Below are 54,803 nucleotides of genomic sequence, written 5' to 3'. Positions count from 1 at the left end.
GGAGGTCGGAGATCTCGCGGTAGAACTCCACGCTGGTGAGGTGCGCAGGGGTCTGCGCACCCGAGAACACGTCCGACACCACCAGGTCGCACTGCCCGTGCAGCGCCGGAGGGAGCCGCTTGAGCCCCTCGCGGGCGTCGCCGATGCGGATGCGGATGGCCGCGCCGCGCGGCAGCGGCAGATGCTCTCGCACGAGCGCGACCAGCGGCGCCTCCCACTCGATCACCTGCTGGCGCGAACCAGGCCGGGTCGCGTCGATGTAGCGGGGGATGGTCAGCGCGCCCGCGCCCAGGTGCACGACGCTCAGCGGTGCGGATGCCGAGGGACCGAGCTGATCGATCACCGCACCCATCCGCACGATGTACTCGAAGTGGAGATGTGCGGGATCCTCGAGATCGACGTGCGACTGCGGCGTGCCGTCGACGATCAGCTCGAAGCCGCTGGTGAACTCGCTCGGCGCGATCTCGGCCGTGCCGCCGTGATCCAGCCGCGCACGTGGATTCTCCGCATCCCTCCCGCGCGCTCGTCCCATGGGAACGAGCCTATCGAGCCCGTCAGCGGCTGCCGGTGCAGGTCTGCTGGTTCAGATCGATACCCGTGATCTCGGTGGGGAGAACCGTGGTGCCCGGGGGAGTCGAGGACGGTGTCGGGGAGGAGCTCGGCGAGGGCGGCGGGGTGGTCGGCGTCTCGACCGTCGCGCTGCCGCCGTTGCTCGCGGCGCCGGTGATCTGCATCGACCCGCCGCTCCTGATCGCCTCCCACATCGGCTCCGCCGCGCTGGTGTTCTCCACCACACGCTGCGTCGGCGCATCCGGGTCGTCGAGAGTGGGCAGCTGAAGGAAGAGGAAGTCGTCGTACCGCACGCCCTTCATCGTCAGCGCGAGCTGGGCCAGCCGGACGGGATCCGCCAGCTCCTCGCTCGCCTGCACGTTGTCGACGATCGTGCTGGCCAGGCGAAGCATCTTGGGGATGTCGGTGAGCGTCTCGCTGCTGAGGATCGTCCGCGCGAGCCGCGACATGTACTGCTGCTGGTTGGAGATGCGCGACAGATCGCTGTTGTTCCCGATCCCGTGCCGCACCCGGATGAACTGCAGCGCCTCGAAGCCTTTGATGGTCCTCGGCCCCGGGGGCCAGTCGATCCCGGTGTACTTCTTGTCGTGCAGGCCCTTCGGGCCGATGCACACCTCGACGCCGCCGATGGCATCCGTGATCTTCATCACGCCGTCGAAGCTGAGCTTCGCGGCGAACCCGATGTCGATGCCGCTCAGCTCCGACACCGTCTTGGCGACGCAGGACAGCCCGGCATGGGCGTAGACCGTGTTGATCGGCGCCTTGCGCATGCCGGACGCCGTGCTGCCGTCCTTGCGGGTGCACTGCGGCACCTTCAGCATCAGATCCCGGGGGAGGGAGACCACCGTCACGCGCCGCGGCGCCGCCGACACGTGCACGAGGAGGTTGATGTCGTTCAGCACGCCGTCCTCGCGCTGGCAGCGCTTGCCGAGCAGCTTCTTCGACACCTCGCCGCACTCGTCCGTGCCGATCAGCAGCATCGAGAACGGGCCGTCATACTCGCCGAGAGAGGGCGGCGGGGCCTTCGGAGCGGCCTCCAGCTTCACGGCATCGTCGCGGGCCCGCTGCGTGAGATCCACCACCACGTAGCCGGCCACGGCCACGGCGGAGACCGTCACGACGGCCAGGCCGATGCCCAGCAGACGCAGCAGGGTCCTCCACGCCGAGGGCGTGCGGTTGGGGGCGTGCTGTGCCAGCGGCGTCCGCTTCATGGCATCCGACCCTACCCGCGACGCCTGACCAGGAGCGGAGATCGGATGCCAATACCGCAGCTTTCGCGATTGGTCAAGGATTCAGCTTGCCATGTCGCCGATTCGTGCCTATAGTAGGTAGTTGCGCTCGCTTCTCCATGCCCTCATATGGTGGTCGGCAATTGTTGAGTTCTCGAGCGTGCACTCCACCGACGTCTAGGAATCGACCAGCCCCTGCCCGGGCTCACGGAGGTTACTCCCTTGGCTGCTGCTCGCAACGCATCCACATCCACCACCAAGAAGAACGGCCGCGGAGTCTCCCGCCTCTCGTTCGCCAAGATCTCCGACACGCTGACGGTTCCCGATCTGCTCGCACTGCAGACGGAGTCGTTCGGCTGGCTCGTCGGGAACGACGACTGGAAGGCCCGGGTCGCAGAGGCCAAGAAGGCCGGCCGCAGCGACGTCCCCGAGGTGTCCGGACTCGGTGAGATCTTCGAGGAGATCTCCCCGATCGAGGACCTCGGCGAGACCATGCAGCTCTCGTTCACGAACCCCTACCTCGAGCCCGAGAAGTACTCGATCGAGGAGTGCAAGGAGCGCGGCAAGACCTACGCCGCACCGCTGTACGTCGAGGCCGAGTTCATGAACCACCTCACGGGTGAGATCAAGACCCAGACGGTCTTCATGGGCGACTTCCCCCTGCAGACCGACAAGGGCACGTTCATCATCAACGGCTCCGAGCGCGTCGTCGTCTCGCAGCTCGTCCGCTCGCCGGGTGTCTACTTCGACAAGACCCCCGACAAGACCTCGGACAAGGACATCGTCACCGCTCGCGTCATCCCCAGCCGCGGCGCCTGGCTCGAGTTCGAGATCGACAAGCGCGACCAGGTGGGCGTGCGCGTCGACCGCAAGCGCAAGCAGTCGGTCACGGTCTTCCTGAAGGCCCTCGGCATGACCAGCGAGGAGATCCTCGCCGAGTTCGCCGGGTTCCCCTCCATCGAGGAGACGCTCGCGAAGGACACCATCCTCACCAAGGAGGACGCGCTCCGCGACATCTACCGCAAGCTCCGTCCGGGCGAGCAGGTCGCCGCCGAGGCCGCCCGCGCGCTGCTGGACAACTTCTACTTCAACCCGAAGCGCTACGACCTGGCCAAGGTGGGTCGCTACAAGATCAACCAGAAGCTGGGCCTGGCGGGTTCGCTCACCGACTCGGTGCTGACCGTCGAGGACATCGTCGCGACGATCAAGTACCTGGTGCGTCTGCACCGCGGCGACGAGTCCTTCGAGGGCATCCGCTCGGGCAAGAAGGCCGAGATCCGCATCGCGGTCGACGACATCGACAACTTCGGCAACCGTCGCATCCGCGCGGTGGGCGAGCTGATCCAGAACCAGGTCCGCACCGGTCTGTCCCGCATGGAGCGCGTCGTCCGCGAGCGCATGACCACGCAGGACATCGAGGCGATCACCCCGCAGACCCTGATCAACGTGCGTCCCGTCGTGGCCGCGATCAAGGAGTTCTTCGGCACTTCGCAGCTGTCGCAGTTCATGGACCAGAACAACCCGCTCGCGGGTCTGACCAACAAGCGCCGCCTCTCGGCCCTCGGCCCCGGTGGTCTGAGCCGCGACCGCGCCGGCGTCGAGGTCCGTGACGTCCACCCGTCGCACTACGGCCGCATGTGCCCGATCGAGACCCCTGAAGGCCCGAACATCGGCCTGATCGGTGCGCTCGCCACGTTCGCGCGCATCAACTCCTTCGGTTTCATCGAGACCCCGTACCGCAAGGTCGAGGACGGCCGGGTCACCGACCAGATCGACTACCTCACCGCTGCGGAGGAGGCCGACTTCAACATCGCCCAGGCGAACGCGCCCCTCACCAAGGACGGCCGCTTCACCGAGAGCCACGTGCTGGCCCGCCCCCGCGGCGGATCGGGTGAGGTCGACCTGTTCCTGCCCGAGGAGATCGGCTACATCGACGTCTCGCCGCGCCAGATGGTGTCGGTCGCGACCTCGCTGGTGCCGTTCCTCGAGCACGACGACGCCCAGCGCGCCCTCATGGGTGCCAACATGCAGCGTCAGGCCGTGCCGCTGCTCCGTTCCGACTCGCCGCTCGTCGGCACCGGTATGGAGGGCTACACCGCCATCGACGCCGGTGACGTCGTCACCGCGCTGAAGGCCGGTGTGGTCAGCGAGGTCTCCGCGGACCGCGTCGTGGTCATGCTCGACGAGGGCGGCACGCAGGAGTACCACCTGCGCAAGTTCGACCGCTCGAACCAGGGCACGTCCTACAACCAGCGCGTGATCGTCAACGCCGGTGAGCGCGTCGAGGTCGGCGAGGTCATCGCCGACGGTCCCGCCACCGACAACGGCGAGCTCGCGCTCGGCAAGAACCTGCTCGTCGCGTTCATGCCGTGGGAGGGTCACAACTTCGAGGACGCCATCATCCTGAGCCAGGACCTGGTGAAGGAGGACACCCTCTCGTCGATCCACATCGAGGAGTACGAGGTCGACGCCCGCGACACCAAGCTGGGCAAGGAGGAGATCACCCGTGACCTCCCCAACGTCAGCCCCGAGCTGCTGAAGGACCTCGACGAGCGCGGCATCATCCGCATCGGCGCCGAGGTCCGCCCCGGCGACATCCTGGTCGGCAAGGTCACGCCGAAGGGCGAGACCGAGCTGTCGGCCGAGGAGCGCCTGCTCCGCGCGATCTTCAACGAGAAGAGCCGCGAGGTCCGTGACACCTCACTGAAGGTGCCGCACGGTGAGCAGGGCACGATCATCGCCGTCAAGGAGTTCAACGCCGAGGAGGGCGACGACGAGCTGGGCTCGGGCGTCAACCGCCGCGTCGTGGTCTACATCGCCCAGAAGCGCAAGATCACCGAGGGCGACAAGCTCGCCGGCCGCCACGGCAACAAGGGTGTCATCGCGAAGATCCTGCCGGTCGAGGACATGCCGTTCCTCTCCGACGGAACCCCGGTCGACGTGGTCCTGAACCCGCTCGGCATCCCGGGTCGAATGAACTTCGGCCAGGTGCTCGAGACCCACCTCGGATGGATCGCCAAGACGGGCTGGAAGGTCGAGGGCAACCCCGAGTGGGCCGTCAAGCTCGCCGACGACGCCCGCGACGTCGCCCCGAACACCAAGGTCGCGACCCCGGTGTTCGACGGTGCCAGCGAGGAGGAGATCGCAGGTCTGCTGGACTCGACCCTCGAGACCCGCGACGGCGTCCGCCTGATCGACCGCTCCGGCAAGACCCAGCTGTTCGACGGCCGCTCCGGCGACCCGTTCCCGGCTCCGGTCTCGGTCGGCTACATGTACATCCTGAAGCTGCACCACCTCGTGGACGACAAGATCCACGCGCGCTCCACGGGCCCGTACTCGATGATCACCCAGCAGCCGCTCGGTGGTAAGGCGCAGTTCGGTGGCCAGCGCTTCGGTGAGATGGAGGTGTGGGCCCTCGAGGCCTACGGCGCCGCGTACGCGCTGCAGGAGCTCCTCACGATCAAGTCCGACGACATCCTCGGCCGCGTCAAGGTGTACGAGGCCATCGTCAAGGGCGAGAACATCCAGGAGCCCGGCATCCCCGAGTCCTTCAAGGTGCTCATGAAGGAGATGCAGTCGCTCTGCCTGAACGTCGAGGTGCTCTCGGCCGACGGCACCGCGGTCAACCTCCGCGACACCGATGACGAGGCCTTCCGCGCGGCGGAGGAGCTCGGCATCAACATCTCCAGCCGTTTCGAAGCCGCATCGATCGACGAGATCTGATCTCGGACCTTCGACAAGCGACAGATTTTTTCTACACAGGAGAACAAGTGCTCGACGCAACAACTTTCGATGAGCTTCGAATCGGCCTCGCGACCGCTGACGACATCCGCGGATGGTCCTACGGCGAGGTCAAGAAGCCCGAGACGATCAACTACCGCACGCTGAAGCCCGAGAAGGACGGCCTCTTCGGCGAGCAGATCTTCGGACCCTCCCGCGACTGGGAGTGCGCCTGCGGCAAGTACAAGCGCGTCCGCTTCAAGGGCATCGTGTGCGAGCGCTGCGGCGTGGAGGTCACCAAGTCCTCCGTCCGCCGTGAGCGCATGGGCCACATCGAGCTCGCCGCCCCCGTGACGCACATCTGGTACTTCAAGGGCGTGCCCTCGCGCCTGGGCTACCTGCTCGACATGGCGCCGAAGGACCTCGAGAAGGTCATCTACTTCGCCGCCTACATGGTGATCTCGGTCGACGAGGATGCTCGTCACCGCGACCTCGCCACGCAGGAGAACAACATCCGCCTCGAGCTGAAGACGCTGGGCGACCGCCGCGATGCCAAGATCGCGGAGCGCATGGCCAAGCTGGAGGAGGAGCTCGCCGCCCTGGAGGCGGAGGGTGCCAAGGCCGACGCCAAGAAGAAGGTCAAGGACGCCGCCGAGAAGGAGATGGCCCTCACCCGCAAGGGTGCCGACGAGGCCATCGCCAAGCTCGAGCGCGTGTGGGAGGACTTCCGCACGCTCGAGGTGGGCGCACTGCGCCCCGAGGACGACGTGTTCCACGAGCTGCAGGACCGCTTCGGTCAGTACTTCGAGGCCCACATGGGCGCCGAGTCGATCAAGCGCCGTCTGGAGACCTTCGACCTGCAGGGCGAGGCCGAGAACCTGCGCCTGCAGATCTCCGAGGGCAAGGGTCAGCGCAAGATCCGCGCGATCAAGCGCCTGAAGGTCGTGAGCTCGTTCCTGGAGACGGGCATGAGCCCGGCCGCCATGGTGCTGGACGTCGTCCCGGTGATCCCGCCGGAGCTGCGCCCGATGGTGCAGCTGGACGGTGGCCGCTTCGCGACCTCCGACCTGAACGACCTGTACCGTCGCGTGATCAACCGCAACAACCGTCTTCGTCGTCTGATCGACCTCGGTGCCCCCGAGATCATCGTCAACAACGAGAAGCGGATGCTGCAGGAGGCCGTCGACGCGCTGTTCGACAACGGCCGTCGCGGACGCCCCGTCACCGGTACCGGCAACCGCGCCCTGAAGTCCCTCAGCGACATGCTGAAGGGCAAGCAGGGTCGCTTCCGCCAGAACCTGCTCGGCAAGCGCGTGGACTACTCGGGCCGTTCGGTCATCATCGTCGGTCCGCAGCTCAAGCTGCACCAGTGCGGTCTGCCCAAGCAGATGGCCCTGGAGTTGTTCAAGCCGTTCGTGATCAAGCGCCTGATCGACCTCGGTCACTCGCAGAACATCAAGGCCGCCAAGCGCGCCGTCGAGCGCACCCGTCCCGAGGTGTGGGACGTGCTCGAGGAGATCATCCGCGAGCGTCCCGTGCTGCTGAACCGCGCCCCCACCCTGCACCGCCTGGGCATCCAGGCCTTCGAGCCGCAGCTCGTCGAGGGCAAGGCCATCCAGCTGCACCCGCTGGTGTGCGCGGCGTTCAACGCCGACTTCGACGGCGACCAGATGGCAGTCCACCTGCCGCTGTCGGTCGAGGCCCAGGCCGAGGCCCGCGTGCTGATGCTCGCCTCGAACAACATCCTCAAGCCGTCGGACGGCCGTCCGGTCACCCTGCCCTCGCAGGACATGATCATCGGTCTGCACCACCTGACCACGGTCAAGGAGGGCGCTGCCGGTGAGGGTCGTGCGTTCGGCTCGGTGGGCGAGGCGATCCTCGCCAACGACGAGGGCACCCTCGACCTGCAGGCGAAGGTCCGCATCCGCATCCCGGGTCTGACCTTCCTCGAGGGCGAGGCTCCCGAGGGCTACGAGCGCCACGGCCTCGTGGACGCCTCGCTCGGCCAGGCGATCTTCAACGACGCCCTGCCGAAGGGGTACCCCTTCGTGCGCGGCGTCGCCGACAAGGGCAAGCTGTCGCAGATCGTCAACAAGCTCGCCGAGGAGTACCCCAAGGTCGAGACCGCCGCGTCGCTGGACCGCATCAAGGATGCCGGTTTCCACTGGGCGACCCGTTCCGGTGTGACCGTCGCGCTCAGCGACGTCGTCACCCCGCCGAACAAGGGCGAGATCGTCGCGGGCTACGAGAAGCAGGCCGAGAAGGTCCAGGGTCAGTACGACCGTGGTCTGATCACGGATGCCGAGCGTCGTCGCGAGCTGATCCAGATCTGGACGTCGGCGACCGACGAGGTCCAGGCCGCCATGATGGCGCACTTCCCGGAGGACAACACCATCAACCGCATGGTGACCTCGGGCGCCCGTGGTAACTGGCTGCAGATCCGTAACATCGCCGGTATGCGCGGTCTGGTGAACAACCCGAAGGGTGAGCTCATCCCGCGTCCGATCATCTCCTCGTACCGCGAGGGTCTGTCGGTGGCGGAGTACTTCATCGCGACGCACGGTACCCGTAAGGGTCTGGCCGACACCGCTCTGCGCACCGCCGACTCGGGTTACCTGACCCGTCGTCTGGTGGACGTCTCGCAGGACGTCATCATCCGTGAGGACGACTGCGGCACGTCGAAGGGCCTGGAGCTTCCGATCGCTGTCCGCAACGCCGCCGGTGAGCTGGTCCGCGAGGCCAACGTGGAGAACTCCGTGTTCGCCCGCACCCTGGCATCCGACGCAGTGAACGAGGCCGGCGAGGTTCTCGCCACCGCCGGTGAGGACGTCGGCGACGTGCTCATCGACAAGCTCGTCGCGGCCGGTGTCGAGACGATCAAGGTCCGCTCCGTGCTGACCTGCGACTCGGCCGTCGGTGTCTGCGCGCAGTGCTACGGCCGCTCGCTGGCCACCGGCAAGACGGTGGACATCGGTGAGGCCGTGGGCATCATCGCGGCCCAGTCGATCGGTGAGCCCGGTACCCAGCTGACGATGCGTACCTTCCACCTGGCATCCGCGGGTGACATCACCCAGGGTCTGCCGCGTGTGCAGGAGCTCTTCGAGGCTCGTACGCCGAAGGGCGCATCCCCGATCGCCGAGGCCGACGGCCGCATCACGATCGAGGAGAACGAGAAGGCCAAGAAGGTCATCCTCACGCCCGACAACGGTGACGAGGAAGTGGTCTACCCGGTGCTGAAGCGTGCGACGCTTCTCGTCGAGGACGGCCAGCACGTCACGGTCGGTCAGCCCCTGCAGGTCGGCACGCTCGACCCCAAGGAGGTCATGCGTGTCATGGGTGCCCGCGAGGTGCAGAAGTACCTCGTCGGCGGCGTGCAGGGCGTGTACCGCTCGCAGGGTGTGCCGATCCACGACAAGCACATCGAGGTCATCGTGCGCCAGATGCTGCGCAAGGTCACCGTGGTCGACCACGGCGACACCGCGCTGCTCCCCGGTGAGATGGTCGACCTGAAGCGCTACCAGCAGATCAACCGCGAGGCCGTGTCCGAGGGCAAGCGCCCCGCGTCCGGCCGCCCGGAGCTGATGGGTATCACCAAGGCGTCCCTCGCGACCGAGTCGTGGCTGTCGGCCGCGTCCTTCCAGGAGACGACCCGCGTGCTCACGCAGGCCGCCATGGAGGGCAAGCGCGACCCGCTGGTCGGTCTCAAGGAGAACGTCATCATCGGTAAGCTCATCCCGGCCGGAACCGGTCTGTCGAAGTACCGCAACATCACGGTCGAGGCGACCGAGGAGGCCAAGAGCGAGCGCTACCCGAACCGGATCTTCGCATCCGACGGTGCGTACGCCGACGGCGACTTCGGCTACGTCGACTTCGACGCGTTCTCGACCGACGACATCACGCCCGGTACCTACAACTGATTGAGGCGAGAGCCGGCGAGCTTGCTCGTCCGGCCGAGCCGATTGAAGTTGTCGAGCGACGAAGTCGCGAACACAACTGAGTGCTGACGTGAAAGGCCCCGGCCCCTCTTCGGAGGGCCGGGGCCTTTCCCGTTCCCGGCGGACGTCAGCCCCAGATCGCCTTCACGATCGCGGACGTGTAGCCCTTCGGTGCGAGGTTGGAGTAGCGCGTGTCGATCATCACGTCGTCGCGCCAGAACAGGGTGCGCCCGTCCGTGACGGGGTACTTCTCGTTCTGCCAGGTCTTCTCGCACCGGGTGCCGCCAGAGGGTGTGAAGCACGAGTAGCCCTCGGTGTCGGCGAGGGCGTTGAGCATGTCGAGGGCCTTGCCGCGGGGCATCCGCTCGATCCGCGTCGTGAGGCCGGTGGTGTCGGCCTGCGGTGAGCCCCAGATGCACACCAGCGTGCCGTTCTCGAGAATGCCGCTCTCGCCGAAGGCGGGGTCGTTCAGCGGCACGTCCTTCAGCTGCGCGAGCACGTCCTCGGAGAGGATCGCCTTGCAGTCCTTCGGCAGGGCGATCGCCTTGACGGTCGAGGTGGGAGCGGGCGTCGGCTTCGTCGACGGGTCTTTCGTCGGCCCCGGGTCTGAGGACGCGGATGCCGACGGCTTCGCGCTGCCGGACGGCGTGGCCTCGTCAGCGGAGGGCGTGCAGGCCGCGAGGATCACGATGCCTGCGAGGATGAGCGCGGCCGCCGCGCCGTCGCGGAGCTTCATGACCACAGGGTAGGACCGGCGGGTGCCCGGGGGAGCGCGCCGCGCCGTCCGGTGCGCGCGGCCGGATGCCGTTCATGCGGCGGATGCACTGCCGTCCCGCGCGGTAGTCTCGCCACGTGAGCACTGAACACCGTGGGGTCGTCGTCATCGGCGACGCGCTGATCGACGAGATCCGGGACGCTTCGGGCGTCCGCGAGCTGGTCGGCGGTGCCGCCTTGAACGTCGCGGTCGGGCTGCGCCGGCTCGGCGTGCCGGCGACGCTGATCGCGATGGTGGGGGCGGATGCCGCGGGCGATCACATCCGCGAGTACCTCGCAGACCACGATGTGGCACTCGTCGAGAGCCCGTCGGCGTACGGCTCGTCGCGCGCGATCGTGCAGCGCGCGGCGAACGGCGAGCCCGAGTACATGTTCAACGAGGCCGCGCAGCGGCGCAGCATCCGCTATTCCGATGCCGCCCGCGATGCGATCGCCGCGGCGGCGCTGGTCGCCGTGAGCTGCTTCCCGTTCGACGTCGAGGCCGAGGTCCGGTCGCTGGCGGATGCCGTCGGCGAGGCGCGCCTGGTGATCGACCCGAACCCGCGCGCGGGCATGCTGCACGACCGCGCGGAGTTCGTGCGCGGTTTCGAGACGCTCGCCGCGCGATCCGAGCTCGTGAAGGTGGGAGCCGACGACGCCGCGCTGCTGTACGCCGGCGACCTGGACGCCCTGCGCCGGCGGCTGCGCGATCTGGGCGTGGACGCGGTGCTGGCCACGGCGGGCGCGGACGGTGCGGTCCTGGAGACGGATGCCGGTGAGCTCACCGCCCCGATCGCCGCGCTGCCCGGCCGTGTCGTCGACACCGTAGGTGCGGGCGACGCCACGCTGGCGGGGGTCGCCGAGGGGCTCGTCGACGGGCATCCGTCGTCGGCCGAGGAATGGCAGGCGCTCCTCGATCGCGCGATGCTGATCGCCGCCGCGACCGTCCGCGCGGAGGGGGGCCTGCTGCGCACCCCCGAGTCGCTGGCCGAGTCGGAGCGCGGCGTCTTCGGCAGTTGACCTTCTCGTTCCCGTCGCGCTTTCCGTCGCTTTCCGACGGTGGCGGCGACGATTTCTGCGACGGGAGCGGGGATTCGCGATGATGGGACCGCGTGGCGCGCGCGGGATCGGCGTTCGATTTCTTACCGGGCGACTCCGGCAGGTATGCTTGATCTTCGCGCCCCCGGTTGACTGGACAAGCCGGACGGGGGTGCACTGGCAAGTTGCCCGAGCGGCCAAAGGGAGCTGACTGTAAATCAGCCGCGTAAGCTTCGGGGGTTCGAATCCCTCACTTGCCACAAATGCCCGGTCAGGATGAAAATCCCGGCCGGGCTTCTGCTTTGTCCGCGGGGCCGGTCTGGGTCTATCGCTAGCTAGTTGCTAGCTGACGAACCCAGAAGGGGGCATTTCGTCAGCGCTGACGGGTCGGAATGAGCGCTGCTGCAGCCTCGGCGTCCGCGCGTCCGGCCGACTCGATCAGATGCCCGTAGAGGTCGCTCGAAATGCTGATCGATGAGTGCCCGAGTCGACGCTGCACGGCGGCGAGACCGCGGCCGGATGCGAGCAGGATCGACGCATGCAGATGCCGCAGCGAGTGGAACGTCACGACGGGCAGCGGGGCGGCGCCCGGCAGCGTCGCGTCTGCGCGGATGACGGCGAGCTTGCGCGCACCCATGCCGCGCGACTTCGCCAGTCCGGCGAGTTCTTCAGCATCCTGATCGGCGTCGAGGTTCGCAACTCGTAGCGCTGCGTTGTATCGAGCGATGGCGCTCGGCAGCGCACGCGTCAACGAATCTGGCACCAGCGGCGCGCCATCCTCGGCGGTGAACACGAGCGCGGCGTCGTTGCGGTAGTCGGAACCCCACGCTGCCGCTTCGAGCGCCTGCGTGGCTGCGACCTCCCGCAGCACCTCGATCGTGCGCGCATCGAGCATCACCAGACGGCCTTCTCCTGCCGCCGTCTTCGGCGCCCCGACCATGACCTTCGAGCCAACCTGTACGGCCTGCTGCGCCACAACCAGTCGTCCGGCAGCGAGGTCGACATCGACCCAGCGAAGTCCCGCCAGCTCGCCCCGCCGCAGCCCTGTCGCCGCTGCAACCCACAGCACCGGCGCCATGCGCTCGCCGTTCCTGCTCAGCCAGTCAACGAGACGCGCGAACTGCTCCGGCTGCAGCATCGCCCGACGCGTCTTCGGCGCGCGCACCGGGTCACGGCGCCGTGTCGGGTCGTCGGCGATCCGGCCGCGCCGGTAGGCATCGCGCAGCGCGCTCTGCAGCACGGCGAAAGCGCGAGCGTGTGTCGTCGCCTTGCCCGGCATCGTCTTGTGCAGATGCTTCTCCAGGTCGTCGAGCGTGTCAGCCGTCACATCGCGCAGCAGCTCCCCTCCGATCGCCTCGACGATGATGCCGGACAGTCGCTTGTACTCGCGCAGCGACGTCGGGCGCAGCGCGTTTGAGCTCTCCGAGCGGCGCGCGAGCCAAGCTGTCAGCCATGCACTGAGCGTGTCGCCGCGCTTCGCCGCTGCGGGCGCCTTCCGCAGCGTCTCGATCGCCTCAGCCCGAGCTCGCAGTGCGGCCGACCGTGACTTGTATCCGCTGCCTGTCGCCTGAACTCGCTTGCCGGCGCGCACGGCACTCGCGACGTACGCCCACGGGCAGCCGCACGCTGTCTTGCGGTCGGGGCGGATGCGATGGGTGCACCTTGCGCTGTGTTCACGTGGGCAGCGGCAGCGTTCGCCGCTGCAGCCCGCCGTGTGGGCTCGGGGACAGTCGCATGCGGCATGGCGCTGCGAGACGCCGCCGCCTGTCCTGGTCGTGGTGCTCATTGCTCGGTTCCCTTCGTGGTGCTCTTTCGACCTGGACGCGTTGCCTGTGGCAGATCCTTGTAGACCCTGCGTGCATCCGCTATCCATCGATCGACAGAGGACGTCGTGTTGCCCGTCTGTGCCCTGACGACCTGCCGCGGGCTAACTCCTGCGGCGTGAGCCTCGCGGATCAGCTCTGCGATGTACTCCCGCCGTGGTTGCAGTGACTTCGGTGCGCTCTGCGCGGCGTCGCGCGGAAGTAGATCGGCCTCAATGTCGCCGGATTCCTCTCGGCGAAGGTATTGGCTAACGAGCAGCGTCACGTGCTCTCGGGACCACTCATCAACCTGTGACAGCGATCCGCTGATGGCACGCACGGCGAAATAGGTTGGTCGACCTCGCTCATTGAGCACGACGTCGTACTCGACTCCGCCCAACTGATCGCGGACTGTCACCCCCGCTCGCGGCTGCTGGGTGTCGAGGTTGAAGCGCTCGGAGTGTGAGAGCGGGCGAGTGAAGGGCACGAAAAGGACGGGGGCAGCGTCGGTAACAAGCCGCTTGCGCGCGCCAGCTTCGAATCCTGTCACGTCCCCGCGGGCGGCAGCCACCGCATCGCGAGCCTGATCAAATCGAGTCATGCGATAAGTCTGATCTATCACGCAACGCGGCGCAAGGCCCGATTCGCACGGCAACTATCAAAGACGGGTCTAGATCTGATAGTTGCAAGTGATAGACGATTGCTGCCATGACGAACACAATCCATCACGCCTCAGCACGTGGGCGAACGGTTCCGCTCGGTGAGCTGCGCGACATCCCGGCGCGCATGACGATCCCTGCCGCTGGCCGGCTGATCGCTGGCCTCAGCCGCGCCAAGTCCTATGAGCTCCACCAGCTCGGCGAGTTTCCCGCCCCCGTGCAGCGCATCGGAGCGCGGTTCTTCGTCCGGGGCGCGGACGTACTCCGAGCCCTCGGGCTCGATCCCGAAGTCGTGCTGCTCGGCACGCGCGCCGACGCCACCGAGGCCGAACCCGTCAACGAAGCCGCCACCTCGCGCGGTGCATGATGCCGACCGACCCGACCCGATGGGCGCTCGCCGCACCCATCACAGGCACGCGCGCGATCGGCGCTGACCGCATCCGCTGCGTGCTCGTGGCGCTTGCGCAGTACGCCGACGCCGAAGGCGTGGCATGGCCAGGGCGCGCGAAGCTCGCAGAGGATGTGCACGGCATCGCCGAGCGCGATGTGCGGAATGCAATCGACGTGCTCGCCGCTGCCGGTCTGATCGCCCCGACGGCGCCGCCGAAGCGTGGTCGCTCGACTCGCTGGCGGCTGTGCTGGGGCGATGGCGTGGCGGGCATCCCCGCCAACCGCCAGAGCAAGGCAATGGCGGGCATCCCCGCCAACCGAACGGCGGGCATCCCCGCCAACTCTGACGCGCCCGAGTTGGCGGGCGAGTTGGCGGGCGAGTTGGCGGGCGAGTTGGCGGGCGAGTTGGCGGGCGAGTCGGCGGGCATCCCCGCCATGAAGAGAACTGAAGGGAACGGAACTACTGGCCCTAAAGGGCCAGTAGTGGAGTTCCCAACTACAGAGAGCGCTCAGTCGTCAGCGAACGCCCCTACGCGCCAGAGCGCTTCGGGTCGTGCGCAGCCGCCCGAGCGCCCCGCCGCGATCGAAGCAATGCGGAGACTCCGGAAGGTGGCACGACGATGAGGATCGATCTCAATGAGTACCGGATCACCCGAGACGACGAGACCTGGTTCGTCAACTTCCCGCACCTCGAAGCGTGGCAAGAGGCGGACCCGGCGACCGACCCCGAGATGTACCGAGAGTTCACCGAGGTGGATGTCGCGCTTGCGATCGGATATGCCGCAGCGCAGCTCGCAATTGCTGCCGCGAACCTGCGTGATGAAGCGATCCTTGAGAACTGCGGCGACATCAACACCAGCATTGCTTCCGAGGGAGGCATGGTCGTCAGTCGCCGCGCGCGCATCTGGCGTGCTGGCGAGCACCGAGTGGTCACGAAGGGCGACATCGCTGCTGCGCTCGAAGATGCTGCGCGAGTGATCGCAGGCGATCCCGAGGCCCACGAAGATCACAACGCCGCCGATGTGCTCGCCCGCAGGCAGCAGCACCTCGCGCACGCTCTCACGCTGCAGGAACGCCTGCGAGCGCTCGCAGGCGACGACCGCAACCTCTTTCGCTCGCTGACGCTGCGCGTCCCGAACATCTTCACCGAGCCCGGCGCGGCCGAGGCGGCCATCGCCGAGCTTGAAGCGGACACCCGCGCCGCACTCATTCAGCGCGCGGCCGCAGCTCAGGTACGCAGCAGCGTGCACGCCGCCGGCAGTGAAGTCACCGCTACCACAGCAGCCAAGGAAGGAACCCACCGATGATCGACATCACGCCCGAGTGCATCACCCGCTCGCCGCGGCCTACCGGGGTCGAGGCGCCATGCGCGGACTGCAACGCCCATGCCGTGTGGCTCGCCGAGCCCGCACCGAACGGCGCCCGCGTACTGGTCGTGCACAGCGACGGATGCCCGGCATACCTCGCCCTCCGCGCAACAGAGAACGGAGCGGCACTGTGAACACGACCACCATTCGCTGCCGCTGCGGTCGCCCGGCCGAGACGACGCCCGCCGTGCTCGCTGCAGGCGGAAACCATCCTGCGTGCGTCATCCCCGCTGCGCTGCGCGCCTCCCTGACGGCCTCTGCGGGCCCCGGCAGCCCCGAGGGCTACGTGATGGCACGCTGGGCCGCCAGAGTGGCGCAGGGCCACGCTGAGAGGCGGCGGGCGGCAGAAGCCAGGCGCCGACCTCGCGCGAACGTTGCTACTGCCACCGCGAAGCCGATCGCGCCAGCAGTCCCGGCGGCCATCGTGAACGCCGACCGCCTGCTGCAGCTCATCGAACATGCCGGGGTCGGGGCGAGCACGCTCCCACCTCAGCGCGCCCTGCAGCGGACCGTCGGCCGGGAGGCTGCCGCCCGGGCATGGTCGACTCTCGTCGCACGTGGTGTGCTCCGCATCTCCGACGGTCGACAGGTCACACCCAGGATCCTCGGCATCGACCGAGCGAAGTGGACGGCCGCACGGGCTGAACTGCTGCACCGCATGAAGGCGGGTCGGCGATGACATACGGGTTTCAGGACAATGTGTCGCGCGCGTTCAACCTCACGCCGGCAGAGGCGGATCGAGCTATCACCGAGGCCTACGAACTGGCAGGCGGCAAGCCCGCATTCGACTGGTACGCCGCCGAGCAACGGCTGCTGACCGAGACGTTCCACGGCAACGACGCGCCCACCGAGCTCGAACTGCAGTTTCTGGTCGAGCTCGCCCGCGCTGCCGACCACCGCGGACAGGCTCACGTCACCCGCGACGCACTCGCCGCCGCTCTCAGATGCACGACGCGAGACGTCGGCGCCGCGATCAACTGGGGCATCTGGCGTGGCAGCTTCTCGTTCTTCCGCACCTCCGCGAAGGGCGATCCGCCCGCCTACCGGTTCACGCTCCGCGACTGGTCGGCCCGACAGGCTCCCGGCAGCGAATAGCGCCGGGCGCTCGCCGCGAACTCCGAACGCGCGAGCATGCCGGGGCGGCGTTTACGGGTGCGCCGCCCCGGCACCATCACACCCGCACACCCGTTGAATCGAGGAATCATGTCAACCACAGCCACCGCGACCACCAGCACGCCGCTCGCCCGAGCACGCGCGCGTCTGGACGAATTCGTTGAGCGCCGAGCCCGACTCCCACGGGCACTCTGTGCCGTGTGCGGCGGGATCGTCGCCGCTGGAACTGGCGAGCGAGACGACGCCATTGCCCCCACCAGGATCGACGTCGAACGCGGCCACCTCGGCGAAGCGCAGCTTCTCGGCTGGTCCCGGCGTCACAGCGACTGCGGACAGGCATCCGTAGCCGTCCGGCAGATCACCGGCCGGACGGTCTCCGAGGAGATCGCCGAGCGCGCACTTGTCGCGGTGGCATACCCTCTCGCCATCCACCGCCGCTGGTTCGTCGCCAACAGCTTCGACCCGGAAGTTCGGGCGTTGTTCATCGGGCGAATCCCGCCCAGGCCCACACTGACCGGGCGGGCATGGGGTCACCTCGAAGACGACGAACCGCGCAAGCTCGCCGCAGCGGTCGCCCAGGTCGAGCGCGAAGAACGCCTACGGACCACGCCGCACGGCTGCACGTCTGGGCCGTGCGGGTTCTGCGGCGTCTCGACATCACTCAGTTGGCATCTCTCATCGCTGAAGTGGAACGACGGCAGCGCCGCGCCCCTGTGCCGTGACTGCTATGCCATCGTCCGTCGGCGCCCGGCGTCGACGCAGATCGAGCGGCAGCGCGTCCTCGCCATCGAGGCCCTGTCCGGGGCATCCGCGCTCCACTTCGAGCACCAGTTCGGCGAGCGGATGCGCGTATTCGCGGAGCTGGTCAACGCCGGCCACAAGGGGACAGCAGAGCGCTGGGAGCACGCCGAGGACACCTGGTCGTGCTACCGCGAAGAGGCCCGCCGCAGCGCCCCTTCTTCGCTCCCTGACGGCCTGCGTGAGCACTACCAGGCGCTCAACGCGGCCGACCACGCCGCCGAGCAGGCCCGAGCGAACCACGCGGCACGCGCCGCAGCGGAGGCAGCCGAGCGTGCTGCTGGCTGGCCCGTCGCCGAATGAGCAACCCCACTGAGCCCCGGTCGATCATGGCCGGGGCTCAGTCGTCGGTGCCCTCGCCGTCGCCGACGATCTCCGCGTCGAAAATATCGGCCTCGGTCGCTCCCGCCCCCTTCGCAGCGAGCAGTGCATGCACCATCTGGCTGAGCTCGCCCGCATCCGCCGAAACCTCGACCCGCTGCGGCTGATCGAGCCCGTCGAGCTGCGCCGCACGCTGCGCCACTGCCACAGCCGCGCGCATCGCGCCAGGCTTTCCCGACTTCGCGTCCTCCACCGCGATCGGCCACAGGAACTCCATCCGCTCCCGCCACAGGGAACGCAGCTCTGAGGTCTGCAGCTCCGGCAAGCCGCCCACGAAGTTACGCACCGCACGCAGAGCGTTCGGGCCGTTCGCGTAGCCGACCGCTTCGGCCACCTCATCCCAGGTTGCGCCCCGCACACGCATCGCCCAGGCGTCGGCGACCCTCTGCATTGCCTTCGCGTTGGCGTGAGGTGTGCGCGTTGTCAATTGCTTGTCATCTGACATGTGTCAATGGTACCCCCGTGGGGTATCAGTCGCGGATTGACCACCTCCACACCGCCAGTTCCCGGGATCCCTGCTGCGGTGCAATGCTCACCCCCGGCAACACGATCGTTGTGGACGCCGGACGACTTGAGCCGCTGACACCGAGTTGCAGATCGACTGTCCACTCCCCGATGCTTCGCCATTCCGAAACACGGTCAGGGTTGAGCGGCCGCTCACCGTACAGAAAGGCCACCCCGGTTTCGGCGACACGTATGCCGTCGTAGCGCTGGTGAATTGCGCTGTCTGGGCCCGAAGTCGCAGGCGGACGCGTGTAGACGCGGAAGTGCTCGCCCAGATCCCCATTTCGCGCCACGGCTGACGCCTCAAAGCTTGGTAGGAAGGCGGGTGCTCCCGAATGGTGAAACAGCACCTCGAGAACCAGACTGAGCTCGAACTCGGTGCTGTCATTACCCCGATACGGATCCCGAGAGTCAACCGACAGAGCGCCTGTGACGATGGTCAGCTGCGGCACAGCCACCGCCGGATAGAGCATGCGGATGAGCTCGTGGCGCTTGGCGCTGCGGGTGCGAGTGCCCGCACGTATCGGCACCTCACGCTCGATCGCGCCGCCGTTGTGCAACTTCACCACGTACGGAGCGCGATCGGTGCGGAACAGCAGCGCGACGATCTGCTCCCCAGTCGACACATACACGTTAATGTGCAAGGCCAGGTCAGGCGCGATCTCGTCGAAACGAGACTCGATCTGCGCCCACCACGTGGCGGGGTCGACCCCGTCGACGGGGTGAACGCTGCCGTCCGTCTCATCGACACCGATGACGTAGATGATGTGGTCGCCGTGGGCTTGATTCGCCGTCGCCGCGAGCTGACGCGCCTTCTCGGGGCCGGGCCACGCGCGTTTGAACTCAATCCGGTCATCCTCAGGATTGGCGCCCGCTCTAACGGCATCGACGGCCTGCATCACGAGCGCTTCGAGCTGAGTTGCGTTCATGACCCCATCATGGCGCAGGGCTTCCGGGCCCACGACGCCTGCTCAGCAGGTCGCCTGGGCCGCTTTGAAGAATCCGAGTTTGTTGTCGACGAACTGCTCCATACTCACCTTGCTGGTGGCTTCGACGGCCGGCCAGGATCTGGTGGCTGCCAAGATGACGTCGGCTTCATCCCACCCTTCCGCAACGAGCTTGCAGTTCACGTCGTAAGACGATGAGAGATCCGCGTCTGGGTGAACCTGCATGCTGCTGTCCTGCCGGACAATCTCGGTGAATCGGGCAACAGCCTGAGCGTGCCCAATTGCGGGGATCGCGATCCAGGCGGCGATCCCCACGGCTAGCACGGCAGCTATGACCGAGAGCCAGACCCAATGCGTTTTCCGTGCCGAAGTTCCCGAACGGTTCCCGTGCGGTTCATCGAAGTCCTTCGGGCTCGTGTTCGGTGCTGTCATGACATCCCTCTCGGCGGCTAGCCATCAGATGTGATGACTAGCCATAACGTAGCGCAGTCAGGGACGCGCTGAGCTTGGGGGATGGTCACGCCTGTCGAAGAACCCGACTTCGACGCGCTGCGTCTGCACCTTGCTCGCCTGCGCCATGCGCGCGGCTGGAGCTACGACGAGCTCGCTGCACGCTCGGGTGTCGGGCGGGCGACTCTCGTCTCGCTCGAATCGGGTCGGCCTCGGCGCAACCCAGGCAGAGCAGCCACGACGGGCACGCTCGCAACCTGGTTCCGGATCGCGCAGGCGTTCGACATCGACCTTGGCGAGCTGGTGCGCCCTCTGTACGGCGAAACTCGACCCCCGATCCTCTGAGTAGGTCATATCTGTCACGGCGGTAACCGGGTGCCGGCGCCGGGTCGTGACCGAATCGGCGGGGGTAGGGGGTCTGCTAGCTGCGCGCTAGCTAGTAGCTAGCAAACATTCATGTCACGGACGCGGACGAAGCGACCACGCTCGCCCCGCCTTTCCCGCTCGACTCAAGGGATCGCGGACGATCCGAGTACGTGTCAGCTACGGAGCTTGTATGCACCTCATCTCTCTGTAAATCAGCCGCGTAAGCTTCGGGGGTTCGAATCCCTCACTTGCCACCGTATGACCGAAGGCCCTCGCGAAGCGGGGGCCTTCAGTCATTCTCCGTATCAGGCCGCGTTGCGGACCAGGATGCGCCAGTGCTCGGGGCCCTCGTCGAGGTAGCGGGTCCTGAAGGCGGCGCCGTGCTTGGCCTTCAACTGGGCGAGCAGCGGGACGGGATCGTGGGTGGCCGAGATCACCAGGCCGGCGCCGGGGCGCAGCGATTCGATCGCGCCGAAGACGGCGGCATGACGCACCGCGTGCGGGATGGTCTGGACGTCGAGTTCGGGCAGCTCCTCGTCGACCTCGCCGCAGGCGCATCCTGCCGTGGGGGACTGATCGGTCGCCTCGGACCTCGACCGGTGGATCTCGATGTGGCCCATGAAAATCTCCGTCTCTGCGGGTGGGGGTTCGCCTCCGATTTTATTACAATGAATACCGTGGAAAAAGGTCGAGGCGCCGGAGAAAAGGCTCGCCGCGGTGCAGACGGGCGGCGCTACTCGTCGACGCGCGAGCGCATCCTCCGCGAAGTCGAATCCGGCGGCCCGACGTCGACGGCCGACATCGTCGCCAGGACCGGCCTGCACGAGAACACCGTCCGCGAGCACCTCGAGCGACTCCGCGAGGACGGTCGGCTCCGACGCATCCGTGCCGAGGCGCAGGGGCGAGGCCGCCCGGGCTGGCGCTGGGAGGCGCCTCGCGCCGACGTCGTGAACCCCTACGCCGGTCTCGCGCTCGCCCTGGCCGACTCCCTCGCGAACGCGGCGGCCGACCCGGTCGCGCACGCGCGCAGCGCCGGCATCCGCTGGGGTGCGGCGATCGCCGAGGAACGAGCGGATGCCGAGAGCGAGCCGCACGCGCTGGTGGTCGACCTCATGCGGGAACAGGGCTTCGCACCCGAAATCCTCGACGACGCGATCGTGCTCCACCGCTGCCCGCTGCTGGCCGCAGCCGCGCGGCGCACCGACGTCGTCTGCGCCGTTCATGAGGGCATGGTCGCCGGCATCATCCGCTCGCGCGCTGACGGAGCGGATGTAACCCTGCTGCCGTTCCGCGCCGAGGACGGTTGCCTGCTGCACCTGCGCGCCGCGTCGTGAACCGCACGCGCTGTATCCCGATGAGGAGGCCGTGGCAGCATCCGGTCGGCGGCGCGGACGGAGGTCCCGAAGCTCGTGCCGGCTGGTCGTCCTCGCGCGCCCGGGAGGAGAATTCACGTTCGGGAGGACGGATGCTGCGGAATCCTCCTCCCATCCGTGAGAACTCCTCCCGGAGCAGGGGGGAATCGAACCCCCGTCCGCCCGCCCGGTCCGCAGCGGATGCTGTGGCCCAGGCCGAGACCCAGACCCGACCGGATGCCGGAGGAGCCACCTCATGACCCCGAACCTCGCCGCACGCCCGAGCGGCAACCCGAACCCCGCCCCGGCGCCGAGGAACCGCGGGTTCTGGCCGATGCGCGACATCCCCACCCTGGCCTGGCTGCTGCTCACCGTGGCCGCCGCACTCGCCCAGGGCGTTCTGCCCATGCCGCGCTGGCTGATGATCCACCTGCTGCTGCTCGGCGCGGTCACGCACGCGATCCTGGTCTGGAGCCAGTACTTCTCGTTCGCCCTGCTGCGCAGCCGCGCCACCGACAGTGATCGCCGCACCCAGACGATGCGGCTGATCCTCTCCAACGCCGGCGCCGTCCTCGTGATCGCGGGCGTCAGCCTGCACGTCTGGCCGGTGACCCTCGCCGGGGCGGTCTCCCTCGTGGTGGCCGTGATCTGGCACGGCGCGAGCCTGATCCGGCGGTCCTGCCGCAGCATGACGGGCCGCTTCGGGCGCACACTCCGCTACTACGTCGCCTCGGCGGCGCTGCTGACGATCGGGGTCGGGCTCGGCGCCTGGCTCGCCCGTGGTGGCGTCGGCGACGACATCGTGCTCGCGCACGCCTTCCTGAACGTGCTCGGCTGGATCGGCCTCACGGTGGCGGGCACGATCGTGACCCTGTGGCCCACGATCCTGCGCACGCGCGCCGACGAGCACGCGACGACCGGTGCCGCGCGCGCCCTGCCGATGATGGCGGGCGGTGTGCTGGTCGCGGCTGCGGGCGCGGCGTTCGGCCAGTCGATCATCGTCGCGCTGGGCCTTTTCGCCTATCTCGCCGGCCTCGTGGTCATCGGGCTCTCGCTCGTCCGCGCGGCCCGGCGGAAGGCGCCGCGCAGCTTCGCCGCGCTGTCGGTGGGCATGGCGCTGGCGTGGTGGGCAGGTGCTGTCGCCACGATCGCCGTCGGCGCGGTGATCGTCTCCGCCTCGGGGGCGGCGTTCAGCGCGCTCGCGGGGCTCGTCGACCGGACCGTGCCGTTCCTCGCCGCCGGCTTCGCCGCGCAGGTGGTCGTCGGCGCGCTCAGCTATCTGATCCCCGTGGTGCTCGGCGGCGGGCCGAGGCCCGTGCGTGCCGGCACCACCGCGTTCGACGCCGCAGGACCGCTGCGGGTCACCGTCGCGAACGCCGCGCTCGCCGTGTGCGCGCTGCCCGTGTCGAACCTGGTCCGCGGGGTCTCGGCGGCCCTGTACCTGATCGCGATGGCGTCGTTCCTTTTCGTCATGCTGCGCGCGATGCGCGCGCAGCGCCTGGCCAAGGCATCCAAGGCGATGCCCGGTCCGGATCGGATCCCGGTCGTCGATGCCGGCTCCGGCGGCCCGATCATCCCCGGGGGCGAGCGGCCGCGTCGTCGGCGCGTCGGGCAGGCGATCGCGGGCCTGCTGGCCGTGCTGCTCGTCGTCGCAGGTGCCGCTGCGCTCGGAAGGGGTACGGCAACGACGGCGAACCAGGATGCCCCGGTCAAGACCGTCCACGTCGAGGCCGCGAACATGCGCTTCACGCCGAACCGCATCGAGGTGCCCGTCGGCACACGGCTGGTGATCAGGATCACGAACACCGACAAGCAGCTGATGCACGATCTGGTGCTCGCGAACGGCGCGACCAGCGAGCACCTGCTGCCCGGGCAGTCGGGCACGATCGACGCCGGAGTGATCACCGCTGACATCGACGGCTGGTGCTCGATCTCGGACCACAGGCAGATGGGCATGACGCTGCGGATCGTCGCGACCTCGGCATCCGCTTCGCCCGAGCCGTAGGACCTCCCAGGTCACCTCCAGGAATTTTGGTATACCATTTTGATCTGGATCTGAGGAGGCGCACATGACCAAGAACCGCACCATCCGCACGGGCATGTTCGCGCTCATCACCGCGCTCGCCGTCGGTGTGCTGGCGGCGTGCTCACCGGCATCCGGCAAGTCCGGCAACGGCGGAACCGATGCGACCGAGGCGCTGTGGAGCGCGGTCGACTCCGGAGACGCGGACGCCGCCCGGCAGGCCATCGACGACGGCGCCGACCTCGAGTCGCGCGGCCCGAACGACGCGACCCCGGTCATCGCGGCGACCAAGAACAACGATGCGAGGGTGGCCCGGGTGCTCATCGACGCCGGCGCAGACGTGAACGCGAAGGACGGCATCCAGGACTCCGCGTTCCTCTACGCCGGAGCCGAGGGCCTCGACGAGATTCTGAAGATGACCATCGACGCAGGCGCCGACGTGAGGAGCACCAACCGCTACGGCGGCACGGCGCTCATCCCGGCGAGCGAGCATGGGCACGTCAGCACCATCCGCATACTGATCGCCGCCGGCGTGCCGGTCGACCACGTGAACGACCTGGGCTGGACCGCGATGCACGAGGCGATCATCCTGAACGACGGCGGCCCGGATCAGGTCAAGGCCGTGCGCCTGCTGCTCGAGGCGGGGGCGGATCCCAGCATCACCGAGAACGGCGGACTCACCGCGCGCGAGCTCGCCGAGCAGAAGGGCTACGACGAGATCGTGGCCGTGATCGACGCGGCGGAGGCATGAGCATGACCGAGATCGCACCCGTGACCGACCCGCGCGACCTCGCGCACCTGCGCCGCTGCGTCGACCTCGCCCGCGAGGCGCTCGAAGCCGGCGACGAGCCGTTCGGCTCTCTGCTGGTGGATGCCGCCGGCGTCGTGCTCTTCGAAGACCGCAACCGTGTCGCGGGCGGTGACCACACCCGCCACCCCGAGTTCGAGATCGCCCGCTGGGCCGCCGGGAACCTCACGCCGGAGGCGCGCGCGTCCGCCGTGACCTACACTTCCGGCGAGCACTGCCCGATGTGCTCGGCCGCCCACGCCTGGGTGGGCCTGGGCCGCATCGTCTACGCGACCTCCTCCGCGCAGCTCTCGGAGTGGCGCGGGAGCTGGGGCCTGGAGCCGGGTCCCGTCGCCGTGCTTCCGATCAACGCGGTCGCCCCCGGCATCCCGGTCACCGGTCCTGCTGCGGAGCTCGCCGACGAGGTGCGCGATCTGCAGCGCCGTCTGGTCGAGCGCACCGGCTGAGCCGGCGCACACCCCACAGACTCGCGCGGCCGGCTGTTGCGTCCCCGGCCGCGCGGAACCCCTTCGCGGCGGATCCTTCTTAGACTGAATCGATGCGACCACTCACCGAGGACCAGATCCGCGCGTCGATCCGCAACGCGGATGCCGATGAGATCGCCCAGATCGGGATGCCGCACGATTTCATCCTGACCGACTGGGACTATCTCGACTTCCTCGCCTGGCGCGACCCGGAGTCCAGCCGCCGTGCGGTCGTGATCGTGGAGCACGAGGGCGAGCCGATGGGGATCGTGCTTCGCGCCACCGACCCCGCGCGGGTGCGGTCGGGCATGTGCAACATCTGCCACACGCTCCAGCCGGGCAACCAGGTGGCGCTGCTCACCGCGCGCCGTGGGGGAGCGAAGGGCCGCCGCGGCGACAGCGCGGGCACGTACATCTGCGCGGACCTCTCGTGCCACGACAACGTGCGCCTGGCGCATCCGCTGGCGCCGAACGAGGTGCGTGCGCCCGGACAGGCCGACATGCGCCTGGACGGCACGCGGCACCGCATGGAGGCGTTCGTCGTGCGGGTTCTGTCTGAGGACTGACATGAACCTCAGTCCCAGCTAGGCTGAGACTCAAGATCTGCGCGTCGGAGCGTCGAAGGAGAGCCATGACCGATCCCATCCTGTTCACGGTCGACCAGGGGCTTGCCCGGCTGACACTGAACCGCCCCGCCAGCCTGAACGCGTTCGACGCCGACCTCGCCCATGCCTGGCGTGACGCCACCGCCGAGGCCATCGCCCGCGACGACGTGCGCGCGATCCTGCTCGACGCCAACGGCCGTGCGTTCTGCGCCGGCGGCGACGTGCTCGCGATGGCGAGCGGAATGGGCAGCGGCGAGGACATCACTGCACTGGCGCACGTCATCAACGAGGGCATCCTGTCGCTGACCACCTCGTCGATCCCGGTGGTCGCGGCCGCGCACGGCACGACCGCGGGCGGGGGCCTCGGCATCCTGATGTGCAGCGATTACGCCGTCATCGGCGCGGGGTCGAAGATCGGCAGCCTGTACGCCAACATCGGGCTCACGCCCGACCTGTCGGTCACAGCGCAGCTGGCGCGGGCGATCGGCGAGCGCCGCGCGCTGCAGCTGGTGCTGCAGGACCGGATGCTGTCCGCCGACGAAGCCGTGGAATGGGGCCTGGTCGCCGAGGCCGTCTCGGGCCCCGAAGGCGCGGATGCCGACGCGGAGGCGGATGCCGTGCGCGAGCGCGCCGAGCAGGTCGCACGCTTCTGGCTCAAGGGCGCCGCCGGCGCGTACGGCCAGGCCAAGCGCCTGATCCGCTCGCAGCCCGCGCGCACCTTCGCCGAGCAGGTCGCGGAGGAGGCGCGCTCCATCGGGGAGGCGTTCGACACGCCTGATGCCAAGGCGCGCGTCGCCGCGTTCGCCGCGGCGTCCAGCAAGTCCGCGCGCTGACCCGCACAGGGCACGGGTTATCCACAGCCGGCGGGCCGTCTTGGCGCCGCATGGCAGGATGGGATGACCATCGCCGGGAGGATCAGCATGTCCGACAGCACGCCACGTTCCGAAGTCCAGCAGATGTCGTCGAAGCTCATGCGCTCGGCCATCTGGATCGCGATCGGATCGCTGATCGCAGCGGCTCTGGTCTGCGTCGTCTGGGTGCTGATCGGTGATCAGGACGGGATCATCGGCCGCGCGTTCCTGACGATCCTGCTGCTCGCGGTGTTCGCCGGCATCGCCATCATGGAGTCGCATCTCGCCGAGCACCGGCCGGAGTGGCTGGCCCTCTCGAGCATGATCACGTGGATCGTCGCACTGCTGGTGGGTGCCGTGAAGATCTGGATGCCCGAGCACGACCCGTTCGGCGGTTGGTCGCTGCTGCGCTTCTGGCAGCTGCTCCTCGTGGTCGGGATCATGCAGCTCGCGCTGGTGCACGTGCGCCTGTTCCTGCCGGCATCCAAGCGCTACGTCACCACGTTCACGCGCGTGATCGCGATCGTCACCATCGCGCTGCTCGTCCTGCTGGTGGCCCTGCTGGTCTTCTACCTGACCTTCCCCGACCTGTTCCACTACGACGACCTGTACTGGCGCATCGTGATCGCACTCGCGATCCTGGTGGCGGTGGGAACGACGCTCATTCCGCTGCTGAACGCCCTGTTCGCTCCGAAGAAGAAGCCCTCGTCTCCCGTCGCGCCGCACACGGCTCTGGCAGGTCCGCAGCAGGGTGCGGCGATCGCTCCGCAGGCAGCTCAGGGCGTCAGCGCGTGGCCGACCTACGCCGACGGGCGCACCCCGCTGCCCGTCCTGCCCGACGGCTCGCCGGACTGGAACGCCTACTACACGGGCTACCCGACCTACACCGCACCGGCGCAGTCCTTCCCGACGCTCCAGCCCGCAGCACCGACGGCTCAGGCGCCGGATGCTGCGGCGCCGGCCGCCCCGGGTGCCGCTGCTCAGTCCTTCCCGATCCAGGACGCGACGCCTCCGGCCGCTCCGGCCGAGCCGTTCCAGGCGCCCGTCGCACCGGCATCCGCTGAGCCGTCCCCGCAGGACCCTTCCGCGCCGCAGTCGCCACCATACGGCGCGTTCCCGCCGCCGCCTCCCGCGGCTCCGGGGGCGGGCCTGTGAGCGCGGTCGAGCTCGGCGCACTCGCGGCCGACATCGCCCGCGAGGCCGGAGAGCTCGCGAAGCGCCGTCGCGGCGAGGGGGTCTCGCTGGCGGCCACCAAGTCGACACTGGCGGACATCGTGACCGAGGCGGATCGTGAGGTGGAGCAGCTGATCCGCGAACGTCTGCGCACCGAGCGCCCGGGCGACGGATTCCTGGGGGAGGAGACCGGTGCGGAGCGCGGCTCCACCGGCCTGACCTGGGTGGTCGATCCGATCGACGGAACGGTCAACTACGCCTACGGCATCGGCGCCTATTCGGTGAGCATCGCCGTCGTCGAGGGTGAGCCCGATCCCGAGCAGTGGGACGGCGTCGCAGCCGCGGTGTCGGCTCCTGCGCTCGGCGAGCTCTTCACGGCAGCCCGCGGCGAGGGCGCCTGGCTCGACGGCATCCGCCTTCGAGTGACCGACGAGACGCCGGCCGGAGCCCTCCTCGGCACCGGCTTCGGCTACGACCCCGCCACGCACGACGGCGACCTGGCGATGGTGCGTCGCGTGATGACCATGGCGCGCGACCTGCGCAGGATGGGATCCGCCGCGATCGACCTGTCCTACGTGGCCGCGGGCCGGCTGGACGGATTCTTCGAACGGGGCCTCAACCCGTGGGACTTCGCGGCAGGAGCGATTCTGGTCCGTGAGGCCGGCGGCGTGGTGAGCCGGCTCGAGCTCGACACCGCACGGCCGATGCTGGTCGCAGGCGGCGCGGCCGTGCACGATCGACTGCGATCGATCGTGGCCGGTGCCGGGACGGGCGCCTGACGCGAGTTTGTTCAGACCCATGGCTTTCCCAGCCACGTGCCTGTACAGTGTTTATCTGTTCGTTACTTTCGTCGCCCGAAGGCGGAAGCGACCAAGCGCCCCCGAGCTTTGAACATGACCCGAGAGATCTGACTTGTCACCTGTACGTCCTGAGGTTGAAGCCGCGCCCACGCGTCGTTCCAACCGGCTCCGCGTTGCAGCACACGAGACTCCGATGACCCCCGATGCAGTGCAGGCGATGTCGCCGGCCGCACAGGTCGTCACCCCCACGGACGCCGCCACCCCGGCCGACGCCGTGACCGCTGCTCCGCTGAGCCGCCGCGCGCGCCGCCTGGCGCAGTCCACCGAGACCCCGATCATCCCGTCGCCTGCCGGCCCGCTCGCCGAGGAGGACGTCCGCTCCCTCTTCGAGCCGACGCCGAAGCTCGCGCAGGACGCCGACGCCGCGCTGCCGGTCGAAGCGGACCCGGCCGCCGCGATGGAGTTCGTCATCGCCCCCGAGGCCACCGTCGCCGAGGAGCCCGTGCTCGCGGAGGCGACCGTGCCCGTCGACGCCGAGACGTTGGTCGACGCACCCGTGCAGCCCGTCGTCACGAAGCCCGCATCCTCCTCAGACGAGGACGTCTTCGCCCGGGCATCCGACGCCTTCGGCTTCTCGCCCGTGGAGGACTCGCACCAGGCGCCCGCGACCGCGAAGACGAGCCGTCCGGCCAAGGCGCCCGCGCACATCGCTCCCCGTCGCATCCGCCGTCGCATCGCCGCCGCCGGCGCGTCCCTCGGTGTCATGGGCGTCGCGGGAATGATCGCCGTGTCCATGACGCTTCCCGCGAGCGCGGTCGCCGCGGTGCAGAACAACGGCTCCGGCGCGACGGCATCCCTAGTCGCCTCCGCGGCACCCGCCAAGAAGGTCGCCGACGACGAGATCCAGGCGTACGTCGCATCCGCCGCGGTGGAGGACGAGGACCTGGCCCGTGAGGGCGAGTACTCCACGGTCTCGCTGCTCGACGTCGCCGCCGAAGAGGGCATCCAGCGCGTCTCCAACAGCCTCTACACCAACGACCCGAACGCCGCGATCCAGTGGCCGTTCATGGTCGGCGTGGCCATGAGCTCGCCTTACGGCATGCGCAACGGCCGCATGCACGCGGGCATCGACCTCGTGCCCGGCGCGGGCGCCACGATCCAGGCGATCGCCGATGGAACGGTCCGCATCGCGACCGAGTCGGGCGGCGCCTACGGTGTGACCGTGTACGTGGATCACGTGATCGACGGACAGGTCGTCACGAGTCACTACGCGCACATGCAGCACGGCTCGCTGGCGGTCAAGACCGGCCAGAAGGTCAAGGTGGGGGACACCATCGGAAAGGTCGGCAACACCGGCCGCTCCTATGGTGCGCACCTGCATTTCGAGATCATCATCAACGGTTCGACCGTCGACCCGCTTGCGTGGATGCGCAAGAACGCGGGCCGGTACTCGTACTGACGGCTCGCGTCCGCCGCGCAGGCACGCCCGGCCGACGCGAACTGCCGTCACGATTTCGTGGCTGGCCGTCGCGGATGATAAGCTCATCTGGTTGTCCTGAAGAGGACAGCACGCCCCGATAGCTCAGTGGCAGAGCACTTCCATGGTAAGGAAGGGGTCGTCAGTTCAATCCTGACTCGGGGCTCGCAGCATTCGATTTCGAAGCGGATGCGCTGCGGCAGGGTAGCTCAGTTGGTGAGAGCGCACGACTCATAATCGTGAGGTCGCGGGTTCAAGCCCCGCTCCTGCTACAGACGAGAACCCCCGGTGAAGCCGGGGGTTTTGTCGTATCCGGGTTCAGCGGTCTGTCGAGAACCCGTGCTATTCTAATCGAAACAAACGCAATAGGTTGCGTTTATTCGTTAGAGGTGATTCACATGTCTCCCACTGCAGCCGTCGAAGAGACGTATCTTCCGAGTCGAGGGGATGAGCTTGCTCCTGTCTTGGACTTCCTCGCTGCGCATGAGGCAGCTGGCCGGGTGGTTCCCGAACCCCGCTACTTCCTTGCGGGGTCGCGCCCTGGAGATCAGGTTGAGCTTCCAGAAGAGGTTTACCTCGCACTCCGCAAGGTCGTGAACGCGATGCAGAGCGGGCTGGCCGTCTCAGTCGTACCGCGGACAACGCGGCTGACGACTCAGCAGGCAGCGGATCTTCTGAACGTCAGTCGTCCGACCGTTGTAAAGCTTCTCGACGAGGGCGAGATCCCCTTCGAGAAGGCGGGAACGCACCGACGTGTCCTGCTTGCGGACCTCCTCGAGTATCGAGATCGTCGGCGTGAGCGTCAGTACGACATGCTCGCTGCCACGCGTGACGCCATCGATGAAGACAACGTCGCTGAGACGCTTGAGGAACTCAGAGCGGCTAGGAAAGCGGTCGCGGCGAGGCGAGCTGACAGACATCAACTCAGGGGCTGACAGGATGGGGTCGTGTTCATTGCGACTCTCGACACCAGCGTGCTGTGGCCCAGTCTTCAACGCGACTTTCTGCTCTCGCTCGCGGTCGAGGGCGCATATCGGCCGACCTGGAGTTCGGTGATCCTCGACGAACTCGAGTTTCATGAGGAGGCCAAGCTCGTGAAACGAGGGGTCCCCGCAGCTGAAGCAGCCACCCGCGCAGGGACCCTCATCGCCGCGATGCGGCGCGAGTTCGCCGACGCCGAGGTCGAAGGTTGGGAGCCCCTCGAAGGCACATTCGGGCTTCCGGATCCGGACGATGAGCATGTCGTCGCCGCGGCCGTGATCGCGGGCGCGGGAGTGATCGTCACGGAGAACCTCCGGGACTTCCCCGCAGACAAGATTCCGCCAAGTATCCAGGTGCTCGCTGCGAAGGAGTTCGCGAAGAATACCGTCGCGCTGAACCCGCGGTACGCCCTCGCCGCAGTCCAAGAGATCGCGAGTCGTTCAGGTCGCCACGGCGCAACGCTCACCGTTGAAGCGATCCTCACCACATTGCGCGACAGATACGGGTTGGTCGAAGCCGTTGACATGATGGGCGAGGCAGCTGGCGATGATGGCACTGCGAGCGATAACTGATTCGATCCGGATGCACTGCGGCAGGGCAGCTCAGCTGGTGAGAGCGCACGACTCATAATCGTGAGGTCGCGGGTTCAAGCCCCGCTCCTGCTACAAAACACTGAGGGCCAAGGCGGATGAACGTCTTGGCCCAGCGTTTACCCAGCGGAATCGCACCGCAATGAGACGCTGGACGCCTTGGCTCGCAGGTCTCGTTCTGCGAGAGATTCGAGGATCCGTGCCGCGACCTCGCCAGAGCGACGCCACGCAGCATCCGACGGTTCGCGAGGACACGTCACTTCGATGGTGGAGCCATTCTGGCTCCTCGCCGCCTGGTCAGTCACTTTCGCTCTCCATCTCGATTGAGAGCCTGCCGTCGGCGAGCATCTCGTGCGCCTTCTCGACCAGGAAGTCGGCGAGATTGATCAGACACTCTTCGCGCGTGGGGCTCATCGTTGCTCCCTCTGTGTCACACTCGCCGCCTCTTGCGATGACGTGACAGGAAGACAGATAGCCCTGCTACGCCTGCAAGGACGACGTACCCGCGGAGCATGTCTGGACTGGTGAACACCGACCCGAGGGCGTGCAGTGCGCTGGGGAGTGCGTCGAGGAGCATCTCGGTGAGATCTGGCATGCGGCGAGCATACGAGGAGTCACCGACATACGCTGTACCGATGGACGACGATCTCGACTGGGGCGCGCAGCCCCGATGCCCCGAGGACGGCATCCTCATGCGAGACATCCCCGGCGGGTGGCAGTGTCCGCACTGCGGTCACGTCCAGCAAGCTCAGGACGTCGAGCCGCCGCCGGAGTTCGAGGGGCCGTCGATTTCGGGTTGGTGAGACGCCGACCAGTCGAACGTCATCGCGCCCTTCCCAGTCTCGGGATCGTAGGTCCACGTGCCGACCATCCGTTGACCATCGAACGTGGGCATGGAGAAGAGCTCCACGCTTTCGGTGGCGTCGCATGAGACGGACCAGAATGCTTCTCCCCAGTCCGTGAGCGCCATCATGCCGATGAAGACGTTGCCTGCGTGGTGGCCTCGAAGGGTGGGGGCGTCACTACCATCAAGCTCGGCGAGAGCAAGTCCAAGCCCGTGCTCAGCGACGATCCCAGCTGCGCGGAGCATGTGCGCTCCCATGGTGCCTGTACCTACGCCATAGGTGCGAATCTCGTCGAGGAACTGCGGAACAGTCGCGCTCACGTGCGCGCCGTAGGTGTTGCCAAAGTCAGAGATGACTTGATCCCACGACCGACGCCCGACCCCGGGAAGGTGCACTGCCTGAGAACGCATCCACTCAGGAATCGTCATGATCTTCGGTGCCACCGCGGGATTCAGTGGGCTCGCCCACTCAGGCAGCGGGCCGATGAGGAACGGCGACTTCTCGGGCACCAGCGTGTATGGCACTGTCACCGATGGCATCTCGAGGTGGAAGACGTTGCACAGTCGCAACAGGAGCCGATCACCCTTTCCGAAGCACAGGGTCGTCCGTAGTTTGCCGGCGAGGTCATCGATCGCGTCACCGTGCCCTGCATCGATTGAATCGAGATCGCGCGTGATCCGGTTCAGCATCCGTCTCGACGCGGACAACAGCTCGTCGTTGGTCATGTTGCGCGGCGACGGGGTCACCGGCTCTGTCTACCGCATCGACCAATCCGTACACAATCTGGAAGTGGCCCGGGCGTAAGCGATCCGACAGTCGTGCATGGATCTCAGTCGTAGGAGCGGTGCACGTGCCAGCCGTCCTCGCCACGGTAGACGTCGAACACGAGCGATAGGCCGTCGTCATCGGTGCCCTGGAATCGCCAGCCGTAGAGGCCATGGTGCGGCCCATCGAAGGGCACGGTCCAGATCGAGTGGCGGAGCCGTGTCGGGGTGTCGGTCACGCGCCACCGCCGGCCCGCGTAGACCATGCGGACAGGAATGTCGTCGGTCATCCATATGGTGGCGTGGTGTTCGACATTGGTGGCGGTCATGGGTTAACACCATAGAACGAGTGTTCGAAGATTGCTACCCTGATGATGGCCGGAGGAAGGGGGCGCCGGGCGGTGGGAACGAACAAGCGATACGCAGACGCGATCGACCGCAGAGCGAACGAGAGACACATCCTCGACATCTCCCGCAAGGCGCCGCTGCAGTCGCTCACCGAGAAGGAACTGCAGCTGGACATCTACCCGCTCACCACGTATCCGAAGCCCGAGCGCTGCCGGGTCTGGGTGCGGTTCGGACCTCACCCGTTCAGAGTCGAGGGGCGCGTGCTCCGATCGACGCAGCTCGCCGCCGGCGTCGAGTTCACGCTCGAAGAGACCACGTTCCGCTGCTGGGTGTGGGGCCCGGCGTGCGAGGTCATCACCCTGGACGATGTGATCGCAGACCGGCGAGCGCACGGCGGTCTCGCCTGAGCGTCGGCGGAGTGGCGTAGGGTTCCTGCCATGTGCGGACGATTCGCGATGGACGCCAAGACCGACGAGCTCATCCAGCAGTTCGTCGCCGATGGTGGGAAGCCTGAGGACTGGTGGAAGGACTTCCACGGGTCGTACTCGATCGCCCCGACCGACGATGCCGTGATCGTCCGCGACCGCGGCGAGGGGCGCACCCTCGAGCTCGTGCGGTGGGACTGGCAGAAGCCCGCCAACCGCCCCAAGGGCGCACCGATCATCAACGCCCGGATCGAGAAGCTGGACACCGGGTTCTGGCTGCCCGCGTTCACCGCCGCGCGGTGCGTGGTCCCGATGCGCGGCTACTTCGAGTGGACGGGCGAGAAGGGCGACAAGACCCCGCACTACCTCCACTGTGACGGGCTGCTCGCCGCCGCCGGCCTCACATGGTCGATGGAGCTTCCGAACGGTGAGCGCTCGCGCTGCATGGTCGTCGTCACGCGCGAGGCGCGGGATGCCGGTGGGGAGGTGCACGACCGGATGCCCGCGTTCCTCACCCCCGACGCGATGGACGCATGGTTGGAGCCGGTGAAGCTCGACCGCGGCGACCGCGACGGCATGCTGTCACTGCTCGATGGGGCATCCGCCGAGGTCGCCGCGACCATCACCCAGTACGTGGTGGACCGGAAGGTCAACAACTCCCGCAAGGTCGATGCCGCGGACCCGAGCGTGATCGCGCCCGCGGTGGTGTCGTGAAGCACAACGAGCGGGATCTCGCCCTCTGGGCGGTAGTCGAGAAGATCGCGGTGGTGAAGGCCGCCCGAGACTCGCGAGCCGAACACCTGAAGATCCTTGCGGCGATCACGGAAGCATGCTGGTGGATCGCGTCGCTCGACGAGGAACTCCGAGATGCGCACGGGACAGCCTACGACAGCGCCCGAGAGGGTGACCCACAGGGCCGCGTGATTCCGGGTCTCCGATGGGCTCGCCACCGACACTCCCATGACCTCGTGATCACACCTGACGGCGACGTGCGCCCCTTTCTCTCGGACGAACCAGGGACGATGCTCTTCATCTCCACGCCGTACCGCTGGAGGCCGATCTCGAGCATGAACCTGTCGGGGAAGAGCGCGACCGCTAACCTGCATGAGCAGCGCCGGTACCGGGAGCGGATGGAGAATCAGCGCGTGGAACTGGCACTGTCGGACGCCCTGGGATGGCTTACCCGGGCATCTGCTCAGCCAGTTGGCGTGGACGGCAGCTGGCCCTCAGCCGATACGCTCTGAGCATGCTCATCGGCCACATCCGACCCAACGACACCCGCACACTCAATGAGGGTGAGCAACTGCCCGCAGGGTGGGAGTACTCGGACGAGAAGAAGCGACTCGCGTTCCCCACGGGACCGGTCGAGGAGATCGAGGCAGACGACATGGACGCGTTGCGCGCGAAAGTGCCCTCCGACCGAATCCTGCTCAGCGTGCGCGCGCTCTGATCGAACAACAAAAGCGCCGCACCCTCCGAAGAGGTAGGGCGGGGGTTGTGGCATCGTTCACTTCGACGGCGGCGCCAGAGGCACGACGGTCTGCCACTTATCCTTCGCTTTGCCCTTCTCTGCTGCCTTCCTCTCCGCGTCTCTCTTCTCGTTTTCAGCGATCAGGGTCTCACCACCTGGTGTCATGAGAGCAAAAGCCGCAACAAGCTCCGCGATCGCGACCACAATGTATGACCCTGCAATCTTGTCGAGATGCTCTTGCAGAATCCGACCGGGCGTTGTGGACTCGATGATGAGGACGCCGACAGATCGGTTATCGACTTCGAGTCGGTAGCCTCCGAGTCCGACAGAGCGCATAGTCAGCTTTGCGATCTCAGCGTCGGTGAAGTTCTGTTTCCGAGCCTCTCGATTCCAGGAACCGTTGCCGCCGGCGATTTTCACCAGCGCCTGGCCGTGGTCCTCTTCCCATGCCTTCCCGATTACGCCCTGCCCCGCTGGGTAGCGAACTCGCCCCCGCTTCGCGAGGCGTGGATTCTTTGCGTGCCGGGCCACCATGACGAACTCGTCATCGTGGAAGTAGTAGACGCTCAACCTGTCAGATTGGCCAGTGAGGCCGCAGTACTCGGCGAGCCGCACGAGCATAATTCGAAGCGCATTCTCCAGTGCCTCGGTCTTGGCCAGAGCCTTTCGGTCGGCTTCTTCGCGTAGCTGAGAGAGCTTCATATAGCTCGGACGCTGCACGATCATCTCGGCGAAGAACGCCAAGACCGCGACAACAACGCCGGATATGCCGATCGTGAGACCGCCCGCGGACCATTGATGTGGACTCGTGAGCCCCCAGAGCACGAGGAGGAACGCGGATACCCCACCGAGCGTCCGTGGAAGCCATGCCTTCACGAACCGGGCGCACCAAAGAACTCCCCGCGCAACCTTGTCAACGGTCGCAACCCGCCAGTCCTTCATGCCTGGACGAGAACCGATCCCTCGCGTTCGACTCTCACAGGCGAAGACCCATCGCGCTCTGCGACCAAAGCGACTGCCTTGTCGAGAATTTCGTCGGCAATGTCATCCATGTAGGCCGGCTCGATCGCCGCGAACCGCAGACCAAAGGTGACGTCGTTGCTCTCCGAGTCTGGATAAACCAGGAACGCCGTCACCGTACCGACATAGTCCTGGACCACAATCCGGGTTGCGTCTGACAGCTTGGCGGCGTAGGCCGCAAGATCCGCAACGTCAGGAAGCATGACCGTCGTGGTGAGCTCGAACGTGCGGTTGCGAACAGCAGTCATCGGTCCTCCCAGCAGCCCCTAGATGCGTCTGGATCAAGTCAGATCCTCCGCTTCTCATGACTGTACAGGCTCCCCACCCACATTCGGGCATTCTCTCAACATGCTTCGAGCTCGAGCTACGAGCCCGTCACCGCGGACGAACCCACGTCGGCGGACCACACGCGCCTGAATGACGAAACCGCCCCACCCTCCCGAAGGAAGGTGGGGCGGTTCGCGTGTGTGGGTCAGCGACGCGGGAAGGTGTCGGGCGACTCGTGCACAGTGATCGTCGGCGAGATGCGCTGCTCGAGCGCGGATGCGGGCGACTTCGTCACCATGGAGTACGAGCACTGGCCGACGACGATCGTGAGCAGAACGAGGGCCGGCCACTGCGGGACGACGTCGCCCGTGTACGCGTAGTAGAACCACAGCACCACGGCCGTGAGGATGACCGCGACGAGGATCGCGACCGCCTTCTTCTGCCACGGCCTGCTGATCGCCTTCACCGCGCCGTTGATCAGCGCGACAGCGAACGGCGAGACGAGGCCGAGCAGCACGAGCACGCCGGCGGGGATGGTGGGGAGAGTGATATCCATCACGGATTCCTTTCAGAACGGGACGGGTATTCCGGCAGGGTGCCGGGCCCGAGGCAGGGAGCGTCGATGATGAGTCGACGGTGGACGGCGAGGGACTCCTCGACGATGCGTGTGCGACGTGCCTGCGCTTCCTCTGCCGCTTCGGCAGCGTCCGCGCGGGCGATGGCCTTGTCCTTCTCGGTCTCAGCGCGGTCGACCTCGGCGCGGCGCTGCTGCAGCTGACCAGCGCGCGCGTCCTTGATGAGGTCGAAGAGCTTCAGCACGATCCCAGAGACGACGCTGGACGACAGGATGATCGTGATCAGCTGGGCGGCCTCCATGGTCACCCCCGACGTGGTTCGAAGCTGTAGTGACGGATCAGCATCCACCGCACTGCGAACACGGACATGGCCAGCAGGATCATCCCCAGCTGCGTCAGCCGGGAGCCCTCCTGCGTGATGTGGAGGGACAGGACGACCAGCCCGTAGATCGTGATGCCCGTCATGGTGAGGATCAGCGACAGGCGTTCCGCCCACCACCATCCCGGGAGGACGGTCAGCGCGCCGGCCGTGCCCCCGACGATCAGGAACACGGACCAGATGACGGTGAGCACGCTTCCGAGCTCGCCCTCGATCGACCGGGGAGGGCCGAGCAGCGTCGCGATGCCCGTGGCCAGCACCAGCGCATAGATGGCCGCGTAGGTGACCTTCATGTGGCGGGGCTCGGTGATCGACTCCCAGAGCTTGCGAAGTGGAGCCATCACTACCACCCCCATGACGGTGCGCACATGAGCGTGAGCGCTGCGGCGCCGATGGCCAGGAGCACGCCGAGCCCGATCCACTCCCGGAGAGGGATCGGGTGTCGGCGTGCCTGACCGTGCTGGACGTTCGTGCCGCGCATCAGCCGGCGAGCTTCTCGCCAAGCGCCTTCACGATCTCGGGCGCGAGGCCGGCACGGAGCTCTGCCGCCAGCTTGTCGGTGTCGATCTGGAGGTCGACGGTGCCGAGACCTGCCAGGGTGATGTTCATCTTGGCGATCTCTTCACCGACCGATGCGCCGATCTTGGCGACATCAGCGGAGTCGTCGGCTGCGCGGAGCAGCTCGAAGACGGTGCGTCCGAGCTCCCACTTAGGGCCGTAGCCGTTCTCGCGCACGTCGTAGAAGTACGCACGCTGCATCCAGCGGGCGAACGTCTGGTAGTTCTCTTCGGTGTTGTCGAGGGTTCCCATGTCGTTCTCTCTTTCTGAGGCTGATCCGCCGCTTCCGGCGGGTGTGGTCGGTGGGATGCGGAAGATGCCGGGGACGTCGAAGTGCCAGCCCTCGCCGAACCCGTCGCCGGATGCGATGAGCAGTCCTTTGTCGCGGCACCACTGGCGAATCCAGCGCCCTCGTGCGGAGGTGGCGACGGTGATGCCGGCGTCCCTTCCCGTGTCGCGGAGGTCGACCGCGGCCTTCGTGCCCTGGATCTCGTGGTTCGAGGTTCCGGGGACGGCGACCGTGCCGGCGCTGCTGATCCGGTACCAGCGGATGCCATTCCAGATGCGGGTGTCGTAGACCCGTCGGCCATTGACGTTGGCGGCGGTGACGTACCGGGAGAGGAAGATCGCCTTCTGCTCCTCGTACGTGCGGATGGCGCTGGACACCAGCACGTGCACGCCGAACATGCGGAACAGGTCGGCGTCGAGCAGCGTGATCACGTACAGCATCCAGAGCGTCAGCCGGGAGCCGTCACGCCACACCTCGGTGTACGCGCCCATCAGGGCTCACCCCCGATGTCGTCGCCGTCGGAGACGTAGACGGTCTGCGCGAGCTGCACGCCGGAGATGACGACCACCTCGTCGTGCTCGTCGAGCCCGAACGTGTCGGCGACACCGTCGCCGTCGATGTCGACGTCGGCGGGCAGCAGCGGGTGCGGGACGCCGCGGGCGCGCTCGGCGAGCAGGATCTGTCTCACCGCTTCGCGGTCCTCGTCGGTCAGGGTCAGGTCGGCCATGGTCAGGCCTCCGGTTCCGGCGCGGGCCGGAGCGCGGCGATCGCGACGGCCAGGTGAGTGTCGGTGACGGCGCCGAGGTTCTCGCCGGGGCGGGGCGGCGTCGCGGCGACGTACTGTTCACGGGCGGTGGCGGCGTAGGCGTGCACGTCGGAGACGGTCTGGGTGCCGTCGATCGTGATGCAGACCAGTCGGCCCATGTTCGCCTGCACCCATGCGGATGCGTCGGGAACGTCGGCCTGCTCTGCGGCGGCGACGAACCGGGCAAGCAGGTCCGGGTCGGTGCGGGCGTTGATGTGCTGTGTGGTGGTAGCCACGATGTCCCCTCTCAGAAGGCCTTGATGATGTGGTTGGTGACGACGTACGGCTGCAGGTTGTTGTGCACGCCGTCGCCGCCCGAGTTCGCCGTGCCCATGGGGCTGCCGCCGGACTCGGCGATGCGCTGACGCCACACGCCGTCTTCCCCGTTCGAGCCGGCGTTGTTGATGGTCGCGGCGCGGCGCATGGACCCGTTCGGGGATTCCACGTAGAAGTACCCGGAGGGTGCCGCGTGGTTGTGCGTCGGCATCTCGGACGGCGTGAGCTTGTGGGTCTTCTCGCCGCCGGTCTCGCCCAGCGCGTCGAACTCGGTCTGCGTGCTGTCGCGACCGACGGGGATGCGGCCTCGCAGGTCGGGCACGTTGAACGTGGACGACCCGTTGCCGGCCCCGTAGGCGGTCCCGATCACGGCGAACAGTGTCGCGTAGGTGGTGCGGCTGACGGCCGAGCCGTCGCAGAGCAGCCATCCTGACGGTGCTGTCGCGCCAGCGAAGGCCACGAGGATGCCGACGGGCTCGACGGCGTACCCGCCGCGGTGCCGCAGCTCGATGTCTGCTTCGAGGTCGCCGTCGTACACACGCGCCGGGCCCTGCAACTGGAGCGCCGGCCCGGCGTCCTCGACCATCTTCCCGATGGCGACCTTCGTCGGCGTCGCGTCGAGGATCGCGCCCGCGGTCGGTGCGAGGTAGAAGTCCTGCGCGGACTGCAGCTTGTCGGCCACCGTCACGCGAACGTCCCACGCGGTGGTCGTCAGGAAGATCCCGCCGCCGGACACCAGCACGGAGGTGTTGTAGGTCAGGCCGGGCGTGATCACGTTCCGGTCGGTCCACGCCGATCCGCCGCGGGGGCGGGTGGCGACGGTGATCGTCATCGCGTTCTTCTCGGTGCCGTTGACCAGCGACGTCACGGCGGCGTTCAGCGTCATCAGCAGGTAGGCGCCAGTGGACGACGGGACGCCGGCAGAGGTCGCACGCTGCACGGTGAAGTCGACGATCTGCGGCAGGTCGTACGGCAGGACCGTGACGTTGCCGGAGTTCGACGCGGTGCGGCCGCGGGAGTCGGTGACCGCCGCGGCGACGACGCGCGTGCCGGACTGTGGGAGCGGGAGTGACTGCCCGGAGGGGACGGTCTGCCCGTCGACGGTGACCATGCTCGAGGAGATCGTGGACCCGTAGATGCCGGCCGCGACGACAGTCGCCTTGAGCCGGGACTGGCCCTGCACGAACGCGCCGACCCGGGACGCGACGTCGGGGTTGTCGTCGGCGACGTTGATGCCGGAGATCGTGGGGATCACGGATGCGGGCGCGCGGAGCGTGAACTGCTTGCCGATGGTGCCGATGACGGTCGAGCCGTTCTTGGTCACCACGGTCACCGTGCCGGTGCCGGCGGTGGCGTTCGGGATCTCGGACAGCAGCGACAGTGGCGGCGTCCACGCGGCGGACACTCCGGCGCCGGTCGCGATCGTGCCCGACTGCGTCCCGAATTGGAAGGTCACGTCGTGGGTGAATGACGCGGACGCGCGATCGAGGAACACGGTCATCGCCGTACCGGCATCGAACGCCGTGACGTCGGTGGAGTCCACGCGGAAGCGTGGCGTGGTCGCGCGCGGGATCGTCGGCAGGCTCAGCCAGAACTCACCGTCACGGGTGATCGACCCGTACTGGACGTGCATGCGCACGACCGCCGGGCCGCGGGTGCCGTCCGGGCTGTGCGGGATGTTGACGCGCTTCCAGATGTCCCACCGGGTGACGCCGGAGCCGACCTTGTTCAGGAAGTTCGAGCCGACCTGCCAACGGGCGAACTCGCCGACGCCGTCGATGCTGCCCGTGTGGACACCGGCGCCGCCGTACCAGCTGGTGGTACCCGAGCCGGTGTTCACGTTCCGGATGCGGACGTCGACGATGCTGTAGTTCCCGTCGATCGACATGCCGATGTAGTCGACGTCGAGGAGGAACTGGGTGATCGGCCCGGTTTCGTTGAACGTGACCCTGACCGTCATGCCGACCCCCGCTCATGCAGGAAGGGCCACCCCGCAGGATGGCCCTTCCGTGTGATCTCAGAGGCGCTGCCAGGTCGTGCGACCGGCTCCCTCCGTGATGACCGTCTGCCCGACGATCACCTGACTTGCTTTCAACTTCGGCACGATCATCTGCGTCTCGTCCCACCACGTCTGTGCGACGCCGTTGCGCCGGAACGACGCCTGATCGTTCGACAGGTGCAGCGCGACCGGTGCGCCCGGCCGAGAGATCCGCACATCCGTCGGGGTGATCTGCACCGCCAGCGACAGGTTGTCCACGCCGGCCTGAGCCGCCGCGGCCTGCGCTGCCGCTGCAGCCGCCGCGATCCCCGCCGCCGACGCCCCGGATGCCGCGGCATCCGCCGCCGCCTGCGCCGCCGCGAGCTGCACCGCCTGCGCGTCCAACTCGGACTGCTGAGCGTTGAGCGCTTCCGCGGCGGCATCCGCGCGCCCGGCGAGCAGGTTGATGCTGCCGTTCGCCTGCAGGTTCAGGGAGTCCCCGAAGCTGGGCGAGACGTGGTTGACCTCGATCGACCCCGCGACGATGTTGTCGCCGTCCGTGCCGACCACGACGATCGACCGTGAGGCGGATGCCGCGCCGATCCGGCCGAGCTTGTCGACCGGCCGGAACCGCACCCACATGACGTCATCCATCACGCCGGGGAACGACGCGGACCCGGCGCCCGCGAGCGTCTGCCCGAGAGTGCGCCACGTCCCCGGCGCACCGGCGACGTCGGGTGCGACGTCGGTGTAGACGAAGTCGAACGACGACCCGGGCGCACCGGAGGTCAGCTGGCCGTCCCAGGTCGCGACGACCGTGGATACGTCCGAGGTGAGCACGGGCGCGGTCGGCGCGGCCAGCGTTCCCGCCGGTGCCGCGCCGGTCACCGGGAGCGCGGTCGAGGGGTCGCCCCACACGGCGATGCTCGTCCGGGCCCGGACGGTCACGGAGACCGTCGCGCCGGTCGGGATCTTCACCGTCGCGGATGCCGCCCTCACCCTCACCGTTTCGAGGCCGTACAGCACCTCGTACTCGGCGATCGTGACCGTCTGGTTGTCGACCGACTGGGTGACGGGAGTCCACCCGAGGGTGACCGTCGCGATGCTCCGCCCGTCAGCGAGGAACGCCGCGGTGTTCGACACCACGGCCAGCCCGGTCGGCGCCTTCGGGACAACGGATGCCGGGGTGGCCGGGGTCACGGCGATCTCCGTCGACCACGCACCGGGCTGCCCGACGCGGGGCACGGCGCGGACCTTCGCGTACCGGGTGATGCCCGGCTCCCACGCGGTCGTGGTGAAGCTGATCCCGCTGACCGATTCGACGATCGCCGTGCCGGAGGCGAGACGATGTGCGACCTCGTAGCCGGCGACGTCGACCGCGGATCCGTCCTCGCTCTGCGTGACCGCATCCCACGCCAGCACGATGGTCGCCAGTGCGGTCCCGTCGGCCTGCCAGGAGGGCGTGTTCGAGTCGACGTGCAGCCCGGTCGGCGCGACGGGCGCCGAGACGGTCGGCCCGCCGGCGGAGGGGAGCCCGTTCCCGGATCCGCCGATGATGGACCCGATGACCGCGGACTGTGCACGCCGGTCGCGCCGCGCGACCGCGGAGAGTAGCTTGTCGCCCATGACCGCCGAGCAGACCACCTGATCGTCGGTAACGCGGACGACGAGCTCCACGACCCGCTCGACCCGAGGCCCGAAGGCAGTGTCGATGGTGACCAGGTCGCCGATATTGAAGTCCACCCACGGTCGGGGCATCCCGTCGCGAACGACCCACTCGTACGACTGCTCCCGCTTCGCAGCCTTCCCACCTTCGAGGGTGGGCTGCGCGAGGCGGGTCGCGGTGGCGTGGTCGGCGACGTCCGACTGCGTCATGGTCGCCTCGAGACGCCCGAACGACGTGTCGGCGCCCGTGTTGGTCAGGTACAGCCAGGTGTATGCCTTCTCCGGCACGACCGTGAGGTTCGTGAAGACGCCGGAGAAGTCCCACTCGCCAGGTGCGCGGGTGAAATCTGCGCCGCCGAGCACGACCTCGGTGTGGTCGGTGCCCGTGCCGGGGCGGAACAGGCGCAGCTTGCGGCCCTCCGACCACCAGTCGCACATGCCCTGCTCGGTGAGCGCGCCGAGGATCTGCGACACCGGGGTGAGCAGCCGGAACGTCTGATCGGCCTTGTCACCAGCCGCCCACGCGACACCGGCGGAATCGGCGGTCGCGGTGAAGTCGATCGACAGGCCCGGCGCCCAGCCGCGGCCCTTCGACTCGCCAACCAGTGTGGCCAGCAGTCCACCCGCCGAGATGGCCGTCCAGGACCGCTCGTTGTTCACGGCCGCCGGCGACCAGTGCAGGTAGGTGCGGGCGGTCTGCCACGACACCCAGTCCATGCCGGTGAGCTGCTGCACCCGGGCCGGGTCGGTGTCGTCCGCGGCACCCTTGTAGAGCACGAACAGGTCGTTCCGGGGCGCCTGCCACGGGCCGCTGTCGACCGAGTACTCCAAGCCGACGATGAACGCCTGCCCGGGGTGATCTTCGATCCACTGACGGATGCCGTCGGCGACCGCCAGCGACACCCTGACGGTGATCGCAGCGGTCGCCGAGGCGACGCCCGCGTGGCGGATCTCGATCGTGTCGAGCACCTCCGCCGGCGTGGTCGCGTCCGGAAGGTAGCGGCGCAGCTGCACGTGCATCATGGGTGGGTCACCTCTCTGCTTGCAGGTACGCCCCGCGGCCTCGCACTTCGATCACCGCCCCGGTGCGGCTGCCGGTCGCGACCGTCAGCTGCCCGGCGCGGGCATCCGGCGACGCGCCGCGCTTCGGGGTGATCTCGAACCGGCGGCGCGGGCCGCCCTGCCGGAGATCCCCGGACACGTCCGTGCCGCCCGTCCAGACGTCGGTGGTCGTCAGGAACGCCCGACGCCCCTCGACGCGCAGCCACTGCCCGGCGGGGATCGTCGGGAAGCTGAGCCACGCACCCGAGGCATCCGTGATCGTCAGACCCGTCACCGCGCCCTTGACCCGCACGATCGCGTCCTGCACCGGTGCCGACAGGCCACCGTCCCAGGACTCGTACGTGGTCCGCGTCGAAGACGATGCATCAACGGTGCCGTCCCACGCATCCACGACCAGACGACTCGCTGTCGCCGTATCAGGGAAGGATGGGCCGTCGTAGCTACCCGCGACGAGAGCGGGCATCGACCACCAGACATCCGGCGTACCCTGCGCCGCCCCGTGATAGAAGCGAGCGCCGCCGTCAGATGTCAGTGGACCGTACTTGAGGCGATATTCGCGGATGCCGCTCTCGTTGACCGGTGGGATCTCCTGAGCGGGGCTCCCGATCCAGAGTGCTCGCGGGATCAGGCCCGCGATGGGTGCCTCCTGGTATCGGGTGGCGAGGAGCGTGCCGCCATCGGTGCGTGCAGCGACCGGAACCGAGAAGTTCACGAACGTGTCGTTCGTGTTCCGCTTCGCGATCAGCCGCAGAGGCAGCGCCACGCCGTTCACCACCTTCGACGACCGCACTGCGACACACCGATCCGCGATGCTTGGCACCCCGGCCACGACCTCGCCGGTCACTCGCGCGGTGGACGCGTTCGCCGCTCCCGCCCACACCACCTGAAGGTCCGGGTCGCCGTATGCGGCATCGGGAGAGATGTGCGGCCCGTTGTAGACGCCCTCGACGATGGTCACGTCGTCCCAGACGACCTCGCCGTTCCCGGCGCTGACCCCGTCGAACAGGCGAATCACGGCCCACGTCGCAGTCGACGGCACGGTGAACGTGATCCGAAGCGGGTAGGTGCCGGGGACGTTCGGTGCTGTCGCCTTCTGGTTGAAGTTCGAGTTGACCGAATCTGTCGACACCAGCGAGCGCGCGTTCGTGGACTGGGTGCCTGTCTGCGCGGTGAGCACGGTGACCGTCGCCAACGCCGTGTACGTCTTGCCGGCACCGAGCAGAGTCAGGTTGTACCCGCTGATCTGGTAGTGCGACTCGACAGATGTACCGAGGGGGATGATCCGCAGCGCCTTCGTGCCGTGTTGCACTCCTGCGCCGGATGTGAGGATGCACGCTGACGATCCGCCATTCGCGATGTGCCCTGCGGCCGGGGCGGCGGGAGTCACGCCCGTCATGATCGACGGGGATGCGTTCGTCGCCCCGGTGAACGATGTGGCCATGTCCGGGTCCGGGATGATCGCCGCGGTGTCGGTGTTCGCGGGTGCGAAGTACGGCCGCAGCGTCGGCGCCGCCTCCATCATCGTGCGGCGGAAGCGCCACCAGTCCGTGGCCGCGATGGTGGTCAGGCTCCCGTTCATCAGGATGAGGGTGACTCGCTCGACGGTTGCCGCGGTGGTAAAGGTCGTGAACCAACGCCCTGTGGCAGGGTCCTGGGTCAGCGGCGTGTTGGTGCGCCCGCCGACCCCGGTCCCCGTGGATGTGTACTCGTACCGGTCGACCCGTGGAACCCCGGATCCCGCGGCGCGCTCCATCTCGAAGGAGAGCACATACGTCGTCGACGGCAGAACGACCAGACCATTCACACCCCAGTCGGATGCTCGCGCGATCGTGCCATCGGCATAGGCAGTGCCAGCCGCGTCGAACCGCGCCCACCACCCGCTCGTCTCGAGCGTGGCGGGCACCGTCGACCCCGACGACCGGAACCAGCGGGCCAGGTTCGAGGACACGGCCGTGACCGAAGCCGGGACCGTGTCGCTGAAGATGTTCCGTCGCAGTTCGATGGTTCCGCTGCCCGTCTCGAACCCGGGGTTGGTGAACAGGTTCTCCCACACCGTCACCCGCTGGCCGTTGCCGACGAGCCGCGGGTTCGTGAAATGGTTCCGCACCTGGGAAAGCACACCGGACGGGTGCGCGGGCCAGCACGACAGGGGCACGGACGCCGCCGAGAGCGCAGCGGTGAACGTGGTCACGTCGACGTCGCGCCAAGTGGCATCGATCAGCCGGATCGTGCAGGTCACGTCGATGACCTCGTCCGCTGCACCATGCCCAGCGGGCGACGATGCGAGGAACTCGAACCGCGCCTGCCGGGTCGGGGTGTCCGTCAGGGACAGGACGCCGTCCTCGGCGAACAGCGCCACGAGCGCCTCGTGCTGGGCGCGCGGAGTCTGCACCATCAGGGGCAGGCCGACCGCACCGAACGTCGCGCCCGGCACCGAGATCACGCCGTCACGGCCTGCCGCGGAGAGCGTGGTGCGCTCCCGCGACAGGCCAGACAGCGGCTGAGACGGGGCGCGGAATCGCCACCCCATCTCCTCGTTATCCAACGGCACGCCGTTCACCGAGTACATCAGCCGATACCTCCGCTCTCGTCGCGCAGATCCCGGATCGCGCGCCACCAGTCCTTCTCGATGCTCCCGGTGAGGGAGACGTTCGGGCGGTCCAGCTTCGCCGCGATCAGCTGCAGGAGCGCGACCACATCCGAACCGCCGCTGGGACGCGCCAACACCCCGCCGCCGTCCGCGAAGGCCTTCGCGCCGGCCGGGATGTAGACGCCGCCGAACAACTCCGCGGTGGCGGCCATGATCGCCTCGGATCGGGGCCGCTTCGACATCGCGTGGGGGACGTACGTCTCACCCTGAGTCTCCGGTTCGTTCCAGACCCGGATCGCCCCGCCGCGGAGCATCTGCGCCACGTGGTGCTCGGACGGCGTGAAGTTGCCGTTCGCGTTGTACTGCACCAGGGCGCCGTTGGCGAAGCCCGAATCGACCGTCTTGCTGCCGACTCTGTAGGACTGCGAACCATCGACCGCAACGTGCACGCGCACGGTGCGGCCGTTGTTGAGGCGCACGAACTGATCGATCCGATTCTGCGCGGACGCCGTGTCCGCGATCATCTGGATCTCCTTCTTGGACGGGATCGCCAGGATGCTGTCGCGCAGCGCCGCAGCCTCATCGTCCGTTGCGCCCATGGCAATCGCCGTGTCGTACAGCTTCTGACGAGATGCCTCGAGGCGAGACGTGAAGCCGTCCGTGTTCCCGTCCAACTGCAACTGGGCCTCTGCGGCATCCCACGCCTTCTGCGCGAGCTCCACCAGCATGCCCTTGTTGTCGGACCCTGCCTTGGTGGTGATGTCGAGCGACCTGGCGTATCCGTCCGCGCCGGACTTGATCTTCGCGATCTGCTCATCGACCGTGCGGAGCGTCTCCTGGTAGTCGATGTTCGACGTGATCGCGTCCTGGTTGACGCCGTTCGCCTTGTTGATCGTGTCGATCAGATCGGACAGCTGCTTCTGGAGCTTGTCGATCGAACCGGCCTGGTCCAGGTATGCCTCAGTCGCCGTCTGAGTGACCTCGGTGGCTTCGCCCTCGGCCCTGGACCTCTGGTCGTGGAACTTCTTGCCCTCCTTCAGGGCGATGTTCTGCTGATCGATGCCCGTCTTCAGAGCGCCGACGGCGAACAGCGCGTCCCGCTGGCTGAGACCGGTCTCCTCCACGACCTGATTCAGGGCGTCGTGGTCTTCCTCCGCGGCGCGGAGGTAGATGTCCAGCTCGGCGAGCGCCTTCTTGTTCCCGAGCGCTGCATCGGTGACGGTGTCAAGGCTGAGACCGAGCTTGTCGGCGGCGTCGTACGCCGACTGCCAGTTGAACGTGAACCAGGCTCCGGCCTTGGACAGGTTCTCGACAGCGATGTCGCGTGCAGCCTTGGTGACCTTGCCGGTGCTCGCATCGATCGCGTCGGCGTACGACTCGGCGACCTGCCGGCCCTCGGCCTGCACGCTCATCAGGAGCCCTACGACGGCGATGATTCCAGTGAGCGCAAGACCAGCCGCGCCGCCCACGAGCGCGGTCTTCCCCATGCTCGCGTTGGTCGCGTCGAGCGTCGCCTTGAGCTCGAGGAACTTGGCCCGGGCGCCGACAGCCCCACCGGCGAACAGGAGGATCGCCGCAGTGGCGACGCCGAGCACGAGCCCGAGGGCCTGCACGGGCTCTGGTGCGTCCCCGTACATGTCGACGAGCATGGTCACGTTCTGGACCATGGCTCGCAGGACGTCGTTGGCGTTGGAGCCGGTGCGGATCAGTGCGGTGTCGAACGCGCCACCGAGCTTCTCGATGTCGCCGGCGAGGTTGTCCTGCCGCATGGCAGCTTGCTCGGCGGCGAATCCGCTGTCGTTGACCTCGTCGGTCCACTTCGAGATCGCCTGCGCCCCGCCGTTGTAGAGCAGAGTCGCGGCGGTGAGGGACTCGTTGCCGAAGATGCGGCCCATCGCAGCGTTCCGCTCCTGGTCGGTCAGGCCGCCGAATGCGTGCTGCAGCTGCGCGGCCATCTGGGAAGCGGACAGCATCTTCCCGTTCGCGTCGTACACGGACAGGCCATACTGGTCCATCGTCTTCGCGGCGATCGTGGACGGCGCCTGCAGCGCCGCCAGAACGCCACGGAGTGACGTGCCCGCCTTCTCGCCCAGGATTCCCTGCGAAGCGAAGTAGGCGAGCGTGCCGCCGGTCTCTTCGAGTGACCACCCGGCGGACTTCGCGAGCGGTCCGACGTAGGTGAGAGCGAGCGCGAGATCCTCGACCTCGCCTTGCGCCTTGCCTGCACCCGCGGCGAGCACGTCGGCGACGTGCCCGGACTTGTCTGCGGTGAGACCGAACTGGGTGAGCGTGGTGGCCATGATCTCGGCGGACCGCGCGACCTGAAGTTGGCCGGCGGCGGCGAGAGCCAGCGCACCGTTCAGTGATCCGCCCACGATCGCGGCGACCGAGATACCCGCCTTGGCGAGCTCTTCCTCCGCGGCGGCGGCCTCAGACGCGCTGTACGCGGTGTCCGCGCCAGCCTTCAGCGCTGCCTCGCCGAGCGTCTTCTGCTCGGCGGCGGTCGCCATCGTCGCGGCACGGGTCTGCGACATCGCCTGATCGAACTCGGCGTTCTTCGCCACCGCGAGGGTGACCATCGCCGCGGCGGCGGCACCAGCGACGAGCAGAACCTTGGAGAGCTCCTTCGCGGCCGCCGCAGCCTCAACCTGCTCCTGCTTCAGGCGAGCGAGCTTCTGCGCGGCCGTCTCTGAGGCCCTGCCCTCTTCACGGACCTGCTTCTCCAGCTCCTTGATGTCGTCGGAGAGCTTCTTCGACTGCTTGCGAGTCTCATCGGTCGACTTGCCGAGACCCGTGACCTTGTCCGCGGACTCCTTCGACGCCTGACCGGTCTTCTCGACCGCGGCCTTCGCGTCAGCCTGGTCCTGCTTGAAGACCTGAGCCCCGACCGTCTGGAGCTTGAACACGAGAGCGCCCGCGTCGAACATCAGCCACCGCCCTTCCGAGCCATGAGGCGTCGATGTCGATGAGTCGCTCCACGGCGCCGCGCACGAAGTGCCATGTGTGCGTGTCGAGGGCACGGTCGAGGTCAGTGATCAGGTGATGCTGGGCGAGGTCGAGCTCGATCTCGCCGAAGAGCTCCGGGAGGGCGATGGTCCACAACTCGGCGGCCGTGAGTCCTCGCGTCGGTTCGGCTGTCGCCTGCTCACGCGATTCTCGCCAGCCGGGCGGGTAGAGATACTCCGGGTAGATGCCGTTCTCGTCGGGCTCGCCTAGTCCGAACTGGGCGATGTCCGCGGGACCAAGAGACCCAACCGGACGGACAGCGCCCCCGATGCTTTTAGGGTGCCGGCGAGGCCCTCACCGCCCTCGATGTAGGCGCGAACCCCGTCCATGCCGAGGATCGTCTGCCAGAAGAACGCGGGCATCAGGATCTGCTCGGATTCGTCCTGCGAGAGCTCCATGCCGATCCGGTTGAAGTTCTCCTGTTCGGCCTCCGGGCGAGGCACCCAGCGCTCTCCGTCGAGAATCGCGCCGTCGACGGCCATCTGCAGCGCGGCGAGCAGGTCGACGTCGGGGCGGCCGCCCATGGTCGCCAGGTACGTGTCGGTGATCTGGCGGCCGGCATGCCCGGGGAGAGGGCGGATCACGAACGGCTGATCCACCCCCTCCATGGTGAGGACGAGGTTCCGGCCCTGCTTCTCTGCTGTGATCATGGGATCCCTGCCATCCCTTCGATCAGGCTGCCTGGTAGGGCAGCGAGTTGGACGCCCCAGCCGCGTTGGTCACGATGATCGGCGAGGAGCCTGTGACGGTGGCGGGGATGAGGATCGCGACCGTGTACTCGTCGATGACGCGCAGCTCGACGACGACCTTGCCGCCGACGGTCGCGGAAACCGCATTGCCGAGCTTGTAGCCCCGGACCTTGATGATCTTCCCGGGCGCCTGCAGCGTCGGGGTGGCGGACTCCAGGATCGGGGCGCCGGACCCGGCGAGCGGCGACGGGGTGATCTGGTTGACCACGCCGTCGTTCGCGAGGGTGAAGGTGACGACGCCCTTGTCGGCGTAGCCGGTGTTCGCCTCGCTGTACGCGACGGAGAACGTGCCCTGCAGGACCGGCATGTCCTCGTCGAGAGCGTCGGTGAACAGCTGGAATTCGCGCTTGTTCGCGGCGCCCTCGGAGAATGCCGCCTTGACGAGATCCTTGAACCATGCCTGCGCGGCGACGATCTGCTTGGTCACCGGGTCGCGGACGACCTCGACGTTGAACGACGGGGCGTAGTTGTACCCGATAATGTCCTCGGAGGAACGGCCCTTGGTGCCGTAGACCTCGCGGGGAACGGGGATTTTCGTCGGGTTCAGGGCGAGGTTGTTCACGTCGCCCGTGATGTTGATGAAGACGCCGCCGAGCTTGAGGCGGATCAGTCGCTGGTGGGCGAGGACCAGGGAACCCGCGCTGGGCGCCGTGGTGTCATACAGGGTGGAGTCGGCCATGACCGGTCCTTTCGTTGTGGTGCCGGCGCTTCCGGCTGTGGTTCCTACGGACGGCGTCCGCGGAAGTGATAGGTGCAGGCGACCGCGGCGCGGCCCTGCGTGTCGGGTTCGAAGTCGAGCACGGAGAACTCGGTGGCGAACGAGATGCCGAGGACGTTGGGCGTGTACTCGGCCTGGTCGAGCACGGCGCGCAGGCCAGCCGCCCATGTCCGAACGGTTAGCAGCGTGCCCACCCGGCGGGTGTAGATCTGCGCGCGATAGATCAAGTCGGCGCGACCATCGGGGATCGGTCGGAGTGGGGTGATCAGGGTGAACTCGTTGACCGTGGTCGGCATGACGCCGTCGACACGGATCCCGCGTTCGCCGATCGCACCGGACGTGGCGTAGGTGGCGAGGTCGTGATCGTCGAGCAGCTGCGCGAGCGCGCGGTTCAGGATGGTCTCCGGTGCATCAGCCATCTGCGATCTCCTTCGCGATGATCGCGCCGAGCTCGTCCTTGTGCTGCAGCGCCGGATCCTCGACGTACTTGCCCTTGCGGCCGTTCTGGAAGTTGAACTCGGGGTGCTCGTGCAGGCGGGCCGCGTACGGGGTGTCGAAGGTCACGGCTGCACCCTCTTCCGGGCTCGTGGCGTTCTCGACGGCGCCAGATCCGACGAGCGTGCCGAGGTCGAATGGCGCCTCAGCGGACGAGAGCGCGAGCAGGCGCTCGGCAGCGAGGTTCTCGCCGCGCATGATGCGCTGGTTGAGCTCGGCGTCGCTCGGGAAGTTCATGGTGAGGTTGACGGACGCGCTGACGCCCACAGGATCACCTCATTCCAGGTACAGCTCCACGTGTGAGGGTGTGCCGTGGTAGTCGAAGAACGCACTGTCGATGACCTCGGCGGTGCGCTCGCGCGGCGTGCCGGGCCAGACGGTCACTCGGGACCGCGGCTGGCAGTCGTCGTCGGGCAGGAGCACGACGAAAGTCGTCGCGGTGACCTCCTGGCCGACCGTGGGGGACGTCGCGCGACGGTCCACGACGAGCCGGGTCTTCTGCTCCACGTACGCGGGGCGATCGGGCTGAGCCGTTGCCCAGATGTCGCCCTCTGCGCCTTCGCCCTTGAGTTCCTGGATCGTGACCCGGTGGGGGAGGTGCTTCGGGCGCAGGCGGGTCATGGTGCCTCCTAGGTGTGGGCGACAGCCACGGGAATCAGCCCCGCGTTCATCAGCACGTCGATCGCGCGCGAACCGATCCGGCGGCGCAGCTTCTCGGCCTCAGACATCGAGTCCTGCGAGGAGGACGTGGTACCGAGCGACACGGAGCCGATCTTCACGGCGCCGGCATATGCGTCCGCGCCTGTCGGGTCGTCGGTCTCCTGCCAGTACTCGACGATCACGCATGCCGCTTCAGTGAAGGCGTCTGCGACGTCCGGATCGGTCGGGTAGCCATCCTCATCGGCGGCGAACACCGACAGCCGGGTGAGCTTGTCGACCTCGATCGACGCGGCACGGAGGCGCTTGTTCAACGTGTCCACGTCGGACGCGGGCCATTCGACCTCGGCGACGTTGTTGTAGTCGCCGATGGTCGCGTACGTGCGGAGGTTCACTTCGACTTCTTCCGTCGCGGGTTCGACACCTTGGTGATCGTGTGCCCGTGCTGGGTGAGCGCCAGCGCACGCTCCGGGTGCAAGCTCTCGACGGTCGCGACACCGTCGACGAACTCGACGCCGAACGCGACCTGACGACCCTCTTCGGGGTGCGGGTGGGTGATGCGCAGCATGATGCCTCCAAGTAGCCCCGCCCCGCCGTAGGCAGGGCACGGCGGGGCGGGAACGAGAAAGCCCCGCACGGGCGGGGCTCAGATGATCGGAAGTTCGGGGTTGGGCGGTGAGGTGAGGATCCTGGCGTACACCTCGGCGCGGGCACGGTCGAGACCCTCTTGCAGGTAGCCGTCGACGGCTTCCTCGAACGTGATGCCGTCGTGGTAGTTCGCGGGCGTGATCACTTCAGCAGCCCTCTCTCACGGAAGATGTCATCGAGCGCCGACCCGATCGCTTCGAAGTCGTCGTCTGCCCAATGGTAGGCCCGCAAAACCGGGTGCGTGGCGGTGGTGTACGTGCGGAGTTGATCCAGCAACGTCTGGTCCGCGGCGCGCGTCGCGATCCACTGGGCGTACGAGCGGGCGAACTGCTCGCGAGGGTCCAGCAGATACTCGGCTGTCGCCGTGAGCTCGGGCGTGATCCGCGGATCGGATGACAGTGCAAGCACGTTGCGTAGCGCCTGCGACGACCGCGACTCGAACACAGCCGCCTGCCAGCGCCGCCACGCATCGTTGGTGACCTGATCGGACCCGTACATGCGGTCATTGCCGAACAGCTTGTTGTCGAGCCAGTGACCCAGCTCGTGCACGGCAGTGAACTCCACCTCGGCGTCCGGGCGCAGGATCAGCGCGGAATCCGCGCGCGTGTACCGTCCGAGGGTCGTCGGGCTGAACCGCATCTGCAACTCGCTCATCCGCGAGATCGACACGGGTTCGACCGTCTGCGGGATGGTGTGCACAGATCTGATCTGAGCGACCGCATGCCGAGCCGCGTCGCCCACAGGCGTGCCCTTGCCGGCGCGGAACTGGACAGTCGGCGGCACCTTCGGCGGGCGGGCGGAGTACTCGGGACGTGGACCGCCGAGACCATCGGCGAAGCCGAGCTGTTCTCGGTACGACTGGCGGTGCCGGCCGGTCTGCTTGATGAAGTCGCGCATGTTGCCCTGCGCGTTACGGACAGCCTGCTCGGCACGCTTCCGGTCGGTGTCGTTCATCGCGGCGGCCTCGTCGCGCTTCGCCGAGCGGATCTCGCGCTCGAGGCGGCGCTGCTCCGCGCGTTCCTTCTCTGCCGCGGGGTCGTGCTCCACCGTCTGCGGGTTGCTGAGGCCGGGGGAGTACATGACCACGCGGTCGCGGCAGTTCGGGTGTCCCCATCCAGCCGCGCGGGCGTCGCCGATGCTGCCCTTCACGTCGACGGTGACCATCGTCCCATCGACAGCCGAGGGCACGGTCACGGTGCCGCTGGTGCCGTCGAAGGAGACGACGGCGCCAATCCACGGAGCGCACTTCGCGCACGCATCCGCGCCGCCGGCGATGGTGCCGAGATTCACGCCGGACTGCTGCAGCCGGTAGATGGTGGCGTCTTCCCATGCGCGCTGGGATGAGGTTCGGGCGACCATCTCCGCGTAGGAGCCGATCGGCATCCGCATGTGCACGGATCCGTCCTTGCGGAGGTAGTCGACGTGGCCTATGCCCTGGGAGAGGAAATCCTGCACGGCTGCGGCCTGTGCGATGCGCGTGGTCTGCGCGCCGAGGAGCACTCGCGGCGAGTACTGCGACATGACCTGCTTGTAGACGTCGTCGGGGATCCGTGTGATGCGCTCGTTCAGGACGTCGAGCTTCGATTCCAGATCGAGGGTGAGCGATGCGACAGCGTTGGTGGCAGTCGTACCGATCGCCCGGGGTGCACGGCCGCGCACGCCGGCGAGTTGTGCCGCGGCGGCGGCCTGGCCAGCCTGGGCTGCGACGGCGACGATCTGCTGCGCCAGACCCTCCTTGCGGATCCGCGCCACTTCCTGCTGGGCGAGGCGGCGCAGCTCAGCGAGCGCCGCGGCGCGCTCAAGCTCAGCGTCGCGGAGCGCGCGCTGGCGGGCGGCGAGGGCGGCTGCTTCCTCGCCGGTCTGCTCGAGTGCGAGGATCTTCCGCATGCGTCGGGCGGCGGCTTCGATGAGCACGAGCTCGACTTGTGCGTAGCGCGAGGCGAGGCCTGCACCGAGCTGCTCGATCAGGTCGTCGAGCGTGACATCGGGGTCGGGGAGGAACTGCGGCATGCGGTGCCTCCTTCGGGCGCGGGGGGGGGGAGGGGGGGGGGGGGAGGAGGGGGAGGG

At 67.8% G+C, this 54,803-nt stretch carries 57 protein-coding genes and 4 tRNA genes (1 of these 61 only partly in view); 29 read left to right on the top strand and 32 right to left on the bottom strand.

Annotated elements, in window-relative coordinates; genetic code table 11:
- Both ACTJJ4_RS07955 and ACTJJ4_RS07950 read right to left on the bottom strand, forming a co-directional pair.
- On the bottom strand, window positions 1-532 hold the 5' portion of the coding sequence (locus tag ACTJJ4_RS07955) for a spermidine synthase (protein WP_440942776.1). Its footprint begins 338 nt before the window's first position; only the first 532 of its 870 coding nucleotides appear in the window; the start codon lies at window positions 530-532; its stop codon lies beyond the left edge, outside the window.
- Window positions 533-554: 22 nt separating this feature from the next.
- Entirely contained in the window at window positions 555-1,781 is a 1,227-nt protein-coding gene (locus tag ACTJJ4_RS07950) for an LCP family protein (RefSeq protein WP_440942775.1), read from the bottom strand.
- Window positions 1,782-2,021: 240 nt separating this feature from the next.
- Here ACTJJ4_RS07950 and rpoB point away from each other — a divergent pair, with 240 nt between their 5' ends.
- Entirely contained in the window at window positions 2,022-5,522 is a 3,501-nt protein-coding gene (gene rpoB / locus ACTJJ4_RS07945) for a DNA-directed RNA polymerase subunit beta (RefSeq protein ID WP_285634957.1), read from the top strand.
- 47 nt (window positions 5,523-5,569) lie between these two features.
- A complete protein-coding gene (gene rpoC, locus ACTJJ4_RS07940) occupies window positions 5,570-9,436 on the top strand; it encodes a DNA-directed RNA polymerase subunit beta' (protein ID WP_440942774.1) in 3,867 nt (1,288 codons plus the stop codon).
- A gap of 145 nt (window positions 9,437-9,581) precedes the next feature.
- Here rpoC and ACTJJ4_RS07935 read toward each other — a convergent pair whose 3' ends face one another.
- Entirely contained in the window at window positions 9,582-10,190 is a 609-nt protein-coding gene (locus tag ACTJJ4_RS07935) for a hypothetical protein (RefSeq protein WP_440942773.1), read from the bottom strand.
- 116 nt (window positions 10,191-10,306) lie between these two features.
- Between ACTJJ4_RS07935 and ACTJJ4_RS07930 the strand changes: the two genes are divergently transcribed.
- Window positions 10,307-11,227: a PfkB family carbohydrate kinase gene (locus tag ACTJJ4_RS07930; RefSeq protein ID WP_440942772.1), complete on the top strand. Its 921-nt coding sequence runs from the start codon at window positions 10,307-10,309 to the stop codon at window positions 11,225-11,227.
- Between the two features lie 197 nt (window positions 11,228-11,424).
- A tRNA-Tyr gene (locus ACTJJ4_RS07925) sits at window positions 11,425-11,505 on the top strand.
- A gap of 113 nt (window positions 11,506-11,618) precedes the next feature.
- Here the strand turns inward: ACTJJ4_RS07925 and ACTJJ4_RS07920 are convergent.
- Both ACTJJ4_RS07920 and ACTJJ4_RS07915 read right to left on the bottom strand, forming a co-directional pair.
- Window positions 11,619-13,031 (bottom strand): tyrosine-type recombinase/integrase, encoded by a 1,413-nt coding sequence (locus ACTJJ4_RS07920; RefSeq protein ID WP_440942771.1) that lies wholly within the window; start codon window positions 13,029-13,031, stop codon window positions 11,619-11,621.
- Complete coding sequence (locus ACTJJ4_RS07915) at window positions 13,028-13,648, bottom strand: hypothetical protein (RefSeq protein WP_440942770.1); 621 nt, start codon at window positions 13,646-13,648, stop codon at window positions 13,028-13,030. Before ACTJJ4_RS07915 ends, ACTJJ4_RS07920 begins: the two co-directional genes overlap by 4 nt.
- Before the next feature lie 107 nt (window positions 13,649-13,755).
- On the opposite strand from ACTJJ4_RS07915, the gene ACTJJ4_RS07910 reads away from it, so the two are divergent.
- The 6 genes from ACTJJ4_RS07910 (at window position 13,756) to ACTJJ4_RS07885 (ending at window position 17,677) form a co-directional block, all read left to right on the top strand.
- Window positions 13,756-14,073 (top strand): hypothetical protein, encoded by a 318-nt coding sequence (locus tag ACTJJ4_RS07910; RefSeq protein ID WP_440942769.1) that lies wholly within the window; start codon window positions 13,756-13,758, stop codon window positions 14,071-14,073.
- Window positions 14,070-14,720, top strand: coding sequence for a hypothetical protein (locus tag ACTJJ4_RS07905; protein ID WP_440942768.1), 651 nt, complete (start codon window positions 14,070-14,072; stop codon window positions 14,718-14,720). The genes ACTJJ4_RS07910 and ACTJJ4_RS07905 overlap by 4 nt, the downstream gene beginning before the upstream one ends.
- Entirely contained in the window at window positions 14,717-15,403 is a 687-nt protein-coding gene (locus ACTJJ4_RS07900; RefSeq protein WP_440942767.1) for a hypothetical protein, read from the top strand. The genes ACTJJ4_RS07905 and ACTJJ4_RS07900 overlap by 4 nt, the downstream gene beginning before the upstream one ends.
- Entirely contained in the window at window positions 15,400-15,597 is a 198-nt protein-coding gene (locus ACTJJ4_RS07895; protein WP_440942766.1) for a hypothetical protein, read from the top strand. Before ACTJJ4_RS07900 ends, ACTJJ4_RS07895 begins: the two co-directional genes overlap by 4 nt.
- A gap of 541 nt (window positions 15,598-16,138) precedes the next feature.
- On the top strand, window positions 16,139-16,558 hold the full coding sequence (locus ACTJJ4_RS07890; RefSeq protein ID WP_440942765.1) for a hypothetical protein: 420 nt from the start codon (window positions 16,139-16,141) through the stop codon (window positions 16,556-16,558).
- 108 nt (window positions 16,559-16,666) lie between these two features.
- On the top strand, window positions 16,667-17,677 hold the full coding sequence (locus ACTJJ4_RS07885) for a hypothetical protein (RefSeq protein ID WP_440942764.1): 1,011 nt from the start codon (window positions 16,667-16,669) through the stop codon (window positions 17,675-17,677).
- Between the two features lie 37 nt (window positions 17,678-17,714).
- Here ACTJJ4_RS07885 and ACTJJ4_RS07880 read toward each other — a convergent pair whose 3' ends face one another.
- Genes ACTJJ4_RS07880 through ACTJJ4_RS07870 form a run of 3 tightly spaced genes read right to left on the bottom strand, consistent with a single transcriptional unit; the run spans window position 17,715 to window position 19,638 of the window.
- Complete coding sequence (locus tag ACTJJ4_RS07880) at window positions 17,715-18,200, bottom strand: hypothetical protein (protein WP_440942763.1); 486 nt, start codon at window positions 18,198-18,200, stop codon at window positions 17,715-17,717.
- Between the two features lie 25 nt (window positions 18,201-18,225).
- A complete protein-coding gene (locus ACTJJ4_RS07875) occupies window positions 18,226-19,188 on the bottom strand; it encodes an AlbA family DNA-binding domain-containing protein (protein ID WP_440942762.1) in 963 nt (320 codons plus the stop codon).
- A gap of 42 nt (window positions 19,189-19,230) precedes the next feature.
- Window positions 19,231-19,638 (bottom strand): hypothetical protein, encoded by a 408-nt coding sequence (locus ACTJJ4_RS07870; protein WP_440942761.1) that lies wholly within the window; start codon window positions 19,636-19,638, stop codon window positions 19,231-19,233.
- Between the two features lie 81 nt (window positions 19,639-19,719).
- On the opposite strand from ACTJJ4_RS07870, the gene ACTJJ4_RS07865 reads away from it, so the two are divergent.
- Window positions 19,720-20,001 (top strand): helix-turn-helix transcriptional regulator, encoded by a 282-nt coding sequence (locus tag ACTJJ4_RS07865; protein ID WP_440942760.1) that lies wholly within the window; start codon window positions 19,720-19,722, stop codon window positions 19,999-20,001.
- 326 nt (window positions 20,002-20,327) lie between these two features.
- Here ACTJJ4_RS07865 and ACTJJ4_RS07860 read toward each other — a convergent pair whose 3' ends face one another.
- Window positions 20,328-20,642, bottom strand: a complete 315-nt coding sequence (locus tag ACTJJ4_RS07860) for a DUF2249 domain-containing protein (protein WP_440942759.1) — start codon at window positions 20,640-20,642, stop codon at window positions 20,328-20,330.
- A 57-nt stretch (window positions 20,643-20,699) separates the two neighbouring features.
- Between ACTJJ4_RS07860 and ACTJJ4_RS07855 the strand changes: the two genes are divergently transcribed.
- From ACTJJ4_RS07855 to ACTJJ4_RS07790, 14 genes are all read left to right on the top strand, one after another.
- The gene (locus tag ACTJJ4_RS07855; RefSeq protein WP_440942758.1) at window positions 20,700-21,356 is read left to right on the top strand and encodes a helix-turn-helix transcriptional regulator; all 657 of its coding nucleotides are present in this window, start codon (window positions 20,700-20,702) and stop codon (window positions 21,354-21,356) included.
- Window positions 21,357-21,630: 274 nt separating this feature from the next.
- Complete coding sequence (locus tag ACTJJ4_RS07850; protein ID WP_440942757.1) at window positions 21,631-23,379, top strand: cupredoxin domain-containing protein; 1,749 nt, start codon at window positions 21,631-21,633, stop codon at window positions 23,377-23,379.
- 64 nt (window positions 23,380-23,443) lie between these two features.
- Window positions 23,444-24,148 (top strand): ankyrin repeat domain-containing protein, encoded by a 705-nt coding sequence (locus ACTJJ4_RS07845; protein WP_440942756.1) that lies wholly within the window; start codon window positions 23,444-23,446, stop codon window positions 24,146-24,148.
- Window positions 24,149-24,150: 2 nt separating this feature from the next.
- Complete coding sequence (locus tag ACTJJ4_RS07840) at window positions 24,151-24,651, top strand: nucleoside deaminase (RefSeq protein WP_440942755.1); 501 nt, start codon at window positions 24,151-24,153, stop codon at window positions 24,649-24,651.
- A 92-nt stretch (window positions 24,652-24,743) separates the two neighbouring features.
- On the top strand, window positions 24,744-25,235 hold the full coding sequence (locus ACTJJ4_RS07835) for an FBP domain-containing protein (RefSeq protein ID WP_440942754.1): 492 nt from the start codon (window positions 24,744-24,746) through the stop codon (window positions 25,233-25,235).
- Between the two features lie 65 nt (window positions 25,236-25,300).
- A complete protein-coding gene (locus ACTJJ4_RS07830; RefSeq protein WP_440942753.1) occupies window positions 25,301-26,107 on the top strand; it encodes an enoyl-CoA hydratase/isomerase family protein in 807 nt (268 codons plus the stop codon).
- Window positions 26,108-26,194: 87 nt separating this feature from the next.
- Entirely contained in the window at window positions 26,195-27,280 is a 1,086-nt protein-coding gene (locus tag ACTJJ4_RS07825; protein ID WP_440942752.1) for a hypothetical protein, read from the top strand.
- Window positions 27,277-28,077: an inositol monophosphatase family protein gene (locus tag ACTJJ4_RS07820; protein WP_440942751.1), complete on the top strand. Its 801-nt coding sequence runs from the start codon at window positions 27,277-27,279 to the stop codon at window positions 28,075-28,077. Before ACTJJ4_RS07825 ends, ACTJJ4_RS07820 begins: the two co-directional genes overlap by 4 nt.
- A gap of 214 nt (window positions 28,078-28,291) precedes the next feature.
- Window positions 28,292-29,557 (top strand): peptidoglycan DD-metalloendopeptidase family protein, encoded by a 1,266-nt coding sequence (locus ACTJJ4_RS07815; RefSeq protein ID WP_440942750.1) that lies wholly within the window; start codon window positions 28,292-28,294, stop codon window positions 29,555-29,557.
- Between the two features lie 112 nt (window positions 29,558-29,669).
- Window positions 29,670-29,741: transfer RNA gene (locus tag ACTJJ4_RS07810), tRNA-Thr, on the top strand.
- 32 nt (window positions 29,742-29,773) lie between these two features.
- Window positions 29,774-29,847 (top strand) — tRNA-Met (locus tag ACTJJ4_RS07805).
- Window positions 29,848-29,973: 126 nt separating this feature from the next.
- Entirely contained in the window at window positions 29,974-30,510 is a 537-nt protein-coding gene (locus ACTJJ4_RS07800; protein ID WP_440942749.1) for a helix-turn-helix domain-containing protein, read from the top strand.
- 12 nt (window positions 30,511-30,522) lie between these two features.
- On the top strand, window positions 30,523-31,128 hold the full coding sequence (locus tag ACTJJ4_RS07795; RefSeq protein ID WP_440942748.1) for a PIN domain-containing protein: 606 nt from the start codon (window positions 30,523-30,525) through the stop codon (window positions 31,126-31,128).
- A 19-nt stretch (window positions 31,129-31,147) separates the two neighbouring features.
- Window positions 31,148-31,221, top strand: a tRNA-Met gene (locus tag ACTJJ4_RS07790).
- 673 nt (window positions 31,222-31,894) lie between these two features.
- Here ACTJJ4_RS07790 and ACTJJ4_RS07785 read toward each other — a convergent pair.
- On the bottom strand, window positions 31,895-32,716 hold the full coding sequence (locus ACTJJ4_RS07785) for a hypothetical protein (protein WP_440942747.1): 822 nt from the start codon (window positions 32,714-32,716) through the stop codon (window positions 31,895-31,897).
- A 104-nt stretch (window positions 32,717-32,820) separates the two neighbouring features.
- Window positions 32,821-33,084 (bottom strand): hypothetical protein, encoded by a 264-nt coding sequence (locus tag ACTJJ4_RS07780; protein ID WP_440942746.1) that lies wholly within the window; start codon window positions 33,082-33,084, stop codon window positions 32,821-32,823.
- A gap of 72 nt (window positions 33,085-33,156) precedes the next feature.
- On the opposite strand from ACTJJ4_RS07780, the gene ACTJJ4_RS07775 reads away from it, so the two are divergent.
- From ACTJJ4_RS07775 to ACTJJ4_RS07760, 4 genes are read left to right on the top strand one after another with little or no spacing between them, the layout of a single operon-like run.
- Window positions 33,157-33,510, top strand: coding sequence for a hypothetical protein (locus tag ACTJJ4_RS07775; protein WP_440942745.1), 354 nt, complete (start codon window positions 33,157-33,159; stop codon window positions 33,508-33,510).
- Window positions 33,511-33,540: 30 nt separating this feature from the next.
- Window positions 33,541-34,242, top strand: a complete 702-nt coding sequence (locus ACTJJ4_RS07770) for an SOS response-associated peptidase (RefSeq protein WP_440942744.1) — start codon at window positions 33,541-33,543, stop codon at window positions 34,240-34,242.
- Window positions 34,239-34,772 (top strand): hypothetical protein, encoded by a 534-nt coding sequence (locus tag ACTJJ4_RS07765; protein WP_440942743.1) that lies wholly within the window; start codon window positions 34,239-34,241, stop codon window positions 34,770-34,772. The genes ACTJJ4_RS07770 and ACTJJ4_RS07765 overlap by 4 nt, the downstream gene beginning before the upstream one ends.
- A gap of 2 nt (window positions 34,773-34,774) precedes the next feature.
- Entirely contained in the window at window positions 34,775-34,978 is a 204-nt protein-coding gene (locus tag ACTJJ4_RS07760; RefSeq protein WP_440942742.1) for a hypothetical protein, read from the top strand.
- A gap of 57 nt (window positions 34,979-35,035) precedes the next feature.
- On the opposite strand, the gene ACTJJ4_RS07755 is transcribed toward ACTJJ4_RS07760, so the two are convergent.
- The 21 genes from ACTJJ4_RS07755 to ACTJJ4_RS07655 form a co-directional block, all read right to left on the bottom strand.
- Complete coding sequence (locus ACTJJ4_RS07755; RefSeq protein ID WP_440942741.1) at window positions 35,036-35,941, bottom strand: hypothetical protein; 906 nt, start codon at window positions 35,939-35,941, stop codon at window positions 35,036-35,038.
- Window positions 35,938-36,267 (bottom strand): hypothetical protein, encoded by a 330-nt coding sequence (locus ACTJJ4_RS07750; RefSeq protein WP_440942740.1) that lies wholly within the window; start codon window positions 36,265-36,267, stop codon window positions 35,938-35,940. Before ACTJJ4_RS07750 ends, ACTJJ4_RS07755 begins: the two co-directional genes overlap by 4 nt.
- Window positions 36,268-36,491: 224 nt before the next feature.
- Window positions 36,492-36,842 (bottom strand): hypothetical protein, encoded by a 351-nt coding sequence (locus ACTJJ4_RS07745; RefSeq protein WP_440942739.1) that lies wholly within the window; start codon window positions 36,840-36,842, stop codon window positions 36,492-36,494.
- Window positions 36,842-37,168, bottom strand: a complete 327-nt coding sequence (locus ACTJJ4_RS07740; protein WP_440942738.1) for a hypothetical protein — start codon at window positions 37,166-37,168, stop codon at window positions 36,842-36,844. Before ACTJJ4_RS07740 ends, ACTJJ4_RS07745 begins: the two co-directional genes overlap by 1 nt.
- Window positions 37,165-37,581: a hypothetical protein gene (locus ACTJJ4_RS07735; RefSeq protein WP_440942737.1), complete on the bottom strand. Its 417-nt coding sequence runs from the start codon at window positions 37,579-37,581 to the stop codon at window positions 37,165-37,167. The genes ACTJJ4_RS07740 and ACTJJ4_RS07735 overlap by 4 nt, the downstream gene beginning before the upstream one ends.
- Before the next feature lie 139 nt (window positions 37,582-37,720).
- Window positions 37,721-38,578 (bottom strand): hypothetical protein, encoded by an 858-nt coding sequence (locus ACTJJ4_RS07730; RefSeq protein ID WP_440942736.1) that lies wholly within the window; start codon window positions 38,576-38,578, stop codon window positions 37,721-37,723.
- Entirely contained in the window at window positions 38,578-38,814 is a 237-nt protein-coding gene (locus ACTJJ4_RS07725) for a hypothetical protein (protein ID WP_440942735.1), read from the bottom strand. The genes ACTJJ4_RS07730 and ACTJJ4_RS07725 overlap by 1 nt, the downstream gene beginning before the upstream one ends.
- Window positions 38,815-38,816: 2 nt before the next feature.
- A complete protein-coding gene (locus ACTJJ4_RS07720) occupies window positions 38,817-39,128 on the bottom strand; it encodes a hypothetical protein (protein WP_440942734.1) in 312 nt (103 codons plus the stop codon).
- An 11-nt stretch (window positions 39,129-39,139) separates the two neighbouring features.
- Window positions 39,140-41,128 carry a DUF859 family phage minor structural protein gene (locus ACTJJ4_RS07715; RefSeq protein WP_440942733.1) on the bottom strand — a complete coding sequence of 663 codons (1,989 nt, stop codon included), beginning with the start codon at window positions 41,126-41,128 and terminating at the stop codon, window positions 39,140-39,142.
- Between the two features lie 57 nt (window positions 41,129-41,185).
- A complete protein-coding gene (locus ACTJJ4_RS07710; RefSeq protein WP_440942732.1) occupies window positions 41,186-43,834 on the bottom strand; it encodes a hypothetical protein in 2,649 nt (882 codons plus the stop codon).
- Between the two features lie 7 nt (window positions 43,835-43,841).
- Window positions 43,842-46,442 (bottom strand): hypothetical protein, encoded by a 2,601-nt coding sequence (locus tag ACTJJ4_RS07705; RefSeq protein ID WP_440942731.1) that lies wholly within the window; start codon window positions 46,440-46,442, stop codon window positions 43,842-43,844.
- A complete protein-coding gene (locus ACTJJ4_RS07700; protein WP_440942730.1) occupies window positions 46,442-49,390 on the bottom strand; it encodes a phage tail tape measure protein in 2,949 nt (982 codons plus the stop codon). Before ACTJJ4_RS07700 ends, ACTJJ4_RS07705 begins: the two co-directional genes overlap by 1 nt.
- Window positions 49,391-49,675: 285 nt before the next feature.
- Window positions 49,676-50,119, bottom strand: a complete 444-nt coding sequence (locus tag ACTJJ4_RS07695; RefSeq protein WP_440942729.1) for a hypothetical protein — start codon at window positions 50,117-50,119, stop codon at window positions 49,676-49,678.
- 22 nt (window positions 50,120-50,141) lie between these two features.
- Entirely contained in the window at window positions 50,142-50,897 is a 756-nt protein-coding gene (locus tag ACTJJ4_RS07690) for a hypothetical protein (RefSeq protein ID WP_440942728.1), read from the bottom strand.
- A gap of 44 nt (window positions 50,898-50,941) precedes the next feature.
- Window positions 50,942-51,355, bottom strand: a complete 414-nt coding sequence (locus ACTJJ4_RS07685) for a hypothetical protein (protein ID WP_440942727.1) — start codon at window positions 51,353-51,355, stop codon at window positions 50,942-50,944.
- On the bottom strand, window positions 51,348-51,698 hold the full coding sequence (locus tag ACTJJ4_RS07680; protein WP_440942726.1) for a hypothetical protein: 351 nt from the start codon (window positions 51,696-51,698) through the stop codon (window positions 51,348-51,350). Before ACTJJ4_RS07680 ends, ACTJJ4_RS07685 begins: the two co-directional genes overlap by 8 nt.
- 9 nt (window positions 51,699-51,707) lie before the next feature.
- Entirely contained in the window at window positions 51,708-52,052 is a 345-nt protein-coding gene (locus tag ACTJJ4_RS07675; RefSeq protein ID WP_440942725.1) for a hypothetical protein, read from the bottom strand.
- A gap of 8 nt (window positions 52,053-52,060) precedes the next feature.
- Complete coding sequence (locus ACTJJ4_RS07670) at window positions 52,061-52,483, bottom strand: hypothetical protein (protein WP_440942724.1); 423 nt, start codon at window positions 52,481-52,483, stop codon at window positions 52,061-52,063.
- The gene (locus ACTJJ4_RS07665) at window positions 52,480-52,656 is read right to left on the bottom strand and encodes a hypothetical protein (protein WP_440942723.1); all 177 of its coding nucleotides are present in this window, start codon (window positions 52,654-52,656) and stop codon (window positions 52,480-52,482) included. The genes ACTJJ4_RS07670 and ACTJJ4_RS07665 overlap by 4 nt, the downstream gene beginning before the upstream one ends.
- Before the next feature lie 78 nt (window positions 52,657-52,734).
- Window positions 52,735-52,881, bottom strand: coding sequence for a hypothetical protein (locus ACTJJ4_RS07660; RefSeq protein ID WP_440942722.1), 147 nt, complete (start codon window positions 52,879-52,881; stop codon window positions 52,735-52,737).
- Entirely contained in the window at window positions 52,878-54,746 is a 1,869-nt protein-coding gene (locus ACTJJ4_RS07655) for a phage minor capsid protein (protein ID WP_440942721.1), read from the bottom strand. Before ACTJJ4_RS07655 ends, ACTJJ4_RS07660 begins: the two co-directional genes overlap by 4 nt.
- Window positions 54,747-54,803 lie beyond the last annotated feature (57 nt).

Source organism: Microbacterium sp. 22195 (assembly GCF_052056515.1).
In the GTDB taxonomy this organism is placed as follows: domain Bacteria; phylum Actinomycetota; class Actinomycetes; order Actinomycetales; family Microbacteriaceae; genus Microbacterium.
Note: the sequence above shows the minus strand (reverse complement) of the source record. Positions and strands in the feature narration are given on the sequence as shown.

Excerpts from the sequence above, each read along its gene's own strand:
- ACTJJ4_RS07825 (WP_440942752.1), top strand. The coding sequence starts at position 26,195 with ATGTCCGACAGCACGCCACGTTCCGAAGTCCAGCAGATGTCGTCGAAG.
- ACTJJ4_RS07710 (WP_440942732.1), bottom strand. The coding sequence starts at position 43,834 with ATGATGCACGTGCAGCTGCGCCGCTACCTTCCGGACGCGACCACGCCG.
- ACTJJ4_RS07885 (WP_440942764.1), top strand. The coding sequence starts at position 16,667 with ATGTCAACCACAGCCACCGCGACCACCAGCACGCCGCTCGCCCGAGCA.
- ACTJJ4_RS07860 (WP_440942759.1), bottom strand. The coding sequence starts at position 20,642 with ATGGGCCACATCGAGATCCACCGGTCGAGGTCCGAGGCGACCGATCAG.
- ACTJJ4_RS07815 (WP_440942750.1), top strand. The coding sequence starts at position 28,292 with ATGACCCCCGATGCAGTGCAGGCGATGTCGCCGGCCGCACAGGTCGTC.
- ACTJJ4_RS07800 (WP_440942749.1), top strand. The coding sequence starts at position 29,974 with ATGTCTCCCACTGCAGCCGTCGAAGAGACGTATCTTCCGAGTCGAGGG.
- ACTJJ4_RS07915 (WP_440942770.1), bottom strand. The coding sequence starts at position 13,648 with ATGACTCGATTTGATCAGGCTCGCGATGCGGTGGCTGCCGCCCGCGGG.
- ACTJJ4_RS07745 (WP_440942739.1), bottom strand. The coding sequence starts at position 36,842 with ATGGATATCACTCTCCCCACCATCCCCGCCGGCGTGCTCGTGCTGCTC.
- ACTJJ4_RS07950 (WP_440942775.1), bottom strand. The coding sequence starts at position 1,781 with ATGAAGCGGACGCCGCTGGCACAGCACGCCCCCAACCGCACGCCCTCG.
- ACTJJ4_RS07675 (WP_440942725.1), bottom strand. The coding sequence starts at position 52,052 with ATGACCCGCCTGCGCCCGAAGCACCTCCCCCACCGGGTCACGATCCAG.
- ACTJJ4_RS07830 (WP_440942753.1), top strand. The coding sequence starts at position 25,301 with ATGACCGATCCCATCCTGTTCACGGTCGACCAGGGGCTTGCCCGGCTG.
- ACTJJ4_RS07725 (WP_440942735.1), bottom strand. The coding sequence starts at position 38,814 with ATGGCCGACCTGACCCTGACCGACGAGGACCGCGAAGCGGTGAGACAG.
- ACTJJ4_RS07890 (WP_440942765.1), top strand. The coding sequence starts at position 16,139 with ATGACATACGGGTTTCAGGACAATGTGTCGCGCGCGTTCAACCTCACG.
- ACTJJ4_RS07880 (WP_440942763.1), bottom strand. The coding sequence starts at position 18,200 with ATGTCAGATGACAAGCAATTGACAACGCGCACACCTCACGCCAACGCG.
- ACTJJ4_RS07905 (WP_440942768.1), top strand. The coding sequence starts at position 14,070 with ATGATGCCGACCGACCCGACCCGATGGGCGCTCGCCGCACCCATCACA.
- ACTJJ4_RS07785 (WP_440942747.1), bottom strand. The coding sequence starts at position 32,716 with ATGACCAACGACGAGCTGTTGTCCGCGTCGAGACGGATGCTGAACCGG.
- ACTJJ4_RS07895 (WP_440942766.1), top strand. The coding sequence starts at position 15,400 with ATGATCGACATCACGCCCGAGTGCATCACCCGCTCGCCGCGGCCTACC.
- ACTJJ4_RS07735 (WP_440942737.1), bottom strand. The coding sequence starts at position 37,581 with ATGGCTCCACTTCGCAAGCTCTGGGAGTCGATCACCGAGCCCCGCCAC.
- ACTJJ4_RS07755 (WP_440942741.1), bottom strand. The coding sequence starts at position 35,941 with ATGAAGGACTGGCGGGTTGCGACCGTTGACAAGGTTGCGCGGGGAGTT.
- ACTJJ4_RS07760 (WP_440942742.1), top strand. The coding sequence starts at position 34,775 with ATGCTCATCGGCCACATCCGACCCAACGACACCCGCACACTCAATGAG.
- ACTJJ4_RS07750 (WP_440942740.1), bottom strand. The coding sequence starts at position 36,267 with ATGACTGCTGTTCGCAACCGCACGTTCGAGCTCACCACGACGGTCATG.
- ACTJJ4_RS07875 (WP_440942762.1), bottom strand. The coding sequence starts at position 19,188 with ATGAACGCAACTCAGCTCGAAGCGCTCGTGATGCAGGCCGTCGATGCC.
- ACTJJ4_RS07700 (WP_440942730.1), bottom strand. The coding sequence starts at position 49,390 with ATGTTCGACGCGGGCGCTCTCGTGTTCAAGCTCCAGACGGTCGGGGCT.
- ACTJJ4_RS07840 (WP_440942755.1), top strand. The coding sequence starts at position 24,151 with ATGACCGAGATCGCACCCGTGACCGACCCGCGCGACCTCGCGCACCTG.
- ACTJJ4_RS07920 (WP_440942771.1), bottom strand. The coding sequence starts at position 13,031 with ATGAGCACCACGACCAGGACAGGCGGCGGCGTCTCGCAGCGCCATGCC.
- ACTJJ4_RS07870 (WP_440942761.1), bottom strand. The coding sequence starts at position 19,638 with ATGACAGCACCGAACACGAGCCCGAAGGACTTCGATGAACCGCACGGG.
- ACTJJ4_RS07695 (WP_440942729.1), bottom strand. The coding sequence starts at position 50,119 with ATGATCACAGCAGAGAAGCAGGGCCGGAACCTCGTCCTCACCATGGAG.
- ACTJJ4_RS07705 (WP_440942731.1), bottom strand. The coding sequence starts at position 46,442 with ATGTACTCGGTGAACGGCGTGCCGTTGGATAACGAGGAGATGGGGTGG.
- ACTJJ4_RS07845 (WP_440942756.1), top strand. The coding sequence starts at position 23,444 with ATGACCAAGAACCGCACCATCCGCACGGGCATGTTCGCGCTCATCACC.
- ACTJJ4_RS07935 (WP_440942773.1), bottom strand. The coding sequence starts at position 10,190 with ATGAAGCTCCGCGACGGCGCGGCGGCCGCGCTCATCCTCGCAGGCATC.
- ACTJJ4_RS07910 (WP_440942769.1), top strand. The coding sequence starts at position 13,756 with ATGACGAACACAATCCATCACGCCTCAGCACGTGGGCGAACGGTTCCG.
- ACTJJ4_RS07850 (WP_440942757.1), top strand. The coding sequence starts at position 21,631 with ATGACCCCGAACCTCGCCGCACGCCCGAGCGGCAACCCGAACCCCGCC.
- ACTJJ4_RS07690 (WP_440942728.1), bottom strand. The coding sequence starts at position 50,897 with ATGGCCGACTCCACCCTGTATGACACCACGGCGCCCAGCGCGGGTTCC.
- ACTJJ4_RS07835 (WP_440942754.1), top strand. The coding sequence starts at position 24,744 with ATGCGACCACTCACCGAGGACCAGATCCGCGCGTCGATCCGCAACGCG.
- ACTJJ4_RS07900 (WP_440942767.1), top strand. The coding sequence starts at position 14,717 with ATGAGGATCGATCTCAATGAGTACCGGATCACCCGAGACGACGAGACC.
- ACTJJ4_RS07665 (WP_440942723.1), bottom strand. The coding sequence starts at position 52,656 with ATGCTGCGCATCACCCACCCGCACCCCGAAGAGGGTCGTCAGGTCGCG.
- ACTJJ4_RS07730 (WP_440942736.1), bottom strand. The coding sequence starts at position 38,578 with ATGGGCGCGTACACCGAGGTGTGGCGTGACGGCTCCCGGCTGACGCTC.
- ACTJJ4_RS07865 (WP_440942760.1), top strand. The coding sequence starts at position 19,720 with ATGGTCACGCCTGTCGAAGAACCCGACTTCGACGCGCTGCGTCTGCAC.
- ACTJJ4_RS07715 (WP_440942733.1), bottom strand. The coding sequence starts at position 41,128 with ATGACGGTCAGGGTCACGTTCAACGAAACCGGGCCGATCACCCAGTTC.
- ACTJJ4_RS07770 (WP_440942744.1), top strand. The coding sequence starts at position 33,541 with ATGTGCGGACGATTCGCGATGGACGCCAAGACCGACGAGCTCATCCAG.
- ACTJJ4_RS07685 (WP_440942727.1), bottom strand. The coding sequence starts at position 51,355 with ATGGCTGATGCACCGGAGACCATCCTGAACCGCGCGCTCGCGCAGCTG.
- ACTJJ4_RS07655 (WP_440942721.1), bottom strand. The coding sequence starts at position 54,746 with ATGCCGCAGTTCCTCCCCGACCCCGATGTCACGCTCGACGACCTGATC.
- ACTJJ4_RS07780 (WP_440942746.1), bottom strand. The coding sequence starts at position 33,084 with ATGACCGCCACCAATGTCGAACACCACGCCACCATATGGATGACCGAC.